Below are 57532 nucleotides of genomic sequence, written 5' to 3'. Positions count from 1 at the left end.
AAAACACAACACATTTCCCGCCACTGGCCCCTTTATTCACACACCAAAACGGCAATTTGTCCACCTCAGGTGGACAAATTGCCAAAATGTCTTTCTATGGTGCCTGACACTCTTTTACTATTTTTTCCAAATAAGCAAAAATTTCTTGTCGGGTGTCTTCTCTTTTGAGGGCGAGGTCGATGGTGGCTTTGATGTAGCCGATTTTGTCGCCGATGTCGTAGCGATGGCCTTCAAAGTTGTAGGCGAGGACGGCTTGTTGTTTATTTAGTTCGTTTATAGCGTCAGTGAGCTGTAATTCATTTCCTCGTCCTAGTGGAAGATTCTCTAGGATTGAAAATATTTCGGGCTTTAAGACATAACGTCCCATGACAGCAAATCGTGATGGTGCATCCTCACGATTTGGCTTTTCTACTAACGAATCGATGGTTAGGAGATTCGTATCAATCATCGCCGCTTTTGGTTTAATGATTCCATATTTACTAACCTCTTGTTCAGGAACAGGCTGTATCGCTACGATCGAACTATGATAATATTCAAAGACATTGATGAGTTGCTTCAAACACGGAACTTCTGAACTAACCATATCATCACCTAGCATAATAGCAAACGGCTCATCTCCAACAATATTCTTCGCACATAAGATGGCATCGCCAAGACCATTCGGTTCCTTTTGACGAACATAATAGATTTTAGCTAAACAGGATATATGCTGAACCTCCGCTAAAACAGCTAGATTGTTCTTTCGAAAGAGTGTATCCTCAAGCTCGTAGGATTTATCAAAATGATCCTCAATCGACCGTTTTCCTCTGCCCGTAATAATAATGATCTCCTCTATCCCAGATGCAACTGCTTCTTCTACTATATACTGTATAGTTGGTTTATCCACGATCGGCAGCATTTCCTTCGGTAAAGCTTTGGTTGCTGGTAAAAACCGAGTGCCGAGGCCTGCTGCTGGAATAATAGCCTTCCGAACTTTCATTTGCTCTCCTCCCTTCATTAGAGATTCTACAATTTCTAATTTCAAATCAAACCTTTTAATTATGCAATGGTTGATAAACCTTTTTAATAAATTTTTCGATCAATTCAGGGAGGATTTTTCTCCGTCGTGCGATCAATGTACTAACGATTGCCTTCTTCATCTCTTTTCCTACCATCCAGTCATCCGGAATCATTGTGACGATCTCTTCAATAAAAAAGATAGGCATCGTCTGAATGAGTTCAAGATACTCCCAAAAGCTTTGTTCACTCTCAATCGATTGAGCCATCAATTGGTGTGTTGCACTCTTTAATACCTCAACTGGTAACACCTCTAAATCCGATTCATCCCAATTATAGCCACTCAGAATTTCTGCTTGATCTATCATCCAAAGGCGAAATCCATCGGGTTCTTCTGTTTGAAGGAGGATATTTTTGCGGGTTCGGTCACAATTACACACCCAATAGTCTAGTAAAATAATCCCAGCCAATGATTGTGAATTGGTAATCTGAAAGCTTTCCTGTACTTCGTGGCCATTAAAGCAATCTGGAATGTATAATGAGGCAAATTGATACTCCGTTTGCTGCACTTCAGTATGCTCTGGCATTTGAGCTACAAATTCCGGGGGAATCTTGACTAACTTAGAATATGGGACAGGCAACCCTAAATACCGAGCCAAGCAATAGCCAATCCATTCATTTGGTAAGGTTTTTTCAAAGCCGGTCTGAAAGAATTTCACTACATAATCCAATCCATCTGAAAATCGGATTAAGTGCGCATTTGATTTCCCTTCTAATGTTTTGATATAGGCTACTGGGGTTATCATCGTGAATCGCCTTCATCCTCTGCAGTTTGCACATTAAGGGCAACCTTTTTTAATAATTGGATATACTCTTCTGCCACTTTCTGAATCGCAAAATGCCGTTTCACATGATCGATGGCATGTAGCGAAATTTGGCGATGTTTTTCAGGATGATCTAAGACTTCATATATTTGCGTGACCGCATCCTCCACATTTTGCCCTCTAAAAAGCTGACCAGTCACCCCATCAACGACCAATTCCGTGATCGGCATCATGTTCGAAGCAACAACCGGAACGCCACAAATCATCGATTCAATAAAGGTATTTCCGAATGACTCGGATTTGGTTGTTGCGAGCGTGCACCCACCCGATTGACGGATTTTCGCATACACATGGGGCATTTGCTGATAGGGAATGATCGGAAACCATTTGATGATATCCGTTAGCTCCTCTTTATGCCATGCTTCTCGAAATTCATCGCGCTGCACACTCTGCGCACCACCAATGATCCAAATTTCGATATCATTTCGTTCAGTCTTTATCCTTTTGGCCACCTCGATCAGCATAGGCCAATTCTTTCGTTTGTCCAATCTGCCAATCCACCCAATAATCTTTTTTCCATTCGACAGCATCGGGACACTAGTAAAATCAATTTCTTCCAAAGGTAGTTCTCGAAAAAAACTTGTATCTACCCCATTGTAGACGACGTGAATGGGAATCTCATTTGTAAGAATTGACACAATCCGTTTTTGATAATTTGATGGGACGATGATTAGTTCAGGTTCAATTCGCTTAAAGGAATTTAAATGGGGCATAAGCTTGATTAGCTCTGGGGTTCTCGCTTCAATGATGACAGGGCCTTGATATTTTGCCTTTCGAATCCATTTATAAGCTGCACCCGTATCCACCACAATAATGGCATCATACGCGTTATGTTTAATAATTTTTATAATTTCTGACTCATCCTTCGTTAAATAAACAGGCGCAATATCCTGCATGATATGGAGTCCGCCATGATCGGTTGTATACAAAAATTCTGTATCAATCCCATGCTGCTTAAAATAAATCGAGCGGTTCCGCCACCCCGCATTCACTCCGCCTACGGTGAGGAGACGCCAGATTACGAGTACTTTCATTCAGCTTTCTCCTTTTTATATATTCGGGTCCTCCTCATTTTCTCAGTTCCAATGGCAGCTACTTTCTTGAATATCAACTGACATGTTAACTATGATGACGTTTCTTTTCCTTATGTTTCTTTTTATTTCCCTTTGCCTCTTTATGAACTTTTTCTCCACCATATTTTTTCTTTATAGGGTGCTTATCAAAGTCATGGTGTTTTTCACCTGCAAATCGGCGCCCTTCAATCAGGAATCGATCGAGATGGCGGTACTGTCCGTGCTCTAGAGACTTCCAGTACTCATCAATTCTTGTCATAACGGCATCCGGATCTGCACCGCGGGCTAACATGGTTTTAATCCATTCTTCCTTAAACACCTTATGAACCAAACCTGTTAACTGAAGGACATATTGTTCTTCGTCCTCTGTTGTTGCTAATTGCTGACTCATTTTTTTTAGTTTTACTTTATCCTCTTTTTGCGGAAGTAAGACTTGATAAATTTGTCGGGAGAGTTCTTCCATTCGAATGTAGTGCATCCATTCCCCGTATAATTCAGGGGCCATTTCTTGAACATGCGTTAAAAAGACATCCTTATTTTCTTCACCTAAAGAGGTTAATAGTTTTCGGGGATATGGATAAACGCGGTCACGCCACACTGTCCTGGCTACATCAATGACCTTTAACGTACCATCCGGTTGAATGAAAATCTGTCTTTTATGGTGATCAATCCGTTCAAAACCGATTGTTTTAAAAATCACAAGCATTTCAATTAATTTGGCTGAAAGCTCTGGGGTCAGGGGTTGAGATTGGAGGTATTCTCTTAAATCTACCCCATGGATAATATCCATTGCGATATAGAGCGGTCCCTTCGCATGAATGTTCGGAAAAAGACCGCTCCCCTGTCCCAAACTTAAAGCATAGTGTTCACGTTCACAATCTTCTTCATTCCCAAAAACTTTCACACAAATATCTTCAGTCACTTGAAAAACTGCCCCTTGCCGCCCCTTGCCTAACATTTGTAGTGGAGAATTGTTGATGACTTCAACGTCCGCATTGACCATATTTTGTACTTGAATATCTTGTAACCAAAGTTCTAATTGATTCGTATCCACACTTTTCCTCCTGTCTTAGAATCTAACGGTATGGTAGGAATAACATTTTTGATTACCCACTACCATTTATTCTGCTTGTCTATTCAGGGAGTCTTTGATGATGATCATAACGTTGACCCTACCTTAATTGATTACTATAGTTAATTCATGGAGAGGAGAAGATGTAAAGGCAATCGTCCCATAAAACAAAATAATGGACAACACTTGATAAACTATTAAATTGCAAATTCATAACCCTACCTGTTAGTTCTGGGTGCCTGACCCCCTCCGTAACATTACCCCTGTAAGAAGCGTTAAAAATACATGTGTGCCCAGTTTCACTGTGGGTTGGACGTGTGTGTCTTTTTGGGGATCAAGGCAGACGATGTCCATTGCTTTGACTTTTGGGTGCATCGCAGCGACTTGCACGCTCTCTAAAAGTTCAGAAGTTGTCATGCCTCCAGGAGTTGAGGCTGGAACCCCTGGGGCAAAGGCAATATCGAGGACATCCATATCAACCGTCACATAGATAGTATCGACCTTTTCCGCCAATGCTTGTAAAGAGTGACGAACGGTTTCTGCGATGCCCTGTTTTCTGGCCCGGCCAAGTGTAATATAATTGACTCCCTGCTCATCGGCATAATCTTTAAGATCCTTTGTATTGAAAAAACCATGCAAGCCGATGTTGTACATGTCAGAACCGTTGACAACACCACTTTCAATTAGGTTCCGCATCGGCGTCCCATTTGAGGGTCCATTATCCGTCAAATCCCGTAAATCAAAATGGGTATCAAATTGGAGAATCCCGATCCGCTCCTCTGGTTTCGCACGATGCATTCCCTTAACCATCATCGCTGTGATCGAATGGTCGCCACCCACGGCACACACGATCGAACGAGTAAATTCCTTATGGATTAACTCGGATGCTTCGACGATATTATCATGGCAGCGCTGGATATCCGTCACATGCATGGGAACATCACCAGCATCGACTGCTTTCAGTACTGACAAATCCACATCTTCATCCAAATTATAGGTCGTAAACCCCTTCCAAGCCCGTCGAAAGGTATCAGGAAATTCAGAAGCACCTGAAGCACTAATGGATGAACGAGAAAGCGGGATGCCGATCACGACAACATCGGCATCTTTATCCAATTCAGGCTCTGAAGCTGTGAATATAGGTTGAATCCATTCATGCATCTTGGTAACAGCTGTCGAATCATCTGGTCTGACCCATGTAAAACTCGGTGGAATCACTTTAGGATAAAGAAAGCTCTTCAACAATTTGACCTCCCCTTACAACCACCTGACCATTTTTAACCACCGTATCGGTATGATTCACCCCGTATGCATACTGGAGCTTCATATAATTTTCACTATTAAAAATGGTGACATCCCCTTTTTTACCTACTTCTAAACTACCAATCTCATGGCCACGATGAATGGCATGGGCAGCATTGATGGTGGCTGCCGTCAGTACCTCTGCAGGTGTCATCCCCATTTTTAAACAGCCTAAATTCATGATAAACGGAAGCGAAACTGTTGGTGACGAGCCTGGATTACAGTCAGTCGATAGCGCTACGGGGACACCAAGGTCAATCATCTTCCGCCCATTCGCAGACTCTGCCATTAAGAAGTAGGCAGTGCCCGGTAACAATACGCCAACGACTCCCTTCTCAGCCATTGCCTTCATCCCTTTTTCAGACGCTCGTAATAAATGATCGGCCGAAATGGCCCCGACCTCAGCAGCCAGCTCGGCGCCCTCATACGGCTCAATCTCATCTGCATGGATTTTCGGTTTTAAGCCATAGCGCTTCCCAGCTTCAAGAATCAACCTGGATTGCTCTGGAGTAAAGACCCCCTGTTCACAAAACACATCATTAAATTCGGCTAGCCCGCGCTCAGCCACCTCTGGAATCATTTCTTCCATTACCTTGCGAACAAAAGCATCGGGTGCGTCTTTATATTCCTTTGGAACCGCATGGGCACCCATAAAGGTGGAGACGACATCGACGACATGTCTTTCATTTAACTGTTTAGCTACTTCAAGCTGTTTCAACTCGGTTTCCCATTCCATCCCGTAACCACTTTTTGCTTCAACCGTCGTCACACCATGGCGTAAAAATTGATTTAAGCGATCCACACTTTCTTGAAAAAGCTCTTCGTGTGTTGCCGCTTGAGTGCGCCTTGTTGTTGCATGAATACCTCCGCCCGCATTCATGATTTCCATATAAGAAGACCCTTGAAGCCGCATATTAAGTTCATTTTCCCGACTGCCAGCAAACACTAAATGTGTATGCGGGTCGACGAGTCCAGGCGTTACTAGCTTGCCCGTTGCATCGACGACTACCGCCTCAGCCAACCGCGTCGAATATTTTTCAAAAAGGTCTGTATCCTTCCCAACAGCCTGAATGACACCGTCCTCAATCCAGATACTTCCGTCTTCTATGATTCCAAGCTCAGACATCGCTTCTTTTACAAGAGGAGCATGGGAACTCCCCTTTAACGTCACAAGCTGCGAAGCATTTCTGATAAAAATGGCTTTATTCATCCGCATATCATCCTTCACTTGATTAGTCTTGAGGTAGCATTGGCATTTTGATGCCCTTTTCTTTAGCGGTCTTTATGGCAATCTCATAGCCGGCGTCAGCATGACGGACGACACCCATTCCTGGGTCTGTTGTTAATACCCGTTCCAGTCGTACTTCCGCCTCCTTCGTCCCATCCGCGACAATCACCATACCTGAATGCTGGGAATAGCCCATGCCAACGCCTCCACCGTGGTGCAGAGATACCCAACTTGCACCGCCAACAGCATTAATCATTGCATTTAAGATAGGCCAGTCGGAAACCGCGTCACTTCCATCTCGCATCGCTTCCGTTTCCCGATTTGGTGAGGCGACAGAGCCGGCATCTAAATGGTCACGGCCAATGACAATTGGCGCAGACACTTCACCGGACGCTACCATATCATTAATGAGCTTTCCAAACCGTGCCCGATCACCATATCCGAGCCAGCAAATCCGCGCTGGTAGTCCTTGGAAACTAATTTTCTCCTGTGCCATCTTCACCCATTTACACAAATGTTCATCTTCTTCAAACTCACGTAATAATACTTTATCAATTTTTCGGATATCTTCAGGATCCCCTGACAAAGCGGCCCACCGGAATGGACCTTTTCCTTCACAAAATAATGGACGAATATAGGCTGGGACAAAACCTGGAAAACTAAAGGCATTTTCAACCCCTACATCCTTTGCGACCTGGCGGATATTATTGCCATAATCGAACGTAACGGCACCTTTCTCCTGCATGGTTAACATCGCTTTCACATGCGTTGCCATGCTTTGTTTAGCAAGGGCCACATATGTTGTCGGATTATCCTTGCGTAATACCGCTACTTTTTCTAAGGTAAACCCAACAGGGACATAACCGTTTAATGGATCATGTGCCGAGGTTTGATCGGTTAACACGTCCGGGTTGAATCCTTTTTCGATCATCAACGGCAACACTTCCGCCGCATTTCCTAGTAACCCAATCGATAACGGCTTTCCAGCAAGTTTTGCTTCCTGGGCGAGGTTTAAGGCCGTATTGAGATCATCTGTTTTCATATCCAAGTAACCGGTTTCAATCCGACGGTCTATTCTCGTTTCATCAACATCAATCGCTAGACAAACCCCTTCATTCATCGTCACTGCCAATGGCTGGGCCCCACCCATGCCGCCAAGTCCAGCTGTTAGCGTAATCGTATGTTTTAAGCTACCACCGTATGCTTGACGAGCCAGTTCTGCGAAGGTCTCATAAGTACCTTGCACAATTCCCTGACTGCCGATATAGATCCAGCTTCCAGCTGTCATTTGTCCATACATCATCAAGCCCTTTTTATCCAGCTCATGGAAATGCTCCCAATTAGCCCAGGCTGGGACGAGGTTAGAGTTTGCCAGGAGGACACGTGGAGCATCTTTATGTGATTTCCAAACAGCGACCGGTTTTCCCGATTGAATTAACAAGGTTTCGTCATTCTCTAATTCAAGCAAGGATTTAACAATTGCATCATACGATTCCCAGTTCCGTGCTGCCTTCCCAATTCCACCGTATACAACTAGATCCTCTGGTCTTTCGGCCACTTCCCGATCAAGATTGTTCATTAACATCCGTAATGCCGCCTCTTGAATCCAACCCTTTGCATGCAGGTCCGTTCCTTTGTAGTTCTTAATGACACGCTTTTTATCTGTATTGGTCTCCATTGAATCCACTCCCTTTTCATTCATCATCTATGTTTATTATAAAAATAAAACATTCAGAAAAATACGATTCTTAAAACCGATAAAGGATAAAATCAATGGATAAAAACATTATTTTTTTATACAAGCTAGCGCATAATGCTATTTTTTTTATAAAAGGGTAATTTTTATAGGTGATAGCTCTGACCTCCAACGAACCATTCAATGCTGATGCTTTTGCGTGCGGAATTCTCTTGGTGACAGATGATTTGCCTCCTTAAATAGTTTGCTAAAATAATTTGCATTTTGATAGCCAACTAACAGGGCAATTTCTTTAATCGGCTTATTCGTTTCCGTTAATAAACGCTTGGCTTCCTTCATTCTGATCCTTTGCAGTACCTCAGTAAAACTAGCACCTGTCTTGGTTATAAGCAAATGGCTGAAATAAGCAGGATTCCGCTCCACGAATTGGGCCACATCCTCGAGGCGAAGGCGCTGATTCGAAAAATTAGCCTCCAAATACGTGATGCTTCGTTCGATTACATCTTGTTTCCTATTTTGTCGGCATCTCTCCACTCCTAAAAAGATGTTTTGATTAAACAGGATGAGATTCTGGACCGTTCTGTAAAGAACCGTGTCATATAAAATTGAATCAAAAATAGTTCGATAAGCAAGTTCGTAGCTCGGTTCCTCATTCAATTGATACGTCTTCATAAAGCGTCGGATTTGTGCCAAAATACTTGTTAACCTAATTCTGACTAAACCAGGATCCGGGTAGGGGTGCCGTAATTGGAGAAATTCAGCATAAAGCCACTTTTTTATATTTTCCATTTCAAGATTTGTCAGCATATCCACCCACTGCTTTTGCTCTGGTGGAGTTAAAAAAGGGTCAATATGCGCCCATTCTGGAGAAGCATCAAACTCAAACACTTGTCGGTAACCTTGATAGTATGTGAATTCCATCATTTTTCGAGTTTGTAAATATTGTTGATTAAGAGTGAGACCTATTGTCTTTCCTTTATAGACCACAATCGCGAGCGGCTCAGAAGATTCTTCCTCCCACATCCTCATTGCCTTTTGGCATTGCTCCTTGATGTTACGGCACGTTTCATGAAATAGAAGCACAACCATATCACTGAGGACAAAAACCCTCTGTTGGTCTGTAAAAGGGTAATCAGTCAAAAACGTATGTAGTTCCACAATTTTCACATCCATTTCGGTTTGAAACACAGCAATAATGTGTTGTTCAGCTGTAGTTGCCTTCGCAAGAAATAAGTTCTCGTACGAAAGGTCTTTATATGAATGGTGGTGATGATGACTAATTACCTGAACTTTAGTCGTTAGTCTTCGGGACGCTTTTTGATAGGCTGACTTAACCTTTGTTGATGAAAATGGTTTGATGAGCAGATCCAAGGCCTGCATATCAATCGTTGCTCGCGCCTTTTCAAACGTTGCTTCTGCACTTGTTAAAAGAAGAACCGGATTATAGATCAACAACAGATCACGAAACACCGTCCACTCTTCCTTACTAAGCATGTCGAGCTCTAACAGAACGATGTCAGGCGTTTCTTTTTCAAACATACCGATTAATTCCTGATAGTTGGCTGCCAACAAAATGGTTGATACTGGTATAGATGAAGTCTTTAATAACCATTTCAACCCCTCACGCTCATTCAAATCCCGATCCGCAATCAGCCACTTTCCCTCCATATACCGATCACTCCTTCCCCTTCAATTATACATAATAACAACTATTTCAACGATACGAATGATTTTCAATAACTGGGTTAACATAATAAGAAAAATATTTTCCCTGAAGAATTCTCGAAGTCTTTCTTTTTTTTAAATAAACCGAAAAGGTTGTGAATCGTTTGCAGAAAATGGTTATGTTTATGATCGCTCTCCTTACTATTTCCACCCTTAGTCCACCAATTGCAAATGCTCAACTTAATCAAGTGCCCATTCGCGGGATTTATGTAAAGGCCTCGAGCACAAAGGGTGCACCATTTCAAAGATTGCTCGATCTCGTCAAACAAACCGATTTGAACGCGATGGTCATTGATATTAAGGATGACCATGGTAATCTCACTTTTACTCCAGCAAAAAATTCACCATATCTTGCAGCAAGTCGACCTTATATTTCAGACGCCAACAGCCTAATGAACACGCTAGCGGAAAATAACATTTACCCAATTGCCAGAATTGTTGTGTTTAAAGATAATGTCTTATCAAGTACCCATCCAAACTGGTCATTTACAACCAATCGCGGCATTTGGCGGAATTCCCGGGGTGACGCCTTCACGAATCCATATCAAAAGGAAGTTTGGGATTATACGATTGGGATGGCGCTGGAAGCGGTTAAGATTGGTTTTAAGGAAATCCAATTTGACTATGTCCGGTTTCCTGAAAAATTTGAAACCTTCGAGGGTGCACTCCAGTACACAGGGAAAAAAGATGGCAAAGATCGTGTTGATACCGTCACAGCCTTCGTTAAATATGCGAGTGAAAAATTACGGCCCTATGGGGTAAAAGTATCGGTGGACACATTTGGAAACACTACGATTATTCCAGAAGCACCAGGGATTGGACAAAATTTCTCAAAAATTGCACAGCATATTGATGTGATCTCGGCGATGATCTATCCCAGTCATTGGAATGGAAATTTCGGCATCGCCAAACCTGATTTAGAACCATACCGCCTTGTGGGCGAATATGCCAAAGTAGAAAAGAATCGGTTGAACCAACTCCCTAAACCGCCAACATCTAGACCATGGCTTCAGGATTTCACTGCGTCCTGGCTTGGCAAGGGGAATTACAAGATTTATGGGAAGAAGGAAATTGAGGATCAAATTCGCGCCCTCCACGAACAAGGAGTTCAGGAATATTTACTTTGGAATGCGGCCAATGTCTATACACCGAACGTCGATTACACTCCTTTCTAACTGAAAAAAGGACAAATCCTTGTTAGTAGCGGGATTTGTCCTTTTTTTCATCCAATGCTTAAGTTTTTAATTGCGGTCTGGAAAATAAGATGCCTAGGGCCAAACCAAAACCGATGGCGAACAGGTATGTCACCCCGGTGGACAGTGCTAGAAAGTTGATCATGCCCCCATAGTACTCACTTACCATCTTAACCAGTAATGGTTGCATCAATGGTTTATAAATAAGTAAAAATGGAACGAGAATTAATGGAAGGGCTAACCAGTATCGTCCAATGATTTTTTTTATTAATAGAAAATAGATCATCCCCAATACAAGGGCAAATGCATAAACAAATAAATTTATGTATTGTAGTGCTCGATCAGGTTGATCTAAAAATGCCAAAGCAAGTAAGAATAGCAGCCAAAATACGGCCAATCCTATCGAAAGAAGCTGTGTCTTCATCAAAACCTTCATCTCTCTATTCACCTCAAGCCAATTGTTAACCTACCTACTTTACCATAAAATGATCAAAATCGACTATGGGTAAACAGAAATAACCACCATAAAGTTCTCATCATCTCCATTAAAAATCACATTCCCGTTATCGAAAAAAGGACAAGGTGGAGACGTTTTAACGCCCCTTCCTTGTCCTTTTTTTATAGTTGGATAATTTTTATCCGACGTTTAAACCGAAGTCTGTTGCGATGCGAGCTAGTCCACCTTGGTAGCCTGAACCAACAGCTGAGAATTTCCACTCACCATTGTGGCGGTAGAGTTCACCAACAATAATAGCTGTTTCGATAGAAAAATCTTCCCCTAAGTCATAGCGAATAATCTCTTGGTTCGTCTCTTCGTTCACAATTCGGCAGAAGGCATTTGACACTTGTCCAAAGTTTTGAGCGCGTGCTTCTGCATCATGAATGGTAATAACAAAAGAGATTCTTTCGACCTCGGCTGGAACAGCTGTTAGATTCACTTTTACTTGCTCATCGTCGCCATCGCCTTCTCCAGTACGGTTATCACCTGTATGTACAACGGAACCATTTCCGCCTTCGAGCTGATTATAGAATACAAAATCTCGTTCAGACCCACACTTCCCATTGGCATTTAATAGAAAGATACTTGCATCTAAATCGAAATCCTGCCCGCCATCATAGCGATTCGTATCCCAGCCAAGACCTACGACAACCTTGGATAACCCTGGATTGGTTTTCGTTAAATCAACCTTTTGACCTTTAGATAATGATATTGCCATACTAACACCCTTTCAAAATTTTTTATGTCACCTTCAAAAAAGGATAGAAGGACACTCACATTGTGATTTAGTACATAATACGCTTTCAATATGAACCATCTATATCTCTAGTCTACCAATACCTTCCTTCAGTGTACAAAAATAAGCTGTTTTTTACTACCCCCTATTTACAGCAATCCCCTTCTAGTAAAATAAACCTCTCATAAATAAAAGGTTTTGAATTGTGAAAAATGGTTAAATTAAGAAAGTCAAACCACTAATGGAAGGTTATGCTATAATGAACTGTTGGCAAAACTAGAATTGCCGTTTATTTTAAGCAGGGAGCGATTTTTTTATGATAAAAATTGAAATACCAAATCCAGATATCGTGATTACGAAAAGTAAACAACTTGGTGAAAAAGTGGAAGCACCACTTAGCAGTGAATATGGTTTTACGAATTACAACAGAATCCCAAGAGACAAAGGCGGCATCATTTTATTTTTCAACGCCAATGACGATTTGCTTTTTGTAGGAAAAGCACGTAAGTTACGTCCACGAGTGAAGCGCCATTTTGAAGATACCGTATCACCGATCAAAAACTATCGTGATGAGGTATATAAGATTGCCGTCATTACGGTCGAAGAACCCATGGAAAGAGAAATTTATGAAACCTACATCATCAATACTCTGCACGCCAAATACAATATCGACAAAGTTTTCTATAAATAATATGCAAAAGAGCGGGTTTCCAAGAAACCGCTCTTTTTGTTGCTAACTAATATCTCCGTACTTTAAAATCATTTCTTTTTCAATATGACTCGCCCTTATACCGAACTGTGGCCGTAATGGACCAACTTGCTCCCCTAATAAAACCTTAATCGCCGTATAGGGGAGGTTGATTCCGGAAAGACAACTAACATGCATGCCGCCACTCATCCGAGGATTGATCTCCAATAGCTTGGGAACGCCTTTACTATATTTCACCTGGATATTAAACACATAAGGCAATTTATAGGCTTGATGAAACCGATGAGCCAGCTGGATCAGCTCAACACTCTCCACCAACTCGCGTACCCGTCCATCTCCTTTCATTCGAGGAATCGCAGTGAGTAACTGATCTTGCGAAGAAACACAGTCAATACTATACTCACGACCGTCTAAATACTCCAACACCATTAAGTCGGGGAAGGTTTCCTGCTGCCGTAATATGTCACAAGCATGGTTGTACGAAATCCGATAACCAATTCCCTGATGAAACAGTTGACTAATCGAGTCAATTTCATCCTTAATCACTCGAAAACCATTCGCCCCTTCACCAATCACTGGTTTGAAACAAACTTCATGGCCTTTATCCCTAAGCAATTTATACGCCTTTTCAAAATCAGCAATCGTGTTGACAACATAATAATCAGGAATAGAAAAAATTGGCTCCCTCATTAATAAGGTCTGATACGCGGCCGCTTTATTATCTAACTTCTCCATAAGACTAGCATCGGGACAAACAAGCACCTTGACTCCCAATGCTTCAAACTCTCCTAATCGCTTAGAAATAAGAACATTTTCTTTTCGAGGGATAAACAGATCAATCTTATGTTTATGACAAAAATCAAGGCAAAACTTTATATATTCTTCCCCAGAAATGTCGGGCTCGACAAATGCGTAATCACAATTTTGGAGATATAATGCATCTTTATTCGGATGTGTTCCATAAATCGTAAATTCCCGATGATCTTCATTATCTCGAATCATATCAATATAATGTGAAACGGTGGTAAACCAACGATTAAACCAAATCTTCATCTAAATCCTCTTTCTAGTTGTAGTTAAGACCTTTTTCATTATGGACTAACATGCTCCATTTTATAATCAAATTTCACTATGTCCACTCGAGATTTTACCTATGTATGCTGTGAAATGCCATTAAAAAACGTTTCTGCACCAACACCAGAAACGTTCTCATCCTTGATTTCTTCAAATCCTTGTCCAACTCTAACAGACAGACTATACCTAAACCATGCTTTTCAACGGATTCATTTTTGAAGCAAACTCGATAATTGCTTCAACATCTAACTTGGATTGGTCGGAGATAATTCCATCGACTTTTTTTACAATTTGTCGTTCAAAAAAATTCATTTTAGACACTAGGAATTCGCCGCCAAACAATCCCATCGCGTCCGAATTCTTTCGCAATTCCACTGGAAAGGCATTGTTAAATTGTTCTACTGCCATTTCACCTTCGCGCATACAGACGAGAAAGAGACCTAATCGTTTCTCCATTAAGTCGACATGATAAGAATGGATGAATTTTTTAATACTTCGTTGAATCTGCCCAGCATGAATCGAACCACCGATCATGACGGCATCAAAATCGTTAAGGTCAAAAGTTGTTTTATCCCTTTTTAAATCGACTGACACAACTTCCCCGTCCAGATGTTCACTTAAAATGCCAACCACTTTTTCTGTAGTCCCATGGGACGAGCAATACACAATTAAACTTTTCATGCTATTAACTCCTCCTTCATAAAAAAACCAGCCGAGTGACAAACGGAAAGGCTGGGCTGTCATGATCCTCCATTTCATTATAAGTTCTTTTATTACACCTGCATGTAGTAAAGTTGGCAATATTATGACAACTTTTCTATTATTTTAAAGACTTCCTAATAAATCCCCCTATCTCCCGAATGGCTCTCCTTGCTTCAGGAAGTATATCACCACTAATTTGCCAAACATGCCACATACCTTTCCAAACCTTGATCGTCACCTCCACATCCACGCTTCGAGCTCGTGCGGCGAGCGCTTCTGCATCACTTTGCAAAATTTCATGGTTTCCTACTTGAATGAACAAAGGAGGCAAGCCAGTTAAATCAGCAAATATGGGTGATATAAGTGGATGATCATATGGGTGATCTCCAGCATACATACGGACCGCTTGTTTGACAACCTTCAGGTTCAAATACGGATCTAACGTATTATTTTTTCGATAGCTTTCTCCGCTGCTTGTTAAATCGACCCATGGTGACAGACAAACTAGAGCTGCAGGAAGCGGCATATTCTGATCTCGTAACACGAGAGCCGTTGCTAGGCATAAGCCTCCTCCTGCCGAATCTCCGGCAAAAATAATCTGTGCAGGCTGATGCCCATGATCCAAAAGCCACCTATATGCACTAACAGCATCTTCTATTGCAGCAGGAAACGGATGTTCCGGAGCCAATCGATACTCCGGAAAAAGCACCTTCACCCCCGCTGCCTTCCCAATTCTGGCGGCAAGCGGTCGATGGGTATTAGCCGAGCATAAGGCATAGCCGCCGCCGTGTAAATAGAGAATGACTTGATCCTCCCTAGCACCGGCAAAAAATAGCCACTCTGCATGTAACCCGTCAATATTTTCGGATGTCACCCGACAGTTTGTTGGGAGCCTCGCGAGTTTTCTTGCTGCCGCGTCTAACATTTGCCGCTGTTCCACAATTCCTTTACTCCTTACCCCTTTTCTCACCGCCCTCCGCACCGATAACCTAATCGCCCTTTCAAAAAAATGACTCCGAAGACTTGGCATGACCCCTAACTCCCTTATCCATCATTTTGAACTGATTGAAGTTTCACTTTATCCAAATGTTGCTAATTTCATTATACTCGTAAAACCATTAATACATATCCCCAACCAATGAGGAAATCCTGATTTTCGTACCCTTTTTAAAAACATTGTAAATATTCTGTAACAATTCTTCCATTTCGGTCTTCCTATAGTACAATGATCTTAACTAGAACATTTTATGTGGAGGTTGTTGATGAACAGAAGGCCATTAGCCCAATGTTTTATTACATAAGAAGCATCTGATCACAACCATTCATAATGGAAAACTAATTAATTGGAAGGCCTATTGTAAAAGTTGTGATGGGGCTGCATATATTTATATGAAAGACAAATACGATACTTCAACTATTACTGAGGCCCGACATTCGCAGGACTTCTTGGCGTAATTTTAGGAAACACAGATGGCAGGGTCATCGAAGAAATGTTGCATTTATAACTTTTTATGGAGGGGATATTACATGCGCCGGATGTCAAAGCAAGAGAAAAGCTGGGTGTTCTATGATTGGGCAAACTCTGCCTATTCGATCCTCATTACCACTGCCATTTTTCCGTTATATTTTAAAGCGGCCGCGAACCAAGCAGGCCTCTCTGGTTCGCTGTCGACTGCTTATTGGGGCTATGCCAATTCGCTGGCAACACTACTGATATCACTTTGTGCCCCTATTTTAGGGAGCATTGCCGATTTTAAAGGCTTCAAAAAACGCTTTTTTACCTTTTTCTTTGCGCTTGGCATTATTTTCACCTTATTACTTGCTGTTGTCCCAAGCAACCAATGGCTGCTCCTGTTGATCTGTTATATGGTGACCGTCATAGGATTTGGTGGGACTAATATTTTTTACGATGCCTTCCTGGTGGATGTCACATCAGAGGAGCGCATGAATCAGATTTCTTCAAAAGGGTTTGCAATGGGCTATATTGGGAGTACGATACCGTTTATTCTTGGAATTGCTCTCATACTTTTATCACAGGAAGGCATCCTCCCTCTTTCAGTCACTGTCGCTAGTCAGGCGGCATTTGCCATTACCGCCTTATGGTGGGGCTTGTTTACCATCCCAATGTTGAAAAATGTGAAACAGGTTTATTATAAAGAACGTGTGCCAAACCCTGTAGTTAATGGGTTCAAGCAGCTATTCACAACGTTAAAAAAAATTCGGCTGTATCGCCCGCTTTTCTTATTTTTACTGGCGTATTTCTTTTACATTGATGGGGTGAATACGATTATCACCATGTCGACTGCCTACGGGTCGGATTTAGGCATTTCATCTACCAACCTTTTGATTATCTTGTTCGCGACTCAGGTGGTAGCGGCTCCGTTTGCAATTCTCTATGGCAAACTTGCTGATAAATTTAGGGGGAAAACGATGTTGTTAGTGGGGATTGTCGTTTATATCATCATTTGTACGTATGCCTATTTCTTAAAAACGACATTGGACTTCTGGATTCTTGCTATGCTCGTCGGTTCATCTCAAGGCGGAATTCAAGCATTAAGCCGCTCATTCTTTGCGAAACTTGTTCCAAAGGATAGTGCCAATGAATTTTTTGGCTTTTACAGCATTTTTTATAAATTTGCGGCTATTTTAGGCCCCTTTTTAGTTGGTTTAACGGCCCAGATAACCGGTAATACCAATAGCGGTGTTTTTAGTTTAATCATTTTATTCATCATTGGTGGTCTGCTCCTATTGCGTGTTCCCGAGGATACCAATTCTGCCAAAACAAATACATTCTCAGCTTAAAAAGGAAAAGGAAGACCTCAGCTGACAGGTCTTCCTTTTCCTTCATTCTTTTCTATTATTTTTTCATTAATTTCTGAATCGTCACCAAGACCTCATCCAAGACTTCATAATCCCCTTCTTGGATTCTTTCCACCACGCAGCTCTTCATATGGCCTTCCAATAAGATTTTGGCTACGCTGTTGAGAGCCGATTGGGTGGCTGAGATCTGATGAATGACATCATCACAATACGTATCTTTCTCAATCAATCCTTTAATGCCACGAATCTGCCCTTCAATCCGGTTAAGCCTTGTAACCAAATTATTTTTGACCTTATCTGAATGATGGCTTTTCCGCTGACCGCCTTCGACTCCACAACAGGAATTGTCCAACTGTTCTCCTTCTAGTGGCATTAAACCGCCTCCTTTTTGCCTCATTATATCATACCCCCGTATCGTAAAGCGACGTAAGTAAGCCCATCACTATCCAATAGATGATGGGCTTTGGTTTATAGCTTATTGACAATCGTTTCTAAAAATGAAAAGGGAGTTTGGTCCTTTGGAAATAATAGTTGTTCTTTTTCAGACTCTGCTTGTTTGAAAGCCGAGATATCCTTGTGAAGTTGTTCCATTTTACGATCCAGCTGTCCTGCCATGGTGGCTGCATCTTTTAGTTCCTGAATCATATGCTGAGGGACTTCCTTGTTGTATTTATAATAAATTTTGTGTTCTAGACTCGCCCAAAAATCCATAGCAATTGTCCGAATTTGAACTTCTACAAACGTTAATTCCTCACGGTCAGACATAAAGATGGGAATTTCTAAAATGAGGTGTAGACTTTGATAACCGTTTGGTTTGGGATTCTTAATATAATCCTTATAATCGACCACCCGAACGTCTTTTTGATTGGCAATCATCTTACTCAATTCATATATATCCGAAATAAACGAACAGGTAATTCTGATTCCAGCAATATCCCTTATATTATCTTTGATGGCTGCTAAAGAAAAATCATAACCTTTTCGATACACTTTCTTGACAATACTTTCTGGCGATTTTAAACGTGATTTTATATGTTCTATTGGATTGTAGTCGTGAATATAATTAAACTCATCTTTTAAGATATTTATTTTCGTACTCATCTCGTCCAAAGCAAACTTATAGGCCATCATGAACCTCGTCAGTTCAACTTTAAGTGCTTTTAGTTCTTTCATATCAAATCCATGATCGATTTTCAAGCAGTAACATCCTCTCAAGTTGTCCAAGTGTCAACTTATTCTTGTATTTCTATCTCTTGCTTTCGTAATTGTTTTAATACTTCAGGTGGAAAAACCATTCGGCAAATCAAACTAGCCATTTCCTTACAATCAATCTTTCTTCCGCATTGGTTTTCTTTGTCTGGTCCATTCTCCACTAAAACCATGATGGCCCAGGAGAGCGTATCCACATCCATATCCGACCAAGTTAATCCCTGTTCCTGAGCTTGTTGTAAGCCAGAAGTAATACTTTCATGGATTTTCCGTCTTGCCTTTCCTAATACGTCTGCAAGCTCAGGGTCTTTTGCGATCAACTCAGGCAAGACACGATGGAGTCCCACTTCTTCCAGCCGTTTATAATGGGTCTCAAGTAATGAAATCAATACCGTTTCTGGATCACCGGCAATCCAGCTTGGCTCTGGAGGGAGAAAGTTTTCTAATTTATCCTCAAGTAGTGACAGTAACAGCTGCCGTTTATCTGAAAAATAGCGGTAAAAGGTTCCGGTTGCTACCCCTGCATGCGAGGCGATTTCCTTTGCTGTTGTCAGATCATAGCCCTTGGAATTAAACAAAGCATAGCCACTATCAATCAACGCTTTTCTTTTTTGTTGTGCACGTTCCTGTTTTGGGAAAAATGGAAATTCACCAACCAGTTTATCTTCACCGTCTGGCATTATTTATCACCTCGATCCTATCATACCATGTTTTTTTAATTTGAACCATAGTTCATGTTTTTATTGACAGACAACAAAATTTAGTTGATAATTGAACTATGGTTCATGTTATCCTCATATGATTGTTGAACACCCCTTGCAAACTATATGAGAGTAGCATGAACAATTTTTTCTTCATTTTTCTCATAAAGTATGATCCAATAAGCAGGAATTTCAATTTTTTATTCGAATAATGTATATTATCTTGATTACGAATTATTTTTCATCGCCATACACGAATAACAAAATCATTGGAGGGTGTTGATCCTTTTGGCCAATCAATCTGACTCAAAAAAAATCTCTGTTAATTCAACTATTTCGTTAAAGGGAATTGTAAAAGCCATATTCAACGATACCGTTCATGTCCAAATAGGTGGAAAAATAATTCCGATCCCTGCTTCCGATTTCATGATCGAAAAACCAACAAAATAATGTATGGATTATCAGCAGAAAAAAGCCCATCACATTTATGATGGGCTTTCCTGTTGTATTTTGTCAGTATGCTTCAGCACTAACCAGATTTTTAGTTTACCTTCGATTCTACTTTTTGATAACAGTCACAGGTGACAATATGGTCATTCACCATGCCTACTGCCTGCATAAAGGCGTAACAAATCGTCGAGCCGACAAATTTAAAACCACGTTTCTTTAAATCTTTACTTAATTGATCACTGATTTCCGTCGTGGCCGGAACCTCACTCATTGATTTAAAATGATTTTGAATCGGCTTGCCACCAACAAATGACCAAATATAGGTATGAAAAGAACCAAATTCCTCCACGACCCGTAAGTATGCCTTTGCGTTCGTAATGACTGCATTGACTTTCAACTTATTGCGGACAATCCCTTCATTATGTAAAAGCTCTTCTATTTTTTCTTCCTTATAGTGGATGATTTTCTCTACATCAAAATGATCAAAGGCAATGCGGTAATTCTCCCGTTTTTTTAAAATCGTATACCAGCTTAGTCCTGCTTGGGCGCCTTCGAGATTTAAATACTCAAACAACAGCCGATCATCATAAACAGGCACACCCCATTCCTGATCATGGTAATTGATATATAGTGGATCTTGATTAACCCATCCGCATCTATTCATGTATCTCCCACTCCTTATCATTCAATTCACCCTTACCAGGGCATGTCGAATCTCCTCTTTAGTATTACATAGTTCCATTAAAAAAGGTATATATGTTGATTGGAGCGGAAATCAACGTGTCATTTCCTGCCCAAATATGTCCCCTCCCCCATTGATCAGGCATAAACTATCATAATAAATTCAAAAGGGCGGAGTGAGGTATGGGATTATTCATCAATAAACTTGTGCATCCGGAAATGTATAAAAATACGGAGAAACTAAATGAACCCAATCAATCATTAGTAAGAAAGAATGAACTGAGTGCATTTATGACTGAGCAGCAAGAAATCAATAAATTACTTAACCAAATGTTGAAACATGAGCTTGGAGACAAAATAATTCAGTTAAGTGAGCATTATGAGACAATGGCAAGCCAGTTGGGAAAACAGGAGGAAACCACCCACCTATTATCCACTATAATGAATGAGCAACTGGAATTACAACGAGAAGTCGCCGTAAAAATGGCAAAACAAAAGGAAATACATGGCGGGATCTTAAAACGGCTCGACAAACAAGACGCCCTATTGGATAAATTATCACGCCAACTCAATCACATCCGCTCGATTATATTTGAACGGACCAACTATTTAGCAACGAAAATAGACGACGGCTATAAACTAACCTCTTCCTATGTGTATAAATTAATGACAGGCTCCGACCATCCATTAACCTTTTTCTTGTTGAATCAAAAGAAAGAAGAAAATCAACCTCCTCAAGAGTAATAGTACTGAACAAAAGGTTCACTGCTGATCGGGTCGTGAACCTTTTTATTATTTGTAAAATAATTGGAAATAAAAATTCGAATTATGTACAGGCTATAAAGGGGCATTATGGTAATGTCATCTATCCATTTCCAATCGAAAAAACAGGAGGCTTTCTATGACAAATATGTTTGAATCCATGAAAGATCTGTTCGTGCCAATCGTTGACGGCATGGATAAACATCCTCTCCATATTGGCGAGGTTTCCCATCTATGGCTTTTACTAACGTTAATTGAAGAGGGGATTATTGTCTATCAATTAGGTCTTAACACTACGACTGACCCTGACCTCATTCACGCCTTAACCAATGGCGAGCAATCAGCAAAAGAAGTGGCGAAACGGCTCAGGAACTTTTTTATCAAGGAGGGCGTCCCCCTGCCCGCAGCTTCGGAAGATAAACCAAAATCAGACCCAAATTCGGTGCCGCTTGGGGTGAAATATACTGATAGGGAACTAGCTAATTTGGTATCTACTAAGATTGCGGCAGAAATTACCTTAATTGGACAAGGCATAGGGGTATGTATCCGAAATGATGCTTGTCAAATGCTCTTCCAAATCCAAGTTGAATTATTCAAGTATGGTTCATCTTTTAAAAACATGATGAAAAAGCGTGGGTGGATCATTACTCCTCCCTTCTATTCTCCACCAGGCTCACCACAGGACACAACTAAATAACCGTCCATGCGAGCGCATGGACGGGTTTTTGTTTAAAATTCACCTTTATTAAAAATGTCAGTTAGAACTGGTACGATTTGTTTTTTACGAGATACGACACCCTTCAAGGTTGCAGTGTTATTCAATAGTGTTACATTATAAGCTTTTTCCACTGCAGCCGCATTCGACCCTAGCGCTAGACCAACAGAATCATTTGTTAATATATCGGTTACCACAAATAGGAATAAATCAAGGTTCTTTTCTTCGATGATCTTAGTAATGGCTGCTTCAATTTCTTCTTGACGTGAAAGAACATCAGCAGTGTCAACCACGTTCACTTGGGCAATTTCTACTTTACTGCCAGCCATTTCAAAGCCTTTCGCATCAAGGCTTAGAAGCTCTGCTACGGATTTGTCACGAACGTCAGCACCGGCTTTCAACATTTCTAAACCATAGCTTTCAGCATCAACACCCGCAATTGCAGCTAATTCTTTCGCAGCTGCTACATCTTCTGGCGTACAGGTTGGTGATTTGAATAGTAAAGAATCAGAAATAATCGCAGACAGCATTAAACCAGCAATTTCTTTCTTCATTTCCTTGCCATTCTCTTTGTACATTTTATTTAAAATGGTTGCTGTACATCCCACTGGCTCGCAGCGGTAATATAATGGATCGCTTGTTTCAAAGTTAGCGATCCGGTGATGGTCAATTACTTCAAGAACACGAACATCAGCAATATCATTGGCGCTTTGCTGGCGCTCATTATGATCGACTAAAATTACAGTATTCACTTCTGAAGCCACCGCTTCAACAAGACGAGGAACCTCAGCGTTGAATTGGGTAAGGGCAAATTGTGTTTCTCCATTAATTTGACCTAAGCGAACTGGCTCAACGTCCATGCCCAATTGTTTTTTCAAGTCTGCATAAGCGATTGCAGAACAAATTGTATCCGTATCCGGATTTTTATGACCAAATATAAGTACTTTTTCCATGCTACTACTCCCAATCATATAAAATTATGTAGGACATACTATTCCTATCAAAATTATAAAGGAAATGATGACTAGAATCAAAACTAAATATTTTTTTGCTTCAGTCCAATAACCTTTAGTTTGGTTTTGGGCTAAAACTAAAATTAAATTTCATCGAGTATTCAAAAATGTCAGCAGTTAACTTCTTTCTTCGAATTATATTTCCAAATACCAAGATGTCTTGATTATTTATCATAACAGTCAGTTTGTATATATCAATAAAACTTACATCAAATTCAAACTTACTAACAAATTTTATTCCACCAGCACTCATATCAAGAACCAGGATCTGACACAACATTTGTTTAGGATATAATGTAATGGTTTCAATGGTAGCCTGAATCGGATCCTTAAATACCATTCTCTCATAATATCGACGCTCAGAGATATTCACCAAGATTAAACACCCCATAAAAAAATATATGGTGGTTCACGCCACCTTCGCCTTAAAACCAGCTTCTTCCAGTATACTATTGTAGCATATTAAAGGTGGCATGAGTAAAAGTTTAAGATGGTTATCCAAGATTTTTCACCTTACTCATATGAATCAAACATTCATACTATGAACATCTACTGACGTGATGGCGATAGAAGCTGCTTCATTTCATCCTCGGCTAATGGTTTACTAAATAAAAAGCCTTGTGCTTCGTCACAACGATTCTCGCGAAGAATCCCCAATTGATCATTAGTCTCCACGCCTTCAGCAATTACACTTAACCCAAGATTCTGAGCCATTAACAGAATGGTTGTAGCGATATTCTCATCGTCTTTATTTTTCGCTATATCGTTAATAAAGGACCGATCTATTTTTAAATAATCAATCGGGAACTTTTTTAAATAACTAAGCGAACTATATCCCGTCCCAAAATCATCAATTGAAATATTCACGCCCAACCCTTTTAAATCATGTAAAATCTTTGAGGCTTTTTCCACATCCATCGTCATACTTTCTGTAATTTCAATCGTAAGCGATTTCGGATCAATCGCGGTCTCGTTGATAATTTGCGAGATCATTGGTACCAAATTTGGTTGATAGAATTGGCGAATGGAGATGTTCACAGAAATCGTGGACAGAAATAAACCGCTATCCTGCCACTGTTTCATTTGCATACATGCCTTTTTTAACACCATTTCTCCAATCGGAATAATCATTCCCGTTTCTTCGGCAATAGGGATAAACTTATCAGGTGGTACCTTCCCACGAAAAGGATTTTCCCAGCGAATTAAAGCCTCGACCCCAGTAATCTCATTTTTCCCAAGATCAATAATCGGCTGATAATGGAGAATAAATTCATTTTTTTCAATCGCTTTTCTTAATTCATTTTCAATCTCTAAACGGTCAGAAATCTTTTTTTCAAGCTTTAAATGATAAAATTGAGCATTGTTTCTTCCTTCTTTTTTCGCTTGATCCATCGCGATATCCGCTTTTCTAATCAGATCATCAGCGTTGTCGGCATCGGGTGGATACAGACTAATGCCAATGCTCGGGGTAATGAAGATTTCATGACCTTCAATCATAAATGGCTTGACGAATGTATTGGATATCCGCTTGGCAATCAAGGAAATCTCCTGCCTTGATACATTATTTAATAAAATAAGAAATTCATCACTTCCCTGTCTTGCCGCAACATCATTATTCCGGATGCACGAATTGATCCGCTGCGAGACACGGGTTAACAATTTATCGCCAATGTGGTAGCCCAGGTGCTCATTGATCAGTCGGAAACGATCTAGGTCAAGATACATCATCCCTAGAAGCTTCCCCTGTGGTTTTTTATAAAGATTAATCGCAATCGTTACTTTCTCTTCAAATTGTTGTCTGTTAGGCATACCTGTTAAATCATCATGGGAACTCAAAGTGTTCCGAGCTGTCCCAACGATTGCCAAGACCCTATTATCATCCATCACGATGGGAATGGTAGAACAAAATATCGTTACGTCTTTTCCTTGTTTGGTCTGAATCGTCGTGCTAAAGCTTTCATGATTTCCTTGAACGATCCTTTCAAAAAGTTGAAAAACCCCATCAATGGCATGATTCTCGACTAGTGGCATAAAAGACATTTGAAGTGCCTCTTCTTTTGAATACCCTGTTAACTTCACGGCTGCATCATTAAACATAATAAAGTTACCTTCCAAATTTAAAGCGAAACAGGCATCATGGTGGTAATCAAAAAGTGACTTATAAATTTTGAAAAGAGGATTTACTTCAAACGTAGTTTTCACTTGCAACACCATTTCTTCCTATGTAATATTTTTTGGATAGACCTCCATCATTGTTATCGGAAAAAGCGAACAATTGTTTAATTTCAAATACAAAAAAACACCCTTATTTGATAAGAGTGCGGATCTAACGATTACATAAAGGAATCTAGTGAAAAACCCTTTGCTTCAAACCCTCGTCTTAAGCGAAGAATGGCTTGGGAATGGATTTGCGAGATTCTCCCCTTCGTCAGGTTTAAAACTTCTGCAATTTCTACTTGTGTTAATCCTTCATAATATAACAACGAGATGACTAACTTTTCCTTCTCCGGCATTTTATCAATACTCGCAGCAATCAGCTTGCGGAATTCAGCCATTTGCATTTGCTGTTCTTGGGAGACTGATTGACCATCCTTAATTTGGTCGACACGGCTTTGCTGCTTGCCTTCCTCATCATTCCCACCAACTGGTTCATTCAATGATACGAGCGTCGAGACGGATAAAGCCGCCATTGCCTGTTCAACCTCTTCTAGAGGCATATCTAAGAATTGGCTAAGCTCTGCTTCCGATGGTGATCTCATTAAGGATTGCTCCAGCTGACGATAGGCGTTATTTAATTGTTTCGCCTTATCACGTAAGCCTCTTGGCACCCAGTCAAGCTTACGGATTCCATCGAGCATGGCCCCCTTAATCCGCCACAATCCATACGTCTCAAATTGATATCCTTTATTATAATCAAATTTTTGGATGGCTTCCATTAAACCAATATAGCCTAACCCAATTAAATCCTCTTTGGGAATAATCCGCCCGGGGATACTTTGGCTCATGCGATTGGCCATTTGCTCAACAAGATGGGCAAACTGTTTGACAAGATATTCCTGTGAATGTGAATCTTGGTTTTCACGATACTTTTTCCAGATAAGATTATGCGGAATCGTTTCTTTGATAGCAGGTCTCAAGCGTTATCCCTCCTGATTTTTCGGTTATCAACAGTTTAATGCGAGATTTGTTTAGGCTCATTTTCGTTCACCCCGTGATGTATAGCACCAAGTGGAATCGATTGAAACGATGGTTGATCCTTTGAGACCTTTTCGCCTTGATGACTCTGTTCAACTTGCTGTTTCCCTATCCTATTTGTCATGTCAGTTTGATCAAGATCAGGATTTTTCTTAGCAATGTTTTGATACATTCCAAGGCGCACCATGTAGCCTAACAGGAAAAAGAGAAGAAAACCGAATCCTGCTCTGATCAATGATGTTTGCCATGTGTTATTAACCATTGAAAAAAGAAAGGTAAACAGGAACGCGAAAAATCCCAATAGAACATTCACACGCCAGCTTGCAGCCATATCGTTCCCTCCCTTACTAACTATTTACCAAGTAAAAAAATTTTTTCAAAAAAACCACGGATTCCTTTTGGGGAACTTGTAGCCATATCTTCCATTTCCGGCAAATAGGCTTGGACGATTTGCTTAATGTTTCTAGCTGCTTCACAGTTCGGATAGGAAAGATAAAAAGGCATTTGTGCACGAACTGAGTTTCGAACATGGACATCCTCCATCACAAAGCCGAGGGTCCCCAAACTTATTTTTAAAAACTGACTACAGGCATTTTTCATTGCTCTAGACGTCTCGACAGCTTCTCGATAGTTTTGAGCACGATTAACTACTAGACGAAACCTTGGAATTTGTTTCGTATATTGCAGAACTGTTTTAATAACGGCATAAGAATCAGCCATGGCTGTAGGTTCTGGAGTTGTTACCACGATGGTTTCATCTGAAGCAATGATAAAATCAACCAATTCCTTATAAATTCCAGCACCGGTGTCAAGTAAGATAAAATCAGCATAGCTTTGCAATGCCTGGATTTGACTCCAAAAAAAGGCAAGCATTCGTTCATCTAACTGTAATAGATCTTCTACTTCAAGTCCCCCGGCAATATACTCAATTCCACCTATGCCTTTTTCCAATACATCCCAAATATATTTCCGTTGACGAAGGACATCTGCCAAAGTAAACCGAGGCGTTACCCCCATAAGAATATTGATATTGGCAGTCGACAAATCCACATCGAGGACAACCACCTTTTTCCCTGCTGCGATTAAGCCAAGTGCAAAGTTAAGGCTGAAATTTGACTTTCCTACCCCTCCTTTACCACTCGTAATCGTGATCACACGTGCCGAATGAGTTCCATCTGGCTGCTTGGGGATAGGTTCCTGCTGTTGCTCCTGCTGGCCATTAAATCGAAGCATATATTCTCGTAAACTTTGTGCCTGATCCATATTATTGATCCTCTCCTAGCAGATACCTCGTCAGCATGCCGGCATCGATCGGAATAATATCTTCCGGAACACTTTGGCCATTGGTGATATAGGCTAATTGATAAGGATATTGGTAGGCGATATTTAAAATCGAACCATAGCTTGAGGTTTCATCAAATTTTGTTAAAATCAATTTTTGAATCGGGCTGTCCAAAAATTCATTCAATAATAGTTGCAAATCCTCGTACTTCGTTGTCAAACTTAATACTAAATAATTTTCACTCTTAATCGGGTGATGAATAAATTCATGGATCGTTTCCCGATTTTTGATTTCTTTATAGTTACGACCGGTCGTGTCCATATAGATAAGGTCATAGTGTTCAAGCTTCTTCAATGTACTTTCTAGTTCATTCGCCGAACGGACCACTTCAATCGGTACATTCAAGATGGCCGCATAGGTTTTCAATTGTTCAACAGCTGCAATCCGATAAACGTCAGTCGTAATCATCGCCACACGGCGTTTTTGCTTCAATACTTGTTCTGTGGCTAACTTCGCAATCGATGTCGTTTTTCCAACCCCTGTTGGACCAATCACATTGATCATGCGAGTTTGTTCCTCAACAGTATTATTTTTCACAATCCGCATCTCAAACATATTGGTCACAATCGAAAAGACTTCCTGCTTTATCACGTTGTCATCCAAGTCTTGAATGGACTCATGCTTTTTCAAGACCGCATTGACCATATGTTCAATAATGTCAGCATTGACACCCTGTTGCTTCATACGATTGACCCACTTCGTTAAGCCAGGAGGCAAGTGATTTTCCTGTTGCTCATTCATCATGAAGTTCATCATCATTTTTCGCATATGCTTGATTTCGTTCAGCAAGGTTTCATCGTTTCCCGTCCCTCTTGCTGGCTCAAGTACCGGTCTTGTTGGCTCTATGACCGATCTTACTGGCTCCCTTGCTGGTTTCGCAGGTTCCACCGCTGCTTTGTCTATATCAGCCGGCGTTTGCGAATAGTATTGATAAAGCTGTTGCGGTTTCTTATGAAAGCCGGAATTAGTCGGTTCCTCTTCCTTCGGCGTTATCGAAACTTGTTTCTCTAAGTAATTCAGCTCAATTTTTTCTTTTAGTTCCTTGGCAAAGGTTGGCGGCTCTGGATTGGCCTGCTCTTTATCAACCGAATAAGCTGTCACTTCATATTTTTGTTTCGTAAATAAACCAAATAGCCCGCCCGTTTTAATCGTCCTTGTATTCACGATAATGGCATTATCCCCTAACTGCTGCCGAACCATTTTTAAGGCAAGGGGCATTGTTTCTGCTATGATTTTCTTGGTTTTCATATGTTCACCACTCCAATACTTTGGATCTCAATATCCGGCTCCAATTCTGTGTAAGAAAGAACTGGGACAGTCGGCAAAACTTTATCGACAAACTGCTTCAAGTACATGCGAATCGATGGCGATGTTAAGAAGATTGGCTGACCGCCAGCCTTCAGCACATGCTCAATTTCAGTTTTTAGCTGTTCTGTAATTTTGCGCGACATTTGCGGATCCATCGATAAGTAGTACATACCTGTTTCCGCCTGCTGGATACTATCGGAAATCCCTTTTTCTAAGGTTGCCCCAGCAGTCAAGACATGAATCACACCTTCGTCTGCATATTGTTCAGTAATTTGTCGTGTCAGTGACTGACGGACATATTCGGTTAAAACCCGAGGTTCCTTCGTATAGGATGCGTAATCTGCCAATGTTTCAAAAATAGACGCAAGATCGCGGATGGAAATTTGTTCACGTAGTAGGTTTTGTAATACCTTCTGAATATCTCCAACCGTTAACAAGTTAGGCACCAGTTCATCCACCAAGTTCGGATGCGTTTCTTTCAGATTATCAATTAATTCCTTCGCTTCTTCTCGACGAAGTAATTGGTGCGCATATTGCTTCAATACCTCAGTTAAATGCGTGGCAATCACCGATGGAGGGTCGACAATCATATAGCCTAAGAGCTCAGCTCTTTGTTTCGCTTCCATGCTCACCCAAACAGCTGGCAAGCCAAACGATGGCTCAATCACTTGAATTCCCTCAATTCCATCGGCATCGGCCCCTTGATTCATGGCCAGAAAATGATCTAGAAAAACTTCACCAGAAGCAATTCGATTTCCACGGAATTTTAATGAATATTGATTGGGTGGCAGCTGTAAATTATCACGAATCCGGATCGTTGGAATCACCAGTCCTAATTCCAGCGCAAATTGGCGTCGTATCATCACAATCCGGTCGAGGATGTCGCCACCTTGTTTTTGGTCAGCTAACGGAATAAGACCATAACCAATCTCTAATTCCAACGTATCCACTTGGAGCAGGTTGATAACCTTTTCCGGACTTCGAAGATCATCCTCGACACTCTCCATTTCCTCTTGTTCACTGAGGAGCTCTTCTTTTTTCGTATTTTTACTTATAGTAAAAGCACTAAAGGCCAAAATCCCAGCGACAGGAACAGTTAGGACAAGTCCAATCGGGGTTAATAAACCAAAAATAAAGATCGTTCCGGCTACAATATAAAGCAATTTAGGATAGTTAAAAATTTGCCCGATAATATCGGTCCCTAAATTTCCTTCAGATGCGGCACGTGTTACTGTAATACCAGTGGCTGTTGAAATAAGCAAGGCTGGGACCTGGGAGACCAAGCCATCCCCTACTGATAAAAGGGTAAAGGTACTCGCAGCTTCTGCAAAACCCATGCCGTGAATCGCCATCCCGATTGCGAATCCACCAATAACGTTAATAAGGAGGATGATAATTCCCGCAATCGCATCCCCTTTCACAAACTTACTGGCACCATCCATCGCACCGTAAAAGTCTGATTCCATTTCGACCTTCTTGCGTCGTGCCCTGGCATCTTGTTCACTAATTAAGCCGGCGTTCATATCGGCGTCAATACTCATTTGCTTACCAGGCATGGCATCCAATGTGAATCGTGCGGCAACTTCCGCCACCCGTTCCGATCCCTTGGTGATAACCAAAAATTGGATTACAACGAGGATGAGGAAGACAACGAAACCGACTACCGGACTGCCGCCGATTACAAATGAACCAAACGTTTCGATGACATGTCCACCATCGGCATTTGACAAGATCGAGCGAGTCGTTGAAACGTTTAGAGCAAGTCGGAATAAAGTGGTCAAAAGAATCGCCGTTGGAAAAATAGAGAACTCCAGCGGTTCCTTCGTATTCATCGCCACCAATAAGATCATCAGTGAGACAGAAATATTACAAATCAACAGAAAATCCAATAATAAAAGTGGCATTGGAATGATCATCATTGCCACAATTAATATCACTACAAATAACACGGAAATATCTTTTGCCCTCATGACATCATCCCCTTATACCGACCTTCTTGGAAGTAGACAAACGCTAAAATTTCACCGACAGCATTAAACATATCCTCAGGAATCGGTTCGCCGATTTCCACTGCAGCAAATAAGGCACGTGCTACTGGTCTATTTTCAACCGTCATTATTTTATGTTCCTTTGCAATTTCTTTAATTTTTAAGGCCACATGATCCTGACCCTTTGCGATGACGATAGGTGAATCCATGGTATTAAAATCATAACGGATCGCGACAGCGAAATGAGTAGGGTTGGTAATAACGACATCGGCTTTTGGTACTTCCTGCATCATCCGATTCATCGACATCTCCCGCTGCTTGGCCCGTCTTTGACCCTTAATATGTGGATCCCCTTCTTGTTTTTTATATTCATCTTTAATGTCCTGTTTCGACATTTTCAGTTTTTTTTCATATTCATATTTCTGGTATAAATAATCAGCGGCCGCAATCACTGCTAAGCAGGCCGCAGCAGCAAGACCAATTTGAATGATCAATGAACCTATAAATCTTGCAGAATCAAAAATACTTTTCTGCCCAATCAACAGTAACTCTTCTTTTTTCTTCCAAATCACGAAAAAAACAATCAGGCCTGTTAGGATTATTTTCAATAAAGATTTAAATAATTCGACTAGTGACCGCAGTGAAAACATGTTTTTCAACCCTGATAATGGGTTCATCTTACTAAAGCTAAATTTCAACGGATTTAACATAAAACCAACCTGGGCAAAATTGGCCACCAGCCCAGCAATCAATGCAATTCCTAGCAATGGCGCGACCAATTTAGCCGCATCAAACACTAACTGATTAAAAAGCACCCTGGTGTTCGCTTCGGTAAGATCCCAGAGCATATATTCTTGGAAGGAGCGACGATAAATCGAAATGCACCCCTCCACTAACGTCTTTCCGCCTATCATCAAAAAGGAAAAGGAAAGTAACAGCGTCAACGCAGAGGAAACCTCCATGCTCTTGACAACCTGTCCCTTTTTTTTAGCTTCCCGGCGTTTGTTAGGGGTCGCTTTTTCAGTTTTTTCACCAGAAAATAATTGTAAATCTAAACGAAGCAGCATGCTTATGCCCCCATTATTTTCATGATTGATGACATGGACCCAAACATGGTTTCAAATAAGATATTTAACAAATAGATAAAGCTTGGTAATAGAAACATATAGAGCACAAAGTAGAGCATAATTTTAAGCGGCGGCGCAATTGATAAGATGTTCAATTGCGGCACCGTCCGCGACAGAATGCCAATCGCGATATCGACGATAAACATCGTTCCTGTAATCGGCGCAGCCATTAGAAATCCAATCATAAACATCTGCTTCACACTTTCTAGCACAAACGAAGACAGACGCCCGTCCGTCCAATCAGGGATTAGTGACTGGAGTGAAATCCAATCGAAGCTTGCTAAAACCCCCTGGATTAAGAGATGATGGCCATTAATCGATAGTAAAACCAAAATAGCTAAGATATTTTTAAACCGTCCTGTTAGTTGTGTACTCGTTTGAAAGGTTGGATCAAACATCGTAGCCATCGCAAAACCAATTTGCAGATCAATCAGTGCCCCGGCCATTTGGACAGAGTAAAACAAAATACTAGCCACTAGACCAAGGACAATCCCCACTAAAAATTCCTTTAGAATTAAGACCATTAACATCCATTGTGATAACGACTCAATCGGTTCATCAACCACTCCTGCACAAAGGAAACTTAGGGCCACACTCAAACCAACTTTATATTGGTTGGGAATTTGCCGACCCGAAAACAGGGGCGCTGACACCATAAAAGACGAGATTCTAACAAAGATAAGTAAGGCACTTAACCAAAAAGAGATATCCATAGCGCTCACCTAACCCACAAATTGGGACAGGTTTCCCAATAAGCTTTGGGTAAATTCAACGACATGCCGGAGCATCCATGGTCCAAAAAAGAGGATTGATAGAAATACGGCGACAATTTTTGGGACAAAAGCAAGTGTCTGTTCTTGAATTTGCGTCGCCGCTTGAAAGATACTCACCACTAAACCAATGATGAGAGCGATCCCCACAACGGGTGCAATAACGATTAAGATCGTATAGATGGATTCTTGAGCAATCCGTAAGACCATTTCCGTGGTCATGAACAACACTCCTTTAGAAACTCACCAGTAACGATTGGACAATCAAATTCCAACCATCTACTAAAATGAATAAGAGGATTTTAAATGGCAATGAGATCATAACCGGTGGCAGCATCATCATCCCCATTGACATCAAGACACTTGAAACAATCATATCGATCACAAGAAACGGGATAAAGATCATGAATCCCATTTGAAAGGCAGTCTTCAATTCACTAATGGCATAGGCAGGAATTAACGCCTTCAGTGGAATATCATCCACTTCCTTAGGCTTATCTAACTTGGCATAATCGAGAAACAATGATAAATCCTTCTCCCGTGTATGCTTTGCCATGAATTCCTTTAAGGGCTTACTCGCTGAAGTAAAGGCTTCTTTCTGGGAGATCTCACCAGCCATATATGGTTTTAATGCTGTTTGATTCATCTCCGAAAAAGTCGGTGCCATGACAAAAAATGTCATAAATAGCGCTAACCCGACCATCACCTGATTCGGTGGAATTTGCTGTGTTCCTAAGGCATTCCGAACAAATCCTAATACGACAATAATCCGCGTAAAGCAAGTCATTAATACTAAGATGGCAGGGGCAATCGAGAGAATCGTAATCAAAATAATAATTTGCAGGGAGTTGGATACACCTTCTGGATCAGATGATCCTAAATCAATGCCTGGTATGATCGATGTCGTCGGTTCAGCTGCGAACGCAGTCGTCACGATTCCCAGTGTTAGAAAGGGAATAAAAATAGCCAATTTTTTAAGCATCGAACTACTCCTCTCCATTGTCTTTCTTCATCGATTTAAGGTGTTTTCCAAAAATGGAATTCCAATTCATTTTCGAATCGAGATTTAACCAGTTAGGTGTCTGCGTCTCACCTTGGTTTTCAATGTTTTCCAGCAAGTACTTATATTCTTCACCTTGTGAAATCGTTCGGATCAATGTTACGGTTTCCCCGACGCCGACGATATAAATTGTTTGACCAATGAGCAAAACCTGTAAGGAGCGATTATTTCCCAAGGTGTGACTACCGATGGGTAGAACGGGTCCATTCGATTGCATCATCCGGTTCCGTTTCGAAAGGAATCGCATCAATAAATACAAGAGAACAATGACAAGGGCAAAGGAAAAGATAAATTTTAGAAATAAGGGAAATATGGTGGGTGACTGACTATCCTCAACATTCTTAGAAGGAGTTGAATCCTGTTTATCTCCATTTTGGATAGTATCATAGACCGAAGAATCGCCTGCCGCTTTGGAACCAGCAGCAAAGGCAGTGGGCATATTCGAACACAGGTAAAAAAACACGATACATACTAGTGTGAGGCGTTTCATAATTTTCTCCTTCCTTGGAGTTAGCTCTATTAGTTTAAACTTGCTGTGATTTTGGCGGCTAAGTTAGCATCATTTTGGGCGATTACAGTTAAAATTTGCGAACGGCTGCTTGTGTTGACACTTTTCAATAAATTGATGGCGACTTGTTCATTTGTTCCCATCATCGTGTGAATAATCTGCGCAGATTGTGCGGCTGGCATGCCAGCAATGGTTTCTGCGAGTGTGTCGGTAGGCGTTTGTTGTCCTTGAACGATCTCACTGACCTGAGCTTTCAGTGCAGAAGAATCCAACTCGTCAAGTCCAGCCATTTCTTTTAAAACCATCGTCATTTGCGCGGCCTTTTTGGCATCCTTCATGCTTCCTAAAATACTGCTTTGCAGATTTTGTGGCAGCTGGGATAGCGTAATTGAAGCATCCTCAATCGACATCGTCTCAAACATGGCAGCGGCTTTTGAAGGAGTAATATTCGCATAAATGTTCGCTATTTGTTTCAATTGTTCCTGAGCCTTTTTCTCTTGTTTTTCATCAACTTGCTGTTCTAAAGAATGATTGGCTTGTTTTAGATCATTTACGTTTTTTTGTGTATTATCTAGTTGTTCCTTTAATTGGGTAAGCTGGAGCTCCTTATCCTTTAAATCAGCTTGACTTGAGTTGTATTTTTCTTCCCATTCGCTTTCAGTCGTCCCGCCCTCTGCTTTATTTGCTTTGGTTACATCAGGGTCTGGAATGATCATATTTAACACAGGAACCTTATTGCCCCACTTTTGAGCTGTTTCCCATACAGATATACCTAAAAAATTTAATAAAAAAATAATAAAGATGGCGGTAATAATAATTGGAATTCCAAAGTACTTTAGCGATTTAGCCATACCATTTTGTTTTTCTGCCATTGTTTCTCGCTCCTATACTCTTCGTGAATAGCGGAGGACAGCCATTTCATCCAAAAATGCCTGTTCTTTTTGATCAATCTGCTTTTGAAAGGCATCTTTTGATTTTGTCATCCATTGATTCCACATTTTTGCTTCCTGCGATTTCTCTAACAGCACCTGCTGCTTCTGTTCCACTTCCTGATGCAGTTGCTGTTTTTGATTTGCTAACCATCTCATCTGTTGATTAACATGTTCGATTTCCTGTTGATAATCCAACATTTCGGAAACTGTTTTTTTATCAACCATATTGTATTGGGCGAACACCTTGTCCTTCGTCAATTCCAATCCATCCATCTTTTCCTGCAGTTCTAATTGGCGGAGCTTCACCGTGCCATACTCTTGTTGAGCAATATCCTTTTCTTTTTCTTTCACATCAAGTACTTTTTGAAAAGAAAACTTAAATTTCATCGCAACATCGCTCCAAACTGTTGAATTAAAGTGGACCTGGTCTCGTCTAATGGCGAAGCTTCATAAATCCCTTGTCGTAAAAAGGCATCCATTTGCGGTTTGAGCCTTGTTGCCATGTCAATTTCACGATTTGAGCCTTTTTTATAGGCCCCAATATTTATTAAGTCCTCAGCCTCGTTATAGGAAGCTAAATATTTTTTAAAATTTCGTGCGGCCAGTAAATGCTCATCTGAGGTAATCTCTGTCATGACCCGGCTTGCACTGTTTAACACGTCAATGGCTGGAAAAATTCCTTTGCCGCCAATTGCACGATTGAGGACAATATGTCCATCCAAAATGCCCCGAGCGGCATCCGCAATCGGCTCGTTCATATCATCTCCATCAACAAGAACAGTATAAATAGCAGATATTGACCCTTTTGGTCCCGTACCAGCCCGTTCTAATAATTGTGGAAGCATCGCAAATACCGATGGTGTATAACCTTTCGTGGTTGGCGGTTCTCCGATTGCCAAGCCCACTTCTCGTTGTGCCATGGCAAAACGAGTCACGGAATCCATCACGAGCATAACGTCTTTACCCTGGTCGCGAAAATATTCAGCAATCGACGTTGCCGTTAGCGCACCTTTAATACGAATTAATGCTGGTTGATCGGATGTAGCTACAATGACGACCGATTTTTTCAAGCCTTCCTCACCTAAGTTTTGCTCTAAGAAATCGAGAACCTCACGACCACGCTCACCAATTAAGGCAATCACGTTCACATCAGCGGTGGTATTACGCGAAATCATCCCAAGCAGCGTACTTTTACCGACCCCACTCCCAGCAAAAATCCCCATCCTTTGTCCTTTACCCATCGTTAACAGACCATCGATGGTCCGCACACCAACGCTCAATGGTGTATGAATGCGCGGTCTCGTGAGCGGATTTGGTGGAGAAGCGTGTGTAGGTACATCCTCTAGCCCCAATGGCAATGGTTTCCCATCGATTGGCTGGCCTAAGCCATCTAAAATCCGGCCCAACAATTGATTCCCGGCTTTTACCATCATTGGTTTTCCGCTAGCGACGACATCACAACCAGGGCCAATTGCCCGAACTTCACCAAGTGGCATGAGCAGGACTTTGTTTTCTCTGATGCCGACAACCTCCGCTTGAATCGGTATTTGTGAATTGGATGGATAGATCGAACAAAGTTCACCAATCCGTACGTCCGGACCTTGCGATTCAATTGTCAGCCCAATGATTTGCGTGATCTTTCCATTCACTCGGACAGGATCCATATTCCGAATCAACCCGAGATACTTTTCAGCTGATAGTTCCATCATCTGGATTCCTTCCCGCTTCTAAAATGACCTTCTTGATCTCCTCAATTTGCGTATCAATTCTCGCATCCACACTGCCGTAGGCTGTTCGGATAATACATCCCTCAGGCGTTACAGAATGGTCAGGAATTACTTTGATTTCCGTTTCTCCATTTACTACTGCAACAAGATGAGACCGTTGTGATTGAACAAACTCAAAATCGTCTGGGTGCACACAAACGGTAATAAATTCTTTTTCTTTAAAACGGAGAATATGCTGTTTAATCAGCTCAACGAATTGGTCAGGATGACTCTTTAATTCCTGACGAACAATCTGCGCGGCAATGGCGGTTGATAATTCCAGTAAAAACGGCTCTGCCTCCGCAATAATCGCTTCCTTCTGGGCATAGCCCTGTTCTAACAACTGTTGTACTTGGTCAATTTTTGCTTGATAGGTTTGGTGAATTTCTTCGGTTGCTTCTTGCTTCCCTACTTTAAAGCCGTCATGATACCCTTGTTGTTTCGCTTCTTCCGTGACAGCAGTCAACTTTTGCTCATTTTCCTGCCACCATTGATTGATTTTTTCTTGTGCAGCTGCCTCAATTGTTCGAGCATTCTGTTCAGCTTGGACAAGTAATGCTTGTGCTTTTGCTTCTGTCTCTTCCATTATTCGGTTGATCTGATGAAGACTTTTTCCATCTCCTTCATCTGAAGTAATATTTGGGTCATCAGACTGTTCGGAGTTTGGACGAAATGGTGGCGTGATGACCTTTACTTCGTCCAATACCGAAACATGTGAAGCCTTGAATACCTTAGAATAGGATTTCATCATTACCACCTCGAGCAATGACAATCTCACCAGCATCCTCTAAACGGCGGATAATCGAAACGATTCTGCCTTGCGCATCCTCGACATCTTTGACTCTAACAGGGCCAAGATACTGCATTTCTTGTTCGAAGGTTTCCACCATACGCTGGGACATGTTTTCGAAAATAACCTTTTTGACTTCCGGACTGGAGGCCTTCATGGCAAGCATAAGGTCCTGATTTTCTACTTCTTGGATCACACGCTGAATCGCACGACGATCAAGACTGATAATATCCTCAAAGACAAACATCCGCTTTTTAATTTCATCGACCAAATCATGATCATTGTTTTCCAAATGTTCGAGAATACTTTTCTCTGTCCCGCGATCCACTCCATTCAGGATGCTGACAATGGAATCAATCCCACCGACAACACTATAATCTTGACGGATTGTCGCAGATAATTTTTGTTCAAGAATGTGTTCTACTTCTTTAATCACATCCGGTGACGCTTGTTCTAACAAGGCAATTCGGCGAGCAACATCTGACTGAAGCTCGTCTGGAAGTGACGATATAATCATCGAAGCCTGGCTTGGCTCTAAATGGGCCAAAACTAAAGCAATCGTTTGAGGGTGTTCATTTTGTAAGAAATGATAAATTTGCATAGCATCAATGCGCCGCGCAAAATCAAATGGTTTCACTTGCAGTTGTGAAGTTAAGCGATGAATAATTTCTTTCGCCCGATCTTTGCCAACAGCAGATTCGAGCACGTCTTGTGCGTAACCAATTCCTCCCATTGCCAAATAATCAGAGGCGATGCACATTTCATGAAATTCCTTCAATACTTCTTCTTTTTCCTTGGGATCGACCTTATGAATACTCGCGATCGCCAAGGTGAGCTGTTCTAGCTCCTCATCTGGTAAATGCTTAAATATTTTTGAGGAAGCATCTTTTCCCATTGAAATAAGCAAAATCGCTGCTTTTTGTCTACCTGTCAACTTTAATGCCGTTACCAAAGGAATCACCCCTCCTCTTCATTTAGCCAGGTTCGAATTACTTTTGAGAAATCCTCCGGTCTTTGATCAAGTAATTTCTTCAATTGTTTTTCAACCGTCAGATCCTGCTCTTCGAAATAATCCGGTTCTTTGGATACTGGTGCAAATACGTCATCCTCATCCATATCGGCTTCGTCACGTTTTTTGCGTCGAACTAAGAATAAAACCAAGCCGCCAATCAACAACGCGCCTAACGCTGCCGCACCAGCAATAAGCATCCAGTTGTTAGCTGGCTTAGTTTCATTAGCCGCTGGATTTTCAGCAAACGAATGCGGGAAAATTGTGATGCGCTGGTCAATTTCATCCTGTGTTAAATCAGGATGACCGAGCGCAGTCCGAACTGTATTTGATACGATATTACGAATATTATCCTGCGTTTCTTGCGGTAACTTTTTCGTTTTTGAATCAGATTCAACGCCAACATTGATGGTAATATCATCAATTTGATATGGACTTTTAATAATCTCATTATTAATGCGATTGACTTCATAATTTACACGATCTTGTGTTTCCTCGTAGGTACTGTCTCCACCAGAGGCATCGCCCGTATAACCAGGAACGTCGGTTTCACCTGTACCTACCACTCCACCAGAACTAGAACCAGATCCTGTCGAAGACGTCGCGCTTTTTTCGGAACTTATGACAATTCCATTATTATTTTCATCAGTCGGCTTCACTAAGTTTTCTTGTGTTTTGACCTTATCAAAATTCATTTTGACAAAGGTATTCACATATACCTTGTCAGAACCAAGAATAGACCCTAATAAACTTTGCAGACTTTGTTGGATATCCTGCTGAATATCTTGTTGAATTTTGCGTTGCTCCGAATATTTGTCCAATGCCTGGTCTTCATCGTCGCTATCAAGTAATACCAGTGTTTCACTGTACTGATTCATAATGGTAATATTTTCAGTTGGTAAATTTGGTACACTGCGAGAAACTAATGTATAGAGTGCTCGAATTTGTTGTGAGGTCAGTTTCACACCAGACTCCACATCAACCACAACAGAAGCACTTGCTTTTTGTTCCTCATCCTGACGAACAAACACGGAATTTTCAGGTAAAGTCAAAATAACTTCTGCATTTTTGATGCCATCCACATTTTGGATGATTTCAGCAACCTGATTTTGCATGGCCTCCCGTTCAAGGATGTCATACTGGCGGTCCGTTGCACCAAAGGTTAAATTTTGACTAAACACATCGTAATTAATCTTGTTATCTTTCGGATAGCCTTCCGAGGCAAGACTAACAAGTAAATCCGGCGCTTCCTTACGCGGAACAAGCAGCATTGTCCCATTATCTGATATTTTATATGAGGTAAAACCCTGTTTATCCAATTCTGCTTTAATGTCTCCCACTTCTCGCTGTGTCAATTGGCCGGTATAGAGTGGCACATATTGGGGGCGAGAAGCAATAAAGATAAATATGGAAAGAGCGGCCACAATAAATAAGAAGGTTCCAATCATGAACCCCTTTTGTTTCTTGCTGCGTGCTCTCCAATAATCACCGGAGCGCTCTTTTATGTTTTTGATTTGATCTATCCATGATCGATTCATTTCTCACCCTGCCTAGCTTCCGACATACTTTAGAATTGCATCCGCATTATTTCTTGATAGGACTCGACAGCCTTATCTCTAACCGTGACTGTAAGTTCTAAAGCTACCTTTGCCTTCTGCGAGGCAATCGTTACATCATGTATATTGTTTACTTCACCAGCTGCCACTTTAGCCGAAAGATTTGATGATTCCTTAACCGTATCATCAACATTCTGCAAATAGCCTTGAAGGACGTTTGCAAATGATGTTTTGGGTTGAGCTGTTTCCACTTTTTGAAATGGATTTTGATTTATTTTGATTGAACCGCTATTAATACCTGAAATATTCATCTAGTAACCTCCTAACGACCAATTTCTAATGCTTTCAACATCATCGATTTGCCTGTATTGAACGACGTAATGTTTGCTTCATATGCCCTTGATGCTGCTAGTAAGTCAACCATTTCTTTTGATAAATCAACATTTGGCATCATTACATTCCCATCCGCATCTGCATCCGGGTGGGTCGGGTCATAAACCGTCTTAAAGGGTGTCTGGTCTTCGACAATTCCAGTTACTCTAACCCCTTGATTTTGTGAGGATGGTTGTGTCTGTTTTTCCATTTGATTTTGAAGGACTTGATTAAAGGCTGTCTCTCTCGGTTCCATGACAACCATTTTACGGCGATAAGGTTCCCATTTTCCATTCACATACGAACCTCTCGTCGATTCAGCATTAGAAATATTGGAGGAAACGACATCCATTCGTAAACGCTGGGCAGTCAAGGCTGATGCACTTATATTTAATGAATCAAACATCTTCCTTAACCCCTTCCTTTAATCGCAATCGATAAATTTTCAAACTCACTATTGATTTGTTGTGTGAGCGTATAATACCACAAGGAGTTTTTCCCCATATTCGTCATTTCGGCATCTACGTCGACATTGTTGCCGTTGTTTTGCATAACAGTATTGGTATCCTCTACGGTTCTTGCAACTGGAAGACTCCCGGCTTGACCAATGACGACATGGCGATTATCAGTCCGGTTTCCAACAAATTTTGATTGATTTGCTAATTGCTGTTTTAATATATCCTCAAATACCACTTGTTTTCCTTTATACCCAGGGGTTTCGGAATTGGCAATATTATTTGAAATTGCCTGCTGACGCAGACTCGATGCATCGAGTGCAGATTGTAAGAGTCCAATAGTGTTCAAGATGATTCTCCACCTTTCGTGTATTTGTTTTGATTAAATTTGAAGAACATCAAATAAAAACACACTTTATCAATATACTATAAAAACAGGGAATTAATCTATACTATTTTTCACGTGTAATAATTTGATCAAGAATTCCGATACAATCAAACAAGAGTATTGGATTGTAACTGTTGATAATACTTTGTCACACCGGTCACCCAATGGTTATTTAAACCTGTTGGATCGTTAGACGCGCCGATCGGAGCATATTTATTACCAATTTCTCCTATCGTTGCTAATCCTTTACCAAGATAATTTTTACTTAAATTTCGTGCCATGTCACTAATACTGTCTTCTACCGAGGAATAGGATTTCAAGCCGTTAATCCCCATCATACCAGCAACATTATTTTTTTCATAAGCCGCTCGTGATTTCCCATTTCCCGTTTCATGTTGGGCAACCGCTGCAAGTAAGGATGGATCAATATTGTACTGCTTTCCAGCGGAAATAAATACATGCCCCATCCCTGTTAATTTTCCATTAAGTTTTTGATTTAATTGGTCTGCAGTGATTGATTGAAAACGTAATGAATCTGAAGATCCAACAGAATTATAAGACATCTCTTCCAGTAGGTTCGGCATCGAATTGCTAAGCGTCGAATTAATGGCAGAAAAAGAGTTTGTCTGGGTTGGGCTGCTCGCTTGTACCCCTATTCCTTCCAAAAGTTGATTGAGAACATTGGCAAATAGATTTTCGGAGTCATTTTGGTTGCTCACTAATTGCGAACGAAGTTTTTCAGTTCGAGACAGTGTATTAATTAACATGGTCTTCGTAAACCAATCATCACCATTTATCAATGAAATCATCCTTTCTTATATCTGATGACTCCCTAATGTTTAATAAAGGGAAAAATTCAGAATTTGTAGTACGTTCTGCTCCAGTTATATCGTTCCTTCTATCATTCTCGTAATATCGTAAATATATTCGTCCGGGATTCTTGATACATATGAAAGTTTACCGTTTTCTATGGTAGCCTCTACTAAAACAATTGTATTGGGATCCTGCTCTTTTTTTAATGCTAGAATTTGTTTTTCTTTATATACCACGTTCTTCACCATGAAAAAGGTATCCCTTATGGGTACATCAATGGTAATCTTAATCGGTTTCATAAAGAAGGGGCGCTTATTTTTATAATCCAAAAAGTGATAAACATTCCCTTTTTTTCGCTGATCCAGTATATTTTCCTGATGAATCATTCATTTCTCCCTCTCCACAATCGTAAAATTATATTCGACAAGCTCAAAATTTCAAAAAGAGAAAAAAAAAGTCCCTTCATCGAATAGGTGACTTTTTACGGTACCTTCTTCGGTAATCCGGCTGCCATAGTCTTCATGACCTTAGGCCCGTGACTTTGCGTCCCTGAATTTCTACAGGTTTGCGATTTACGGAAGTATTGTGGCGTCGAAATCATTCACACGTCAATTGCTTCATACTATTATATTACACGTTTCGACATGATTTTCAATATGATTCACCGAATTTCCATCTAGTTGTTTTTACCTATTTTTCATAAATTATCACAATATAGGCCTAAAGACATAAAAAAAATGCGTCCTGCCGCAGTTTCCCTCCGGTCGAACGCATTACTTTTTCCGTTATTTGGTAGTATCGATGTAAGCACCATTTATTTGTTTAACATATGGATTGAATTTCCTGGATATATCTCTTTTCACTTTAATTTGTTGTAAAAGCTTCCCTGTTTTTCCTAACAACTCCTTTAGTTGAGGATGCGTCTGCTGATCTAGTCGAAGCGTTTCTTCGAGCATTCGCTTTGCTGTTGGTGAATATTGTGCATTAGGGTCATTTTCCTTTAAGGAATCAACCTGCGCCATTAAGGTGTTCCGTTCAGTCAAATATTTTTCCAACTCATCTATATTTTCTTCTGTAACCGCACGGGTCATTTCGACGGTCAGTTGATAAATTGATTTGATTAATTCATCCATTATGATCCCAGACCTTAACCTTGTGTTTTCGCAGTTTTCATTGCCGTTGACCATGTCTCTGTCAGTTCAACCGCAAATCCTTCTACTTCTTCTAATATTTCGATTTGCTTATGAAGATTGGCCTCAATTAATCGACTCTTCATGTAATCATATAATTGGCGCAAGTTATCTGAAATACCATAGCCCTCTTTTAAGGTTATGATTAATTCACTCAAAATATCCTGTGCTCTAAGATTATAGGTATGACTTTCTTGAAGGTTCTTATTTTCGATTGCCTGTTTAGACAAGCGGATAAATTTCACCAATCCTTGATATAACATATAGGTTAAATCTTCTGGTTTAGAAGTTGTTACCGCTTGTTTTTGATAAGTTTGATACGGATTTCTTATAGTCATGTTTGAGTACTCCCTTCACCATTCATTGTTACTTTTCATTATCGGATATACTGAAAAATAGTTAAGGAAATATCAAAAATTGTTTGTTGTTCCTATCAAAATTCAGTCTGCCGCACCAACCTTTTAACTGCCAACTTGGAGGACCACGCCAGAGCCATCTACGAGGTAATTCAGGCGTTGATTATATGACTTCAAATTCTGGATTTTAGCGGCATCCCCTAATTGACTAAAGGCTGCTATTTCCTTTGCCAGTTTAGCAATCTCCGACTTTAATTCATTATTGCGTTTTCGTTCTTCCATGAGCTGTTGCTCCTTTTGGGCCAACTTATCGCGCAATGCTTTTTTTTCACCATTGATTTCCGATTTCATCGTTTCGATTTGTTGCACTGCCTCTTGGTTGTGGAGGGCCAAATTGGTAAGTTGGTATAGGCTCCTAAGAAGTTCATGGAGATTGATTCCAGGTAATTGTTGAACGTTTGTAATAAGACCGGAGAGGATATCTAATAAATCATCGCCTTGTTCTGGTTCCGATTGATTTACTGGGAGCGCTGGTGTCAAATCTTCCACTGTCTCTGTAGCTAGAACAGGCACATTCTTATGAGCAATTGTAGTAAATTGGTAACCGGTTTGCGGCGTCTTATCCTTCGTCTTAACTATCGTATAATATTTGTAATTAACAGACTGATAGCCACGATTTAATAATTGAGCAACTTCCTCTAAAATTTCAGTTATATTTAATACGCCTTCATCTTGACGTTCTTGGATATATTGAAACATGAATTGTATTTCATTATTCGTCCATTTGCGATTAATTTTTTTTGATTCACGTGATGATTGTTTAGCCTCGTTTTCGTTATTGATGGCCAACATCATTAAATGGTTATAATAAAAAACTAATGTACCCGGATTCAACCGGTGGTTCATTTCCAATTCCTGAATGTAAGCTTCTTCTATTTTTCCAGCTTGGTGATTGTTTAACGCTTCTTTCATCTCAAATAGTGCGGATTTTAAACTCATTTTTACTGCCTCCTATTATATTTAGAAATAAACGTATCGATCAAACACTAGTAAGTCTGATGTATGTTGAAAATGAATTTGGTTTAAATGTCATTATAATTTTGATCCGACTGTTCATCAAATAATACGAACCTATGGTGATTTTTTTGAGTATACCTTTAAAATTAATTCTATAAGTTAATTATACTAACTATGTAAAGAATTGTAAAATTATTATTTGAATTTTTTAAAAGTTAGTTTTATCGTATTTGTTACGTGTTTGATGTGATGATTTAACTGTTGAGAATAGACCATTTCTACCATCTTGATGGATGTATACAGAAATATTTAAAAGTCCCTCTTTTTATAAAAAGAGGGACTGATCCTGTTTTGAGTTATTTTTAAGATGGCTTTACTGCTTCTCTTTTAAACGTATTTGCCGTTGTTTTTCAAAACAAAATTGGATGATTTTCATTTGATCTCGCTTATGTAATTCCGTAAACTCGATAGCTACTTGTTTTCGTTCTTTTTCTTGTGCTATGCTAACTCGCTTGATTTGGCCTTTAAAGAGAATCGGAAGGTTTTCTCTCTTTTGAGTACTCGGGATGACCAATGTACCCGAAATCTCCTCTCCTTCTTTAAGATCCAAGTCGACCACACAAGAGAACAATAAGCCGCCAGCACTGATATTAATGGTATGAAGCTCTTTGTCATCTAGAAGCAGACTCAAATTTGTTCGTACCCGGAAATTTTCTCGATCTTGAACCTTGATGATTTCTTTTTCTGAGGGCTTCGAAATTCGGAATAACGGCATATTGTCGTTTTTTTTGCCAATAATTTCTGTTTTAAATTTATATTTATTGTCATTCGCAAAAAAAGTAAGATCCACTTTTGTGCCTTCAGGTAACATGCCATAAATATTTCGATCCATCGGAAAACCGATTAAGATTTCCTTCTCACCTACTTCAGCAATAATGGAACGGGTTGTTTTGTCTGCGCTATGTATATCGATCATGATGTTTTGATTGACTTTTGGAAACATAATATCCCCCTTCTACTCTTGATCTTTCAAAAAATGATGAAAATAATGATGACGAAAAGGACAAACAAAAAGGGCTTGTTAGGCCCGGAAAAAATTTAGCGGAGGAAATCCACTAATGAAGGTTGAATGATTCGAGCACCGACAGATAATGCCGCCGTTTGCACATTTTCCTGTGCCTTCAAATCCATGATCACTTTAGCGATATCTACGTCTTCTTCTTTTGTTAGAAGACTTGTCGTCGAAAGCTCTAACCCTTCAAGTCGTGAAACACTTAACTCCATCCGATTCGTTCGGGCCCCCAGTTCAGCGCGTTCCTTTAAGATATTATCCATCTGACTGTCTAATTCTGCTAAGTGGTCATTTGTGCTAGGTTCAGTAGAAGCGAAATTGGCGGCGATATCATTCAGAACCGTAAAAATACTACCCACTTTTGAATTATTAAAGACATCCGTACCGAGGACATTGATTTGAACATTGCTGTTTTGCCCCACTTGGAGTTCAAGCATTCCTTCATTTGCATTTGTAAACTGATTTGTTTCCGTGTTATAAGGAGGATTTTTTACATCCGTCCCGGCAAAGATGTATTTGCCAGCAATTTGCGTATTGGCAATTTCCCCTAAATGATTACTTAATTGCTTGATTTCTTCGGCGATTGCGGTACGATCTTCCGGATTATTCGTTCCGTTTTGACCTTGTACCGTCAGCTCCCTTACACGCTGCAGGACCGAGGTTACTTCATCAAGGGCGGAATCAGTACTCTCCATCCACGAGAGTCCGTCATCGGCATTTCGTTTATATTGGTCAATTTCATTTAAGGAAGATCGATAAAACATACCACGTACCGCTGAAACAGGATCATCAGATGGTTTATTGACTTTTTTACCTGAAGAGGCTTGATCCTGGTACTTCTCCATTGCTTTATTCGTCCGTGATAGATTAAATAACAAATTTTGTGTCAGCATACTTTGCGTAACTCTTGTGCTCATACAATCCCTCCTTTTCTTACAGTCCTACTCGGCCCATGCCATTAATTACTTTGTCCAAGCATTCATCAATGGAAGTCATTACACGAGCTGATGCGTTATACGCTTGTTGAAACTTAATCATATTAGCCATTTCCTCATCCAGTGAAACGGCTGAGACCGATTGGCGGCGATTTTCCACTTGGTTCACAATCACTTCAGAGTTGTCATGCATTCGTTGCGCTTGTTGAGAATCAATCCCGAGCTGTGCGACAATGTTCCGGAAGTAATCATCCATTGTTGAAGTCGTCCCATTGAAGGACAAATTATTATCAAATTTGATATTAGCGATGGCTTTGGCATTTTCGCCATTCCCTGACGAAGAATTACCGGCTGTTCCCTCTTCGGTAGCAGCAGCGATTAAATCCAGTGATTTCAGGATTTCCGCATTTACGTTTAGGTCCTTTGCGGTTGTACCTGTAAAGAAATCAACTTTGATGTCTGATTCTCCACTAATATTTTTCAAGTTGAGCCCTTGTTTATGAATCTCATTAATTGAATCAGCAAATACCTTTGCTAATGTATCGATTTTTTGAATAAAATCAGGAATTGTGCCGCCATCTTCAACGGTTCCATACGATTCAATCCGTCCTAATAGCTCCCCAGCTTCTAAACTAACTTGCTGGTCACCAATCTTAATCGAATCCTTCTTAACCAACCCGCTCGTATCGTCAAATTCAACTGTTAGCGAATTAGCTGTTTTACCAGTAACGAGAACAGCGTTACCCACGGTGACATCGACCATTCCATTTTTACCATTTGCGACCTTCACATTGACTAGTTTGGAAAGTTGATCAATCAAAACATCACGTTGATCATACAAATCATTCGGTTCATAGTTATTGGGCACTAACCGAGAAATTTGATCGTTTAGACTGCCAATTTGTGCTGCGAGTGAATTTACTTCACTCGTTTTGGTCTGAATGACATTTTTCAAATCCGTTTGCGTCTGCTCTAACGAAGTCGAAAGGTATTGAAAGGTTTCTGCTACTGCCACACCTTTTTGACTTACAATCGCACGTGACGCCGCACTTTCTGGATTTTTCTCAAGCTCCTGCCAGCTTTTCCAGAATTCGTCCATAACATAGGCTAAGCCGTTATCTGATGGTTCATTAAATATTTCTTCGACCTTACTAAGCGTATCACTTTTTGCTTCGTAGTAGCCGAGGTTTTTGTTTTCATTGCGGATTTGAACGTCTAAGTAATCTTCGCGTAAGCGAACGACCTTAGAGACGTCAACACCCGTCCCTAATTGATATGCGTTCGACCCAGGTATAGAAATAGCAGATGTAGCTTGCATCTCTACTCGTTGCCTTGTATATCCAGTTGTATTGGCATTGGAGATATTTTGACCGGTCGTGGCCAACGCTGCCTGTTGGGCAGCAAGTCCCCGCTTCGCTACTTCCAAACCATGGAAGGTAGAAACCATCCTGATCCCTCCTATTCTCTTTCCATTCTCTATATTTTGGCATCCAATAAGTTGGAATAACGTTTTCCTGATTTTGGACCATAACCAAACTCTGGTTCCTTTTGAACATGCAATCCAATCGTGTATTGGATATAGGATAGCGATGTTTGCAGCAATTGTTGGTTGGTTTCGTTCATGAGGGAGATTTCATCGATCACTCCACGAAGGATTTTCGCAAGATTCGTTAAAGCCGCCTTATTCGAGCCACCCTTTTGAGTGTTGATCACTTCGTCAAGGGTAAAGGCATCACCTGTGATCCCCTGCTCCGCCATATATTCTTTTACGATTTGTTGTCGCTGCTGTTCGAGCTTTTGTATTTCGTCCGCACATACTGTTTCCTGATAGATCAAGTTTTGCAGTCCTGCCGCCGAGCCATCGACCAACAGTTCTCGTTTCTGTTTGACGAGTTCAAGTAATTTTAAATGGGCATCCAGCATCATTTCGAGTGTCTCAGTCATTTTGTTTAGGGATTCCATTTGCATGTCTCCTAGTTGGATTGATTACTCCAAAAATTGATAAGCTTATCTGCGACTTTGCTGCTGTCGACTTGATACGTACCGTTCGCAATTTGCTGTTTCAATTCCTGTACACGCTGTGAGCGTTGTGTTTGTTCAGAGGCAAGAGCCTGTGAGATTTCCCGGCCGCGGGCTGATATTTTTACTTCTTCAGAAGTGGTTGTTTTTTTAGTTGGTTGATTGTTGTTTGTCCGATTTTGTTGACTTTGGTAGGAATAAAGACCATATCGATTATCATTAATTCGCATGATTGTTCCCTCCTATTCCTTTTTTCTTTATTAGTATTATCGGCCAGTTCAAAAAAAAGTTTAGGCAAAAAACAAAAGAAACTTATAAAATTAATGGCTTTGTTAATGTTGCCCGTTGATTTCCGCTCCAGGCGCTCGCTTTCCGCGGGCAGTCCGGGAGCCTCCTCGGCGCAAGCGCCTGTGGGGTCTCCCAAGACTTGCTTTTCCCGCAGGAGTCGAGCGCCTTACGCTCCAATCAACTTAGTGCGCTAAATCTACATTCATTTTTAATTAGTAAAATAAATAGTCAATTTTCGACAGTCTGTTATATTGTAACAAATAAATGTTCTTTTTTCATTATGATTTGGTTTCCTAATGACTAGACAAAAAAACAACGGTTGGAGTGTGATTTGGACGCCATGCCGTTGCTTGATTTGCTGATTATGAATTTTGATTTACGTTTGTGCCGATGAAGTCTATTTGTAGGGACTGCATTTGCTTTAGGTAGACTTCTGTTTTACCTGGGGTGTAGTTATGGGTCGGGCGATGTTGGGTAGAGTCGATTGTTGCGCCGCCCTGTTTCCAGTTGATATGTACTTCGGTTGGTGTAAACTGAATTTTTACAGAGCCAGGACTTGGGATAAAGGCGATATTGATTTTTGCTGGTTCTGGATTAGCCTTTTGGGCGACAATGTCCATTAATGCATCACGTTTATTCGCTATTTTCGCTAATTGATCGCCTTCTTGGGCTATTTCAGCTACTGCCATTAGGGCTTCATTTTTCGCAAATTCAGCTTCATCCGCGATTAATGTAGGGATACTTTTGAAACCTAACTCACCCCAAGCTTGCTCTTGATCAATAATTAGTTGTGAGGGCGTCCGATCAATTTCCATTTGTGCGGGAGTCTGCTGAATCGATAAGTCTGCTGGTTGTTGCTCGATTTCTTGATTTGGCTGCGTCGTACGCAACCCAATTTGTGCATAAGTTTGCTGTAAGCGAATTTGTGGGAGCTGCATGGTGCACCGCCTTCGAAAAAATAATCTGTTTACGCCTTTTTATCAAATAGTAGTCCCATGTATTCTTCCATCGCCGCATACATATCGAGCAGTTTTTTTGGTGGAATTTCCTTGACCACTTCATTGGTGGTATCATCGACAATGGCGACATAGTATTTTTGCAAATCTTCATGGTATTGAAATTTCAAATGAGTATTCGAGGCTTTTAAAAACTCGTTCATGCTTTCGATGACTTTTTCGGTTTTTTCCTTTGTTATTGGTTGCTGTGGCAGTTCTTGTTGTTCCGCTGATTTCTCTCTGATTTTGGGTGTACTAGCGATCTGGCCCACTTGTTCTACCGGTTTCACAGGCAGATCGGTGGCAGAATTTGTCGGTAACACCTTATCCAACATGAGTATTTCCCCTTTCACACAATCTTCTTACTATAATAATCGGAAGAAAGGAGAAAATGTTTAGGCAGAATACTTAAAAGTGGTTGAATCAATTACCCCTTTATATCGATGTTTCCACCAAGATGGGGCTGGGCTGCACTTTGCATTGCTTGTATATTTGCTTGCCCAAACATTTCGTTTAGAAAATCAGCATTTCCACCAACTTGATCCATTGCTTTTTTCATAACTAAGATTGACGCTTGTTCTTGGAGCTGTGATTGGTTTAAATGGATTGACATTTTCGAGATATCCATAAAAAAACATCCTTTCTTTCATGACTTTCCTTCATTACTAGGGGACTTTCATTCCAATTATTCCATTTAAGTTATCGGCAAAAGAATGCATTTGTTTAGAATTACGCTTTTTATAAAAAACGGATTATCTCTATGATAAAATAGAATCAAATGGAAATAAGAGAGGAGTAAATATCTATGTTCCATGAATTAAATGAAATACAGACAAACGTATTAATAGCTAGTATAATAGCAGATGGCGAACTTACCAAACTCTATAAAAATAGTCGAAGAAAAAATAATAGTTATCGGGAGCATTATGGTGAAAAACAAAAAGAATATCGAGAGTGGAAAGTAAACGTAATGAATGGTCTTTTTTATATTACACCAAAGAGTTATACTCTACGATCAGCATCTAGTCCATTTTTCACATGCTTATATGAATACTTTTATAATTGTGATGGCCATAAAACACTCCCCCACACATTAATTTCTGAATGCACACTTCCCGAATTCTTAGCTGTTTTATATATGGATGATGGTTCATTGTGTATAACAAAACGCATAAACCATAATAAGAAAAAAATTTATTTAACTCCTCAGATTTACCTGTACTTACAAAATTACCCTTCAGAAGAACTGAATTTACTCAACATCCACATTAAAAACACTTTTCAAATTAACTTGCATCTTGCAAAAAGAAAAGACGGATATGGAACTATACTCCGAACTACATCTGTTCAAGAGACATTTGCTTTTTTAGACATCATAAAAGAAGTCACTTTAGATTGTCCAAGTATGTTTTACAAAACAAATTGGAAGTACCGGTACAGACAAGAAGAAGAAAGATTAAAATCAAAATTTCCTAATTACGAAATTGTCTTAACAAGTTCTAATAGATATAAAAATTATTCATCAGAAGAAACAGAGCGGCTCATTTTATTAAAGAAACAGGGACAGACTGATAAGGAAATTGCTGAAACACTAGGTAGAAGCTATTGGTCAGTGGTCTATAAATTAAGTGAATTAAGGAAAATGGAATTGATATAATCATTGGCTTCCTACTTCTAATGGACAACATATTTTAGCTGCTTTTCTAAAAAATCAATTTCACTTTTCAATTCATTCAATTGACTATTCAACTGATCAATTTCTAATGAATCTAGTTCATGATTAAGAGAGTATTCAGCTATTTTTTTCATTTCATGAAGCTTGATGTCTATCTGTTGAAAAATACGATCTTGTTTTTTACACCACTCAAGCTGCCGTTCAAGAAACTGTTTATGATCATTCTTTTCTTTATCCATTAGCTCCTCCAATTTTACAGCTATTATACTGATATGAAAAGAGGCTCTAGAAAATCTAGAGCCTCTTTCATATCTAAAATTAACGAAGAAGTTGTAAAACCCCTTGTGGTTGTTGGTTGGCTTGCTTTGCCGCTATGCCTTTCGGTCATAGAATAGACTATATCTTCATCCACATTTCTATGGAGCTGGGCACTTCGAACAGTATTTCACTGCCCTACGAGATTCATAGTCATAGCTACCGCCTTAGACCGTGTTCCCTAGTCGTTGAACCTTCTCCAGAGTTTCCTCACAGGAGCTTGGCTGCTGATTATCCATTGTTTCATCCTCATCATTTTCAGACCATCACGCCTACCGTTTTCAGTTACGCTGTGGTTGATGAAGCTTTAGGAAGTTCCAGCAATTCACCCAGTTATCCTCTTACTCGTTACCAAGTAAGACGCCCTTAAATCATTATCTCAAGAGTTGTAAAACTCCTTGAGGCATCTGATTTGATTGAGCCAACATTGCTTGTGCTGCTTGAGAAAGAATAGAGTTCTTAGTTTGGTTCATCATTTCTTTCGCCATCGTGCGAACATTTGCTTTCACAAATGACCAGACTATATCTTCACCCTTTAGTAATCTAGTAGGGGTCGGGCACTTCGGATCCACAATGCTGATGACCATTGTTTCACCTATGGATTTCATCATCATAGCTTTTAGCCTTAGATGGTCTATCCTAGTCGTTGAACCTTCTCCACTCTTTCGAGACAGGAGCTTGGCTGCTGATTGCCCATATCTTTTCTTTTTTCAAACCATCACGCTTGTCGTTTCCAACTACGTTGTGGTAAGAAAAGCTCTAAGGGTTTTCCAGCAATTCACCCGATAATGATCTCTAGCCGTTACCAGCTAGGACGACTGTGCTTGTTACTGCTTAGGCAGCTAAAGCATAATCTACGTCACGGATACGAGATTCCGCAGAAGTTAGGTTTTCAGAAGATGTGCTTAAGTTATTGATTGTATGTTCTAAACGGTTTTGAACTGCACCTAATTTTGCGCGTTCTGTTGATACACTTTGGATTGCATCATCAAATGATTTAATTGCATTATCAGCCCCTGCACGTGTTGAAATATCAACATCAGCTACGTTAAGACCTTTAGTAGTCATATCATTTATTTGTAGATTGATACTTTGACCCTTGTTTGCTCCGATTTGGAAGTCAACTCCACCAGAGGTAGCAGTACCTGTTCCAGAAAGACCTAATTTGCCAGATACATCATCGGTTGCAACTTGAAGATTAACAGTGTCAGCTTTACTTGAATTAATTGTAAGAGCACCATCTTTTACTGATACACTTACAGTACCATAATCTGTACCAGTTTGATTTTTATAAGCAGCTAATGAGTTATTAATGTCTGTTTGTAAATTTGTAGCTAAAGTTGACATATCAGTTCCTGCAGTGTAGGTGCCTGCGCCTGTACTAGCAAGAGTAACATTTAACTGAGTTCCGTTTACATCAAGTTGGAGCTTGCTTGATGCAGTTAAACCACTAATGGTCTCATCAAAGTTACCATTTGATCCTATTTTAGCAGTTCCTGTTAACATTTTACTTTTAGCATCACTTGCAACTAATTGTCCAGTGGCAGAATCATCATCTAATGCTTTAATTTCAATTTTCGATGTAGAGCCAGTTGTACCACTTGTTAGGCTAAGCTTAACCTCAGTATTTGCTCCATTTTTTTGTACGTCTAAATTTATATTCGGTGCAACTATTTTATCTGCATCTGCTGCAGTACTGTTATATGTTGAAATAGCAGTATTAATTGCAGTTTTAAACTCTTCCATTGTTCCTAGTGTATCACTAGCAGAACCTGCAAGATCGAAATCAATAGTATGACCGTCAATGTTTAGCTGATATTTATTAGTAGTACTAGCAGTTTCAGAATTTGTTACATCAATCCAACCAGTATTAAAAGTAGCTGCTGAAGCAGTCCCAATTTTGCTACCTGTTCCACCAATCTTACTTCCAGATAAATCACCATTGATTAATTTTTTTGTATTGAATTCAGTGTTATTACCGATTCTATCAATTTCGCTCTTTAATTGTTTAACTTCATCTTGAAGAGCTTTACGGTCATCATCAGTAGCAGTATCGTTCGTAGCTTGTACAGATAATTCACGCATACGTTGTAAAATGTCGTGAGTTTCATTTAAAGCTCCCTCTGCTGTTGCGATCAAAGAAATACCATCTTGAGCATTACGTGATGCTTGATCCAACCCACGAATTTGTCCACGCATTTTTTCAGAGATCGCTAGACCTGCAGCATCATCTCCAGCTTTGTTAATACGAAGACCTGAAGATAATTTTTCCATTGATTTAGACTGTGCATTAGTAGCAGAGTTTAGCTTGTTGTAAGTGTTTAACGCTGCAATATTGTGGTTGATTTGCATAATTATTTTCCTCCTTGGGTTAAATAAAATTTGATTTAATAAAAAGACGTTAACCTTTTTGAAAATATATATAATATACCCACTGGGTTTATTATCAAAGATTGTGATTTTGATTACTTAGATCAAAATCTAAAACGATAAAACATTTTGCTTTTCTGTGAAACTATTACTTACAAACAATTCTTCGCGATAAATGCTGATTTCTTTAGGTGCATCGATGGCAAACCTTAATAATCCAGTATCCGTTTGAATAATAGTTATCTTCACATTGTCACCAATCAAAGTGGTATCTCCGATGATTTTTGCTCTCTTTTTCAACTTAGTTGCAAGACTTTGTTCCTGTTTCACCCGCGATATACGCATGTGACTTGGAGCATCAATAGCCAAGCGAAGTTTTGATCCTATTTGTAAAACAGTTACTTTAATGACATCACCAATGATTACCGATTGTCCTATTTCTCTGCCTACAATGAGCACCCTATCATCCTCCTAGTTTCTACTGCTTACAATAGTTATTATCGGAGATTGTTCAGTATTGTTTAGTTGATTTCAGAAATATTATTTGACTTATTATCAAGGATTGCCTTGATATTTTTATTATCGGAACCTCTATCAATTTGTTTAGTTGATATTTCAAATTAATTTTGATTCCTTTAATTAGCCCAATAATGCTTCTATATATTATGTATCGGTCGCTTGGACTACAAGTTTAGTAATTTTTTATAAAAATAAAAGAAGCACCCCCTATCTATCAAATTAGATAAAGAGTACTTCGTTTTATTGAGATATTTTTCTTAGCCAAGTTGCTGAGTAAGCCAAGAACTCTGTGAGTTCATCTGCTGCAATGCTTTTTCCATCGCACCAAATTGCTTCCATAGCCTTTCCTCGTAGGAATCGATCCTATCTTGTTCCTTATCAATGTTAGTAGTTAACGATGTTATTTGTTTTGCCATAAAACTATTCGTATCTACTGTAGCACCAGGGGAACCGGCTAAAGAAGTGAGCTGCTTTGTCGTTACATTAATTCGGTCATAAATTCTCCAGCCAAAGCCGCTCTGATTAAACATGTCTTTATCTGTTGCGGTTGTAGCGGAACTATTTGTACTGGTTCCTTTGTCAGTAAACAATTTCTTTACATCTTCAAGATTTGACTGGAGTACCCCTTTTAATTTTTCTTCATCCAAAACTAATTTTCCGTTATCTTGGTAACTAGATGAAAAATCAATCCCGATTTCCTTTAAGGTTTTAAACGCTCCGCTGTTTTCAACTGCAGAAGTAAGACTATTCCGCATTTCTGTTAGGAAAGTACTTATTGTAGAGTCACTGGATAATAGACCACTTTTCGCCTTTTCATCCCACAGTTTAATATCATTATCTTTCATATCCGTTTTTTGATCGTCTAACAACGGCGGGTAATCACGATATTTTTTTTCCGTAATACGACCATTAAAATCCTTAATTACCTCGTTATATTTGTCGACAAATGTTTTAATACTACTAAAAATGGCATCTGTATCACTCTTCGTCGTGATGTTCAATGATCCACTAGACATATTGGCCTTAAGGTCAAACGTAATTCCGTCATAGGTGATAGAGTTGGTATCAGAGCGAAATTCCATTCCATTGATCCACATTTTTGCCTGCGAGGCATCAGTCCCCACTACAACTGATGTTTTTGAATCATTCGCATATTTATCTGAACCGGTACTAGTAACTGATCCTGCTGTTATACCTAATGTAGTTAAAAGGTTTGATGTCCCTTCTCCTAATTTCACATCCTTATTCTCTCCTGCAGAATCATTTGTAAAAGTAAAGGATTTTTCTGAAGCTGAATAAGAAACAGTTAGTGGAGTGTTACTGGTAATATCATTTAATACAGAATCCAAGGTGTCATTGATATTAAATTCATAATTCACATCATTAATCATTAATGATGTCTTGCCATCTGCGTCTCCTGTTACCCCTAATTCGCTAAGTTTCTTTGTTGTATCAAATCCGTCACCGAAAAATTTAACTGAAGAAGCAAGCGCCGGCTTCGCCTGTTGCACATTCGTAATTTCATAAGAAGACTGCGTCGGTGTCTTCGATACTGTAGCGGAAACCACACTCTCATTCGAGGAACTGGCTGTTTGTTTATTAAAAGTTGACTGCAAACGTAAGCTCTCCATCGATTTCAGGAAGTCATCAACACTTTTATTCACATCACGATAAGCATCCTGTTTCCAGGTTGACGTGATTTTACTTTGCTGCAGTTTATTTAAGCGTGCACTTTGGGCCTTCACTAGATTGGCCACAATCTCATCCGTATTCATCCCAGATGCCAAACCAGTAACTCTCAATGATGTATCAATACTAGTCAATATGCTCACTCCTTTTCTATATTTATGTAAAATCCATAAGGGTCATTTTGTTTTAGTTATCGACATATATCTGATTAAGTTAAGTGACTATTATCCTATTTTCAATTTTTATTAGTAAAAAAGAGACGAAAATCCGTCTCTTTTGATTATTTCATAATATTATTGGCAATCCCAATCATCTGATCGGCATACGATAATGCCCGTGCATTCAATTGATACGATCGTTGTGCCGTCATTAAATCCGTCATTTCTTGAGTTAAATCTACATTGGAACCTTCTAAATAACCCGTAGAGAGCTGAACCTCGCCAAGAGGCATCGTCCGGGCGAAATTCGCTGCC

64 protein-coding genes, 1 pseudogene and 1 riboswitch (1 of these 66 running past the window's edge) are annotated in these 57532 nt (G+C 40.1%); of the genes and pseudogenes, 7 read left to right on the top strand and 58 right to left on the bottom strand.

The genetic code is table 11. The annotated features are described in order from the left end of the window. Positions 1 to 94: 94 nt before the first annotated feature. The 8 genes from galU to TY15_RS06600 form a co-directional block, all read right to left on the bottom strand. Positions 95 to 979 carry a UTP--glucose-1-phosphate uridylyltransferase GalU gene (gene galU, locus TY15_RS06635; protein ID WP_040209322.1) on the bottom strand — a complete coding sequence of 295 codons (885 nt, stop codon included), beginning with the start codon at positions 977 to 979 and terminating at the stop codon, positions 95 to 97. A gap of 55 nt (positions 980 to 1034) precedes the next feature. After that, positions 1035 to 1802 (bottom strand): HipA family kinase, encoded by a 768-nt coding sequence (locus TY15_RS06630; protein ID WP_040209323.1) that lies wholly within the window; start codon positions 1800 to 1802, stop codon positions 1035 to 1037. After that, positions 1799 to 2914 carry a glycosyltransferase family 4 protein gene (locus TY15_RS06625; RefSeq protein WP_040209325.1) on the bottom strand — a complete coding sequence of 372 codons (1116 nt, stop codon included), beginning with the start codon at positions 2912 to 2914 and terminating at the stop codon, positions 1799 to 1801. The genes TY15_RS06630 and TY15_RS06625 overlap by 4 nt, the downstream gene beginning before the upstream one ends. A gap of 85 nt (positions 2915 to 2999) precedes the next feature. Further along, positions 3000 to 4007: a serine/threonine-protein kinase gene (locus TY15_RS06620; protein WP_040209326.1), complete on the bottom strand. Its 1008-nt coding sequence runs from the start codon at positions 4005 to 4007 to the stop codon at positions 3000 to 3002. Between the two features lie 243 nt (positions 4008 to 4250). Further along, positions 4251 to 5267 carry an agmatinase family protein gene (locus TY15_RS06615; RefSeq protein WP_040209327.1) on the bottom strand — a complete coding sequence of 339 codons (1017 nt, stop codon included), beginning with the start codon at positions 5265 to 5267 and terminating at the stop codon, positions 4251 to 4253. Then, positions 5245 to 6537 (bottom strand): imidazolonepropionase, encoded by a 1293-nt coding sequence (gene hutI / locus TY15_RS06610; RefSeq protein WP_040209328.1) that lies wholly within the window; start codon positions 6535 to 6537, stop codon positions 5245 to 5247. Before hutI ends, TY15_RS06615 begins: the two co-directional genes overlap by 23 nt. Positions 6538 to 6559: 22 nt before the next feature. After that, positions 6560 to 8233 (bottom strand): urocanate hydratase, encoded by a 1674-nt coding sequence (gene hutU, locus TY15_RS06605; protein WP_040209329.1) that lies wholly within the window; start codon positions 8231 to 8233, stop codon positions 6560 to 6562. Between the two features lie 198 nt (positions 8234 to 8431). Next, on the bottom strand, positions 8432 to 9919 hold the full coding sequence (locus tag TY15_RS06600; protein ID WP_040209331.1) for a helix-turn-helix domain-containing protein: 1488 nt from the start codon (positions 9917 to 9919) through the stop codon (positions 8432 to 8434). A gap of 170 nt (positions 9920 to 10089) precedes the next feature. Between TY15_RS06600 and TY15_RS06595 the strand changes: the two genes are divergently transcribed. Beyond that, positions 10090 to 11151, top strand: coding sequence for a putative glycoside hydrolase (locus TY15_RS06595; protein ID WP_081799349.1), 1062 nt, complete (start codon positions 10090 to 10092; stop codon positions 11149 to 11151). 58 nt (positions 11152 to 11209) lie between these two features. Here the strand turns inward: TY15_RS06595 and TY15_RS06590 are convergent, their stop codons facing one another. Continuing rightward, a complete protein-coding gene (locus TY15_RS06590) occupies positions 11210 to 11605 on the bottom strand; it encodes a hypothetical protein (RefSeq protein ID WP_040209335.1) in 396 nt (131 codons plus the stop codon). A gap of 199 nt (positions 11606 to 11804) precedes the next feature. Further along, complete coding sequence (locus TY15_RS06585; RefSeq protein WP_040209337.1) at positions 11805 to 12386, bottom strand: TerD family protein; 582 nt, start codon at positions 12384 to 12386, stop codon at positions 11805 to 11807. A gap of 334 nt (positions 12387 to 12720) precedes the next feature. On the opposite strand from TY15_RS06585, the gene TY15_RS06580 reads away from it, so the two are divergent. Beyond that, a complete protein-coding gene (locus TY15_RS06580; protein WP_040209338.1) occupies positions 12721 to 13095 on the top strand; it encodes a nucleotide excision repair endonuclease in 375 nt (124 codons plus the stop codon). A 42-nt stretch (positions 13096 to 13137) separates the two neighbouring features. Here the strand turns inward: TY15_RS06580 and TY15_RS06575 are convergent, their stop codons facing one another. The 3 genes from TY15_RS06575 to TY15_RS06565 all read right to left on the bottom strand — a co-directional run bounded on the left by TY15_RS06575 (position 13138) and on the right by TY15_RS06565 (position 15829). Then, positions 13138 to 14166 (bottom strand): ATP-grasp domain-containing protein, encoded by a 1029-nt coding sequence (locus tag TY15_RS06575; protein ID WP_040209339.1) that lies wholly within the window; start codon positions 14164 to 14166, stop codon positions 13138 to 13140. Between the two features lie 207 nt (positions 14167 to 14373). Next, positions 14374 to 14868, bottom strand: a complete 495-nt coding sequence (locus TY15_RS06570) for a flavodoxin domain-containing protein (protein ID WP_040209340.1) — start codon at positions 14866 to 14868, stop codon at positions 14374 to 14376. A gap of 139 nt (positions 14869 to 15007) precedes the next feature. Continuing rightward, positions 15008 to 15829, bottom strand: a complete 822-nt coding sequence (locus TY15_RS06565; RefSeq protein ID WP_179301872.1) for an alpha/beta hydrolase — start codon at positions 15827 to 15829, stop codon at positions 15008 to 15010. A 587-nt stretch (positions 15830 to 16416) separates the two neighbouring features. On the opposite strand from TY15_RS06565, the gene TY15_RS06560 reads away from it, so the two are divergent. After that, positions 16417 to 17691 carry an MFS transporter gene (locus TY15_RS06560; protein WP_040209342.1) on the top strand — a complete coding sequence of 425 codons (1275 nt, stop codon included), beginning with the start codon at positions 16417 to 16419 and terminating at the stop codon, positions 17689 to 17691. 55 nt (positions 17692 to 17746) lie between these two features. On the opposite strand, the gene TY15_RS06555 is transcribed toward TY15_RS06560, so the two are convergent. The 3 genes from TY15_RS06555 to TY15_RS06545 all read right to left on the bottom strand — a co-directional run bounded on the left by TY15_RS06555 (position 17747) and on the right by TY15_RS06545 (position 19598). Further along, a complete protein-coding gene (locus tag TY15_RS06555; RefSeq protein WP_040209343.1) occupies positions 17747 to 18082 on the bottom strand; it encodes a metal-sensitive transcriptional regulator in 336 nt (111 codons plus the stop codon). 95 nt (positions 18083 to 18177) lie between these two features. Further along, entirely contained in the window at positions 18178 to 18882 is a 705-nt protein-coding gene (locus TY15_RS06550) for a GTP pyrophosphokinase (protein ID WP_096911920.1), read from the bottom strand. A gap of 59 nt (positions 18883 to 18941) precedes the next feature. Then, positions 18942 to 19598 carry a TetR/AcrR family transcriptional regulator gene (locus TY15_RS06545; RefSeq protein WP_040209345.1) on the bottom strand — a complete coding sequence of 219 codons (657 nt, stop codon included), beginning with the start codon at positions 19596 to 19598 and terminating at the stop codon, positions 18942 to 18944. Positions 19599 to 19907: 309 nt separating this feature from the next. Between TY15_RS06545 and TY15_RS24625 the strand changes: the two genes are divergently transcribed. Further along, a complete protein-coding gene (locus tag TY15_RS24625) occupies positions 19908 to 20069 on the top strand; it encodes a hypothetical protein (RefSeq protein ID WP_179301873.1) in 162 nt (53 codons plus the stop codon). 91 nt (positions 20070 to 20160) lie between these two features. Here TY15_RS24625 and TY15_RS06540 read toward each other — a convergent pair whose 3' ends face one another. Next, positions 20161 to 20733 (bottom strand): DNA-3-methyladenine glycosylase I, encoded by a 573-nt coding sequence (locus TY15_RS06540; RefSeq protein ID WP_040209346.1) that lies wholly within the window; start codon positions 20731 to 20733, stop codon positions 20161 to 20163. Positions 20734 to 20933: 200 nt separating this feature from the next. On the opposite strand from TY15_RS06540, the gene TY15_RS06535 reads away from it, so the two are divergent. Together TY15_RS06535 and TY15_RS06530 are read left to right on the top strand one after the other, a co-directional pair. Continuing rightward, positions 20934 to 21494, top strand: coding sequence for a hypothetical protein (locus TY15_RS06535; protein ID WP_052353719.1), 561 nt, complete (start codon positions 20934 to 20936; stop codon positions 21492 to 21494). A gap of 157 nt (positions 21495 to 21651) precedes the next feature. Next, positions 21652 to 22209, top strand: coding sequence for a DUF3231 family protein (locus TY15_RS06530; protein ID WP_040209347.1), 558 nt, complete (start codon positions 21652 to 21654; stop codon positions 22207 to 22209). A gap of 32 nt (positions 22210 to 22241) precedes the next feature. Here TY15_RS06530 and TY15_RS06525 read toward each other — a convergent pair whose 3' ends face one another. The 35 genes from TY15_RS06525 to TY15_RS06355 form a co-directional block, all read right to left on the bottom strand. Beyond that, complete coding sequence (locus tag TY15_RS06525; RefSeq protein ID WP_040209349.1) at positions 22242 to 23180, bottom strand: manganese-dependent inorganic pyrophosphatase; 939 nt, start codon at positions 23178 to 23180, stop codon at positions 22242 to 22244. A gap of 115 nt (positions 23181 to 23295) precedes the next feature. After that, a complete protein-coding gene (locus TY15_RS06520; protein ID WP_142305404.1) occupies positions 23296 to 23613 on the bottom strand; it encodes a PilZ domain-containing protein in 318 nt (105 codons plus the stop codon). A 176-nt stretch (positions 23614 to 23789) separates the two neighbouring features. Further along, positions 23790 to 25442 (bottom strand): EAL domain-containing protein, encoded by a 1653-nt coding sequence (locus TY15_RS06515; protein WP_244440892.1) that lies wholly within the window; start codon positions 25440 to 25442, stop codon positions 23790 to 23792. A gap of 131 nt (positions 25443 to 25573) precedes the next feature. Further along, the gene (locus tag TY15_RS06510) at positions 25574 to 26377 is read right to left on the bottom strand and encodes a sigma-70 family RNA polymerase sigma factor (RefSeq protein ID WP_042374207.1); all 804 of its coding nucleotides are present in this window, start codon (positions 26375 to 26377) and stop codon (positions 25574 to 25576) included. A 35-nt stretch (positions 26378 to 26412) separates the two neighbouring features. Next, on the bottom strand, positions 26413 to 26766 hold the full coding sequence (locus TY15_RS23120; RefSeq protein ID WP_052353717.1) for a hypothetical protein: 354 nt from the start codon (positions 26764 to 26766) through the stop codon (positions 26413 to 26415). Positions 26767 to 26786: 20 nt separating this feature from the next. Next, positions 26787 to 27698, bottom strand: coding sequence for a MinD/ParA family protein (locus TY15_RS06500; RefSeq protein WP_074432779.1), 912 nt, complete (start codon positions 27696 to 27698; stop codon positions 26787 to 26789). A gap of 1 nt (position 27699) precedes the next feature. Then, positions 27700 to 29025 carry a flagellar biosynthesis GTPase FlhF gene (flhF, locus tag TY15_RS06495; RefSeq protein ID WP_040209352.1) on the bottom strand — a complete coding sequence of 442 codons (1326 nt, stop codon included), beginning with the start codon at positions 29023 to 29025 and terminating at the stop codon, positions 27700 to 27702. Beyond that, the gene (gene flhA, locus TY15_RS06490) at positions 29022 to 31055 is read right to left on the bottom strand and encodes a flagellar biosynthesis protein FlhA (RefSeq protein ID WP_040209353.1); all 2034 of its coding nucleotides are present in this window, start codon (positions 31053 to 31055) and stop codon (positions 29022 to 29024) included. The genes flhF and flhA overlap by 4 nt, the downstream gene beginning before the upstream one ends. Beyond that, the gene (gene flhB / locus TY15_RS06485; RefSeq protein ID WP_074432778.1) at positions 31052 to 32140 is read right to left on the bottom strand and encodes a flagellar biosynthesis protein FlhB; all 1089 of its coding nucleotides are present in this window, start codon (positions 32138 to 32140) and stop codon (positions 31052 to 31054) included. Before flhB ends, flhA begins: the two co-directional genes overlap by 4 nt. A 2-nt stretch (positions 32141 to 32142) precedes the next feature. Next, entirely contained in the window at positions 32143 to 32913 is a 771-nt protein-coding gene (fliR, locus tag TY15_RS06480) for a flagellar biosynthetic protein FliR (RefSeq protein WP_040209356.1), read from the bottom strand. A gap of 9 nt (positions 32914 to 32922) precedes the next feature. Then, a complete protein-coding gene (fliQ, locus tag TY15_RS06475; protein WP_040209358.1) occupies positions 32923 to 33192 on the bottom strand; it encodes a flagellar biosynthesis protein FliQ in 270 nt (89 codons plus the stop codon). 13 nt (positions 33193 to 33205) lie between these two features. Further along, positions 33206 to 33952 carry a flagellar type III secretion system pore protein FliP gene (gene fliP, locus TY15_RS06470; RefSeq protein ID WP_081799346.1) on the bottom strand — a complete coding sequence of 249 codons (747 nt, stop codon included), beginning with the start codon at positions 33950 to 33952 and terminating at the stop codon, positions 33206 to 33208. A 4-nt stretch (positions 33953 to 33956) separates the two neighbouring features. Further along, complete coding sequence (locus tag TY15_RS23115) at positions 33957 to 34520, bottom strand: flagellar biosynthetic protein FliO (RefSeq protein WP_052353716.1); 564 nt, start codon at positions 34518 to 34520, stop codon at positions 33957 to 33959. A 29-nt stretch (positions 34521 to 34549) separates the two neighbouring features. After that, positions 34550 to 35410 (bottom strand): MotE family protein, encoded by an 861-nt coding sequence (locus TY15_RS06460; protein WP_040209361.1) that lies wholly within the window; start codon positions 35408 to 35410, stop codon positions 34550 to 34552. Positions 35411 to 35422: 12 nt separating this feature from the next. Next, positions 35423 to 35857, bottom strand: a complete 435-nt coding sequence (fliJ, locus tag TY15_RS06455; protein ID WP_040209362.1) for a flagellar export protein FliJ — start codon at positions 35855 to 35857, stop codon at positions 35423 to 35425. Beyond that, positions 35854 to 37179 (bottom strand): flagellar protein export ATPase FliI, encoded by a 1326-nt coding sequence (gene fliI / locus TY15_RS06450; protein WP_040209363.1) that lies wholly within the window; start codon positions 37177 to 37179, stop codon positions 35854 to 35856. Before fliI ends, fliJ begins: the two co-directional genes overlap by 4 nt. Beyond that, a complete protein-coding gene (fliH, locus tag TY15_RS06445) occupies positions 37160 to 37984 on the bottom strand; it encodes a flagellar assembly protein FliH (protein ID WP_040209364.1) in 825 nt (274 codons plus the stop codon). The genes fliI and fliH overlap by 20 nt, the downstream gene beginning before the upstream one ends. After that, positions 37968 to 38978, bottom strand: coding sequence for a flagellar motor switch protein FliG (gene fliG / locus TY15_RS06440; protein ID WP_040209366.1), 1011 nt, complete (start codon positions 38976 to 38978; stop codon positions 37968 to 37970). Before fliG ends, fliH begins: the two co-directional genes overlap by 17 nt. Positions 38979 to 38983: 5 nt before the next feature. Then, a complete protein-coding gene (fliF, locus tag TY15_RS06435) occupies positions 38984 to 40573 on the bottom strand; it encodes a flagellar basal-body MS-ring/collar protein FliF (protein ID WP_040209368.1) in 1590 nt (529 codons plus the stop codon). 29 nt (positions 40574 to 40602) lie between these two features. Beyond that, on the bottom strand, positions 40603 to 40902 hold the full coding sequence (fliE, locus tag TY15_RS06430; RefSeq protein ID WP_042374204.1) for a flagellar hook-basal body complex protein FliE: 300 nt from the start codon (positions 40900 to 40902) through the stop codon (positions 40603 to 40605). Between the two features lie 11 nt (positions 40903 to 40913). After that, entirely contained in the window at positions 40914 to 41369 is a 456-nt protein-coding gene (gene flgC, locus TY15_RS06425) for a flagellar basal body rod protein FlgC (protein ID WP_040209370.1), read from the bottom strand. A 5-nt stretch (positions 41370 to 41374) separates the two neighbouring features. After that, positions 41375 to 41767, bottom strand: coding sequence for a flagellar basal body rod protein FlgB (gene flgB, locus TY15_RS06420; RefSeq protein ID WP_244440889.1), 393 nt, complete (start codon positions 41765 to 41767; stop codon positions 41375 to 41377). Between the two features lie 146 nt (positions 41768 to 41913). Further along, positions 41914 to 42606, bottom strand: a complete 693-nt coding sequence (locus TY15_RS06415; protein WP_052353715.1) for a glucosaminidase domain-containing protein — start codon at positions 42604 to 42606, stop codon at positions 41914 to 41916. 84 nt (positions 42607 to 42690) lie between these two features. After that, entirely contained in the window at positions 42691 to 43005 is a 315-nt protein-coding gene (locus TY15_RS06410) for a hypothetical protein (RefSeq protein ID WP_040209373.1), read from the bottom strand. 108 nt (positions 43006 to 43113) lie between these two features. Continuing rightward, positions 43114 to 43199: riboswitch (cyclic di-GMP riboswitch) on the bottom strand. 205 nt (positions 43200 to 43404) lie between these two features. Beyond that, positions 43405 to 43752: a flagellar protein FliT gene (gene fliT / locus TY15_RS06405; protein ID WP_040209374.1), complete on the bottom strand. Its 348-nt coding sequence runs from the start codon at positions 43750 to 43752 to the stop codon at positions 43405 to 43407. Positions 43753 to 43766: 14 nt separating this feature from the next. Beyond that, positions 43767 to 44147: a flagellar export chaperone FliS gene (fliS, locus tag TY15_RS06400; protein ID WP_198138233.1), complete on the bottom strand. Its 381-nt coding sequence runs from the start codon at positions 44145 to 44147 to the stop codon at positions 43767 to 43769. A gap of 123 nt (positions 44148 to 44270) precedes the next feature. Further along, positions 44271 to 45164 (bottom strand): hypothetical protein, encoded by an 894-nt coding sequence (locus TY15_RS06395; RefSeq protein WP_040209376.1) that lies wholly within the window; start codon positions 45162 to 45164, stop codon positions 44271 to 44273. 391 nt (positions 45165 to 45555) lie between these two features. Next, complete coding sequence (locus TY15_RS06390) at positions 45556 to 46185, bottom strand: flagellar brake protein (RefSeq protein WP_040209377.1); 630 nt, start codon at positions 46183 to 46185, stop codon at positions 45556 to 45558. A 95-nt stretch (positions 46186 to 46280) separates the two neighbouring features. Continuing rightward, positions 46281 to 47171 (bottom strand): flagellar hook-associated protein FlgL, encoded by an 891-nt coding sequence (gene flgL / locus TY15_RS06385; RefSeq protein ID WP_040209379.1) that lies wholly within the window; start codon positions 47169 to 47171, stop codon positions 46281 to 46283. A gap of 16 nt (positions 47172 to 47187) precedes the next feature. Continuing rightward, on the bottom strand, positions 47188 to 48636 hold the full coding sequence (gene flgK, locus TY15_RS06380; RefSeq protein WP_040209380.1) for a flagellar hook-associated protein FlgK: 1449 nt from the start codon (positions 48634 to 48636) through the stop codon (positions 47188 to 47190). A 29-nt stretch (positions 48637 to 48665) separates the two neighbouring features. Then, complete coding sequence (locus TY15_RS06375) at positions 48666 to 49151, bottom strand: flagellar protein FlgN (protein WP_040209382.1); 486 nt, start codon at positions 49149 to 49151, stop codon at positions 48666 to 48668. Positions 49152 to 49162: 11 nt separating this feature from the next. Continuing rightward, positions 49163 to 49438, bottom strand: coding sequence for a flagellar biosynthesis anti-sigma factor FlgM (gene flgM / locus TY15_RS06370; RefSeq protein WP_040209383.1), 276 nt, complete (start codon positions 49436 to 49438; stop codon positions 49163 to 49165). A 420-nt stretch (positions 49439 to 49858) separates the two neighbouring features. After that, positions 49859 to 50434 carry a DUF6470 family protein gene (locus tag TY15_RS06365; RefSeq protein ID WP_040209385.1) on the bottom strand — a complete coding sequence of 192 codons (576 nt, stop codon included), beginning with the start codon at positions 50432 to 50434 and terminating at the stop codon, positions 49859 to 49861. Between the two features lie 29 nt (positions 50435 to 50463). Next, on the bottom strand, positions 50464 to 50826 hold the full coding sequence (flaG, locus tag TY15_RS06360; protein ID WP_040209387.1) for a flagellar protein FlaG: 363 nt from the start codon (positions 50824 to 50826) through the stop codon (positions 50464 to 50466). 92 nt (positions 50827 to 50918) lie between these two features. After that, a complete protein-coding gene (locus TY15_RS06355; RefSeq protein WP_040209390.1) occupies positions 50919 to 51119 on the bottom strand; it encodes a YjfB family protein in 201 nt (66 codons plus the stop codon). A 177-nt stretch (positions 51120 to 51296) separates the two neighbouring features. Here TY15_RS06355 and TY15_RS06350 point away from each other — a divergent pair, with 177 nt between their 5' ends. Beyond that, positions 51297 to 52148, top strand: coding sequence for a DNA endonuclease (locus TY15_RS06350; protein WP_040209392.1), 852 nt, complete (start codon positions 51297 to 51299; stop codon positions 52146 to 52148). A gap of 17 nt (positions 52149 to 52165) precedes the next feature. On the opposite strand, the gene TY15_RS06345 is transcribed toward TY15_RS06350, so the two are convergent. The 6 genes and pseudogenes from TY15_RS06345 to TY15_RS06320 form a co-directional block, all read right to left on the bottom strand. Next, positions 52166 to 52405: a hypothetical protein gene (locus TY15_RS06345; protein WP_040209393.1), complete on the bottom strand. Its 240-nt coding sequence runs from the start codon at positions 52403 to 52405 to the stop codon at positions 52166 to 52168. A gap of 450 nt (positions 52406 to 52855) precedes the next feature. Then, a pseudogene (locus TY15_RS24880) lies at positions 52856 to 52969 on the bottom strand (flagellin); the annotation flags it as partial. 346 nt (positions 52970 to 53315) lie between these two features. Next, entirely contained in the window at positions 53316 to 54833 is a 1518-nt protein-coding gene (locus TY15_RS25095; protein ID WP_040209395.1) for a flagellin N-terminal helical domain-containing protein, read from the bottom strand. Between the two features lie 129 nt (positions 54834 to 54962). After that, on the bottom strand, positions 54963 to 55310 hold the full coding sequence (locus tag TY15_RS06330; protein ID WP_040209396.1) for a carbon storage regulator: 348 nt from the start codon (positions 55308 to 55310) through the stop codon (positions 54963 to 54965). Positions 55311 to 55627: 317 nt separating this feature from the next. Next, positions 55628 to 57193: a flagellar filament capping protein FliD gene (gene fliD / locus TY15_RS06325; RefSeq protein ID WP_040209397.1), complete on the bottom strand. Its 1566-nt coding sequence runs from the start codon at positions 57191 to 57193 to the stop codon at positions 55628 to 55630. A 146-nt stretch (positions 57194 to 57339) separates the two neighbouring features. Next, positions 57340 to 57532: the end of a flagellar hook-basal body protein gene (locus TY15_RS06320; protein WP_040209399.1), read on the bottom strand. The gene runs 659 nt beyond the window's last position; 193 of the gene's 852 nt are visible here — the last part of the coding sequence; its start codon lies off the right edge, out of view; the stop codon is at positions 57340 to 57342.

It is taken from the genome of Neobacillus jeddahensis (assembly GCF_000612625.1).
Classification (GTDB): Bacteria; Bacillota; Bacilli; order Bacillales; family Cytobacillaceae; genus Neobacillus; species Neobacillus jeddahensis.
This window is presented reverse-complemented; position numbering and strand designations above follow the sequence as displayed.

Excerpts from the sequence above, each read along its gene's own strand:
- galU (WP_040209322.1), bottom strand. The coding sequence starts at position 979 with ATGAAAGTTCGGAAGGCTATTATTCCAGCAGCAGGCCTCGGCACTCGG.
- TY15_RS06630 (WP_040209323.1), bottom strand. The coding sequence starts at position 1,802 with ATGATAACCCCAGTAGCCTATATCAAAACATTAGAAGGGAAATCAAAT.
- TY15_RS06625 (WP_040209325.1), bottom strand. The coding sequence starts at position 2,914 with ATGAAAGTACTCGTAATCTGGCGTCTCCTCACCGTAGGCGGAGTGAAT.
- hutI (WP_040209328.1), bottom strand. The coding sequence starts at position 6,537 with ATGAATAAAGCCATTTTTATCAGAAATGCTTCGCAGCTTGTGACGTTA.
- hutU (WP_040209329.1), bottom strand. The coding sequence starts at position 8,233 with ATGGAGACCAATACAGATAAAAAGCGTGTCATTAAGAACTACAAAGGA.
- TY15_RS06600 (WP_040209331.1), bottom strand. The coding sequence starts at position 9,919 with ATGGAGGGAAAGTGGCTGATTGCGGATCGGGATTTGAATGAGCGTGAG.
- TY15_RS06595 (WP_081799349.1), top strand. The coding sequence starts at position 10,090 with ATGGTTATGTTTATGATCGCTCTCCTTACTATTTCCACCCTTAGTCCA.
- TY15_RS06590 (WP_040209335.1), bottom strand. The coding sequence starts at position 11,605 with ATGAAGGTTTTGATGAAGACACAGCTTCTTTCGATAGGATTGGCCGTA.
- TY15_RS06585 (WP_040209337.1), bottom strand. The coding sequence starts at position 12,386 with ATGGCAATATCATTATCTAAAGGTCAAAAGGTTGATTTAACGAAAACC.
- TY15_RS06580 (WP_040209338.1), top strand. The coding sequence starts at position 12,721 with ATGATAAAAATTGAAATACCAAATCCAGATATCGTGATTACGAAAAGT.
- TY15_RS06575 (WP_040209339.1), bottom strand. The coding sequence starts at position 14,166 with ATGAAGATTTGGTTTAATCGTTGGTTTACCACCGTTTCACATTATATT.
- TY15_RS06570 (WP_040209340.1), bottom strand. The coding sequence starts at position 14,868 with ATGAAAAGTTTAATTGTGTATTGCTCGTCCCATGGGACTACAGAAAAA.
- TY15_RS06560 (WP_040209342.1), top strand. The coding sequence starts at position 16,417 with ATGCGCCGGATGTCAAAGCAAGAGAAAAGCTGGGTGTTCTATGATTGG.
- TY15_RS06555 (WP_040209343.1), bottom strand. The coding sequence starts at position 18,082 with ATGCCACTAGAAGGAGAACAGTTGGACAATTCCTGTTGTGGAGTCGAA.
- TY15_RS06550 (WP_096911920.1), bottom strand. The coding sequence starts at position 18,882 with ATGAAAGAACTAAAAGCACTTAAAGTTGAACTGACGAGGTTCATGATG.
- TY15_RS06545 (WP_040209345.1), bottom strand. The coding sequence starts at position 19,598 with ATGCCAGACGGTGAAGATAAACTGGTTGGTGAATTTCCATTTTTCCCA.
- TY15_RS06540 (WP_040209346.1), bottom strand. The coding sequence starts at position 20,733 with ATGAATAGATGCGGATGGGTTAATCAAGATCCACTATATATCAATTAC.
- TY15_RS06535 (WP_052353719.1), top strand. The coding sequence starts at position 20,934 with ATGGGATTATTCATCAATAAACTTGTGCATCCGGAAATGTATAAAAAT.
- TY15_RS06530 (WP_040209347.1), top strand. The coding sequence starts at position 21,652 with ATGACAAATATGTTTGAATCCATGAAAGATCTGTTCGTGCCAATCGTT.
- TY15_RS06525 (WP_040209349.1), bottom strand. The coding sequence starts at position 23,180 with ATGGAAAAAGTACTTATATTTGGTCATAAAAATCCGGATACGGATACA.
- TY15_RS23120 (WP_052353717.1), bottom strand. The coding sequence starts at position 26,766 with ATGGCTGCAAGCTGGCGTGTGAATGTTCTATTGGGATTTTTCGCGTTC.
- TY15_RS06500 (WP_074432779.1), bottom strand. The coding sequence starts at position 27,698 with ATGGATCAGGCACAAAGTTTACGAGAATATATGCTTCGATTTAATGGC.
- flhF (WP_040209352.1), bottom strand. The coding sequence starts at position 29,025 with ATGAAAACCAAGAAAATCATAGCAGAAACAATGCCCCTTGCCTTAAAA.
- flhA (WP_040209353.1), bottom strand. The coding sequence starts at position 31,055 with ATGAGGGCAAAAGATATTTCCGTGTTATTTGTAGTGATATTAATTGTG.
- flhB (WP_074432778.1), bottom strand. The coding sequence starts at position 32,140 with ATGCTGCTTCGTTTAGATTTACAATTATTTTCTGGTGAAAAAACTGAA.
- fliR (WP_040209356.1), bottom strand. The coding sequence starts at position 32,913 with ATGGATATCTCTTTTTGGTTAAGTGCCTTACTTATCTTTGTTAGAATC.
- fliQ (WP_040209358.1), bottom strand. The coding sequence starts at position 33,192 with ATGACCACGGAAATGGTCTTACGGATTGCTCAAGAATCCATCTATACG.
- fliP (WP_081799346.1), bottom strand. The coding sequence starts at position 33,952 with ATGCTTAAAAAATTGGCTATTTTTATTCCCTTTCTAACACTGGGAATC.
- TY15_RS23115 (WP_052353716.1), bottom strand. The coding sequence starts at position 34,520 with ATGAAACGCCTCACACTAGTATGTATCGTGTTTTTTTACCTGTGTTCG.
- TY15_RS06460 (WP_040209361.1), bottom strand. The coding sequence starts at position 35,410 with ATGGCAGAAAAACAAAATGGTATGGCTAAATCGCTAAAGTACTTTGGA.
- fliJ (WP_040209362.1), bottom strand. The coding sequence starts at position 35,857 with ATGAAATTTAAGTTTTCTTTTCAAAAAGTACTTGATGTGAAAGAAAAA.
- fliI (WP_040209363.1), bottom strand. The coding sequence starts at position 37,179 with ATGATGGAACTATCAGCTGAAAAGTATCTCGGGTTGATTCGGAATATG.
- fliH (WP_040209364.1), bottom strand. The coding sequence starts at position 37,984 with ATGAAATCCTATTCTAAGGTATTCAAGGCTTCACATGTTTCGGTATTG.
- fliF (WP_040209368.1), bottom strand. The coding sequence starts at position 40,573 with ATGAATCGATCATGGATAGATCAAATCAAAAACATAAAAGAGCGCTCC.
- fliE (WP_042374204.1), bottom strand. The coding sequence starts at position 40,902 with ATGAATATTTCAGGTATTAATAGCGGTTCAATCAAAATAAATCAAAAT.
- flgC (WP_040209370.1), bottom strand. The coding sequence starts at position 41,369 with ATGTTTGATTCATTAAATATAAGTGCATCAGCCTTGACTGCCCAGCGT.
- TY15_RS06410 (WP_040209373.1), bottom strand. The coding sequence starts at position 43,005 with ATGATTCATCAGGAAAATATACTGGATCAGCGAAAAAAAGGGAATGTT.
- fliT (WP_040209374.1), bottom strand. The coding sequence starts at position 43,752 with ATGGATGAATTAATCAAATCAATTTATCAACTGACCGTCGAAATGACC.
- fliS (WP_198138233.1), bottom strand. The coding sequence starts at position 44,147 with ATGACTATAAGAAATCCGTATCAAACTTATCAAAAACAAGCGGTAACA.
- TY15_RS06395 (WP_040209376.1), bottom strand. The coding sequence starts at position 45,164 with ATGAGTTTAAAATCCGCACTATTTGAGATGAAAGAAGCGTTAAACAAT.
- TY15_RS06390 (WP_040209377.1), bottom strand. The coding sequence starts at position 46,185 with ATGTTTCCAAAAGTCAATCAAAACATCATGATCGATATACATAGCGCA.
- flgL (WP_040209379.1), bottom strand. The coding sequence starts at position 47,171 with ATGAGCACAAGAGTTACGCAAAGTATGCTGACACAAAATTTGTTATTT.
- flgK (WP_040209380.1), bottom strand. The coding sequence starts at position 48,636 with ATGGTTTCTACCTTCCATGGTTTGGAAGTAGCGAAGCGGGGACTTGCT.
- TY15_RS06375 (WP_040209382.1), bottom strand. The coding sequence starts at position 49,151 with ATGGAATCCCTAAACAAAATGACTGAGACACTCGAAATGATGCTGGAT.
- flgM (WP_040209383.1), bottom strand. The coding sequence starts at position 49,438 with ATGCGAATTAATGATAATCGATATGGTCTTTATTCCTACCAAAGTCAA.
- TY15_RS06365 (WP_040209385.1), bottom strand. The coding sequence starts at position 50,434 with ATGCAGCTCCCACAAATTCGCTTACAGCAAACTTATGCACAAATTGGG.
- flaG (WP_040209387.1), bottom strand. The coding sequence starts at position 50,826 with ATGTTGGATAAGGTGTTACCGACAAATTCTGCCACCGATCTGCCTGTG.
- TY15_RS06355 (WP_040209390.1), bottom strand. The coding sequence starts at position 51,119 with ATGGATATCTCGAAAATGTCAATCCATTTAAACCAATCACAGCTCCAA.
- TY15_RS06350 (WP_040209392.1), top strand. The coding sequence starts at position 51,297 with ATGTTCCATGAATTAAATGAAATACAGACAAACGTATTAATAGCTAGT.
- TY15_RS06345 (WP_040209393.1), bottom strand. The coding sequence starts at position 52,405 with ATGGATAAAGAAAAGAATGATCATAAACAGTTTCTTGAACGGCAGCTT.
- TY15_RS25095 (WP_040209395.1), bottom strand. The coding sequence starts at position 54,833 with ATGCAAATCAACCACAATATTGCAGCGTTAAACACTTACAACAAGCTA.